Origin of the sequence: Paenibacillus sp. FSL M7-0134 (genome assembly GCF_038007865.1) — a bacterium.
In the GTDB taxonomy this organism is placed as follows: domain Bacteria; phylum Bacillota; class Bacilli; order Paenibacillales; family Paenibacillaceae; genus Paenibacillus; species Paenibacillus polymyxa_B.
In genome coordinates this window covers 115,344-173,014 of sequence record NZ_JBBOXV010000002.1, presented here as the reverse complement: position 1 = coordinate 173,014, position 57,671 = coordinate 115,344, and the positions used below count along the sequence as shown (strand labels likewise).

Below are 57,671 nucleotides of genomic sequence, written 5' to 3'. Positions count from 1 at the left end.
CACTATACGAGATTCTACCTTGAAAAGGTTCAATTTGGAAGAAAAACACGACAAAAAGCCGCAATCCCTAGGATTACGGCTTGATTTTAGCTGCTACAGCTTGATATTGTTCTCGTCGAAATATTCCTCCAGCGTCATCCCCTGCTTGGCTAAATCCTCCGCAATGTCTATTCCCACATAACGGATATGCCAAGGCTCGTACACATAGCCGGTTACATCTTCCTTACCCTTCATATAACGAATAATAAATCCGTATTCCGGTGCATGTTTTTCCAGCCATTCGCCTTCCTTGGAAGCTCCGAAGGATTGCTCCAGCACATTACCTACGCTTGGGCTGGATACATCAATGGACAAACCTGTCTGATGCTCACTCGTACCCGGTACAGCGCTAACTTTAGAGGCATATTCCTGCCCCTTTGTCTTTACATTGTTGTTGAAAATAGATACCTGACGCTTATAGGAACGGTATCCCGATACCGCACGCAGCTCAATGCCGTCTTTTTCCGCCCCGTCGAACAGCTTCTCCAGTGCCTCTGCCGCTTCCTTACGCAAATGCCGCTTTTCATGCGGTCCCTCGAAGGAAAATGGTACCTGCGGCTCCACCAGATCATCGGGGACATAGCCTACAGGCAAGCTGCGCTTTTTGTTCACAACGACTGTATCAGAAGTCGCATTGGTGACGATCGCGGTTCCATCCTCTTCCTTAACCGTGGCTTGCAGCGCACTCTGGCTCCGCAACGCCATCACAGGGTCGGCTTGTCCGCCTTCTGTACCCGCAGAGGCTTGTCCAGCGCTAGTGCTGCCATTGTCCGCATCCGGCTGGGTGGAAGGCTGCACATTCTCCTGTACCGCTGTAGATGACTTCAACGGCTCGCTTTCCTGTCCACCTGATCCTCCCTGCTGGCAGGCTGCCAGTAATAGCCCTGGCAGGATCAGCCCTGGAATGAGCGCTTTGGTCCAGCGCTTAGATGCTCGCGTCTGTTGTATATGTCGTTTCATGCTGGTATCTCCTCCAATATTGCAATTGATGCATGACTTGCCGTCACTTTTCCGTTTCCCCATTGTAACTGAACTTTTAGCATTCTTCGAAGCCATTATCCCGTTCGATGAAGGCGAATAGACTCGAAAAAGGAAGTATATACCCGAATTGTTACGGAGTATGACGTTTTTGCGGGATTGCAGCTCGGGCCCGCTCGGCTACCCGTTCACGTATGAGTTTCAATGCCTCTTCCGCACGGGGTAAACCCGGCAGCAAAGCCGTAATATCCGCTTCCTTCTTAGGAGCAAGCTTCTGCGGCAGACGAATCTCAATCGCATGAAAGCCCGCACCGGGACGATGCAATGCTCCTTCTGCCGCAGACTCTGCAATCCATTCGCTAATCGCTGCCGATCCGCTACGTCCGCCCTCTGGCCGTGAGGTAGACTCAAGCGCGGGGGATGTCCCCTGCACATGGGATAACTCTCCGGCCCAAGCACTAAATACGTACTCCAGCAGCTCTTCCCGCGACATTCCGATCAGTTCCAGACAGGTCTGCGGCTCGCTTTCCAGACCGGCTTGAAGAGCTTTCTTCACATCGTCGACTACACCCACGCCATCCTCCATGCTAGAAGTGGCTGTCTCAGCTGCTAGCTGAACGATCTCATCCAGCGATAGACAGGTTTCCCCTTGCAAAAAATGGTAGATATCCAAAGGATCTGCTTTTAGCTGCTCCAACCATGCCTTCCGCTGTTCGGGGTTAAGTACAGGCGCTGGGCCAGTCCATTGGACAGCATGTGTGGAAGGTACACCCGTTGATTCGCCTCCCAACCCCTTTCCGTCTAATTCCGCTATCCATTGACCGTCAGTTACTTTTAGCTTCACTCGCGGCCTCGTCATCGCCTTCATCCTTTCTCTGCTCACTCAATCCATACATCATTTTGCAGCGCAATCAGACCGCGCAATTCATCATCAGACATTTCGGTGAGCCAATGTTCACCGGAGCCGACAACCTGCTCGGAAAGTGCCTTTTTGCTCTCAATCAGCTCGTCGATCCGCTCCTCCAGCGTACCTTGGCAAATCAGCTTGTGCACTTGTACATTGCGGCTTTGACCAATACGGAATACGCGGTCCGTCGCCTGGTTTTCCACTGCTGGATTCCACCAGCGGTCATAGTGAATGACATGGCTGGCACGTGTCAGGTTCAGACCCACGCCACCTGCACGCAGGGAAAGTACGAATATATTCGGCCCTTCTCCCTGCTGGAAGTTGTGAACAATTTCATCACGTCTGGTTTTCGCCAGTCCTCCATGCAGAAAATACGGCTCTTCCCCGAAGATTTTGGCCAAACGAGAGACCAGCAATTCTCCCATCGACACATATTGGGTGAATATCAGCGCCGATTCGCCGTTCTCGCGAATCGTCTCTACCAATTCCAGCAGTCGCTCCATTTTGCCCGAGTTTTCAGTTTTACCACTATCAGCGCGACCCGGAATGATCAAACCCGGATGATCACAAATCTGCTTCAACTTGGTCAGCGAAGACAGAACAAGCCCTTTGCGAGCCATACCGATCTGCCCATCCAGTGTTCCCAATAATTGATCCACCACGCCCCGATACAATCCGGCCTGCTCTGGTGTCAGTACACAGTAGGATTTCAACTCCAGCTTCTCTGGCAAATCCTTGCGTATATCTGGGTCGCTTTTGAGACGACGCAGCATGAACGGGGAGACGAGCCGATGAAGCTCACGCAACGCGGACCCCCGCTCCTCTCCCGCCAGACTGTACCGTTGGCGAAATGAAGAAGCCGTACCAAGGTAACCTGGATTCAGGAATTGAAAAATAGACCACAGCTCGCTCAGCCGATTTTCTACCGGAGTACCTGTCATGGCAATCCGGTGTGGTGCAGACAGCTTCATGACGCTTTGTGCTTGCTTTGTTCGTGCATTTTTTATATATTGCGCCTCATCCAACACGATGGACGACCAGTATACCGCAGATAAATCGCTGCCGTCCCGGCCCGCCAAATGATAGGTAGTGAGGACGATATCATACTCACGTACACTTTCCTGAAACAGCTCGCCGTGGAGTCGCTGGTTGCCATGGTGAATATACAGTGACAAATCCGGTGAAAAGCGCTTCAACTCGCGCTGCCAGTTGCCAAGCAAGGACGTCGGACAGATGATCAACGCCGGACGTTGATCATCTGCGCCTATGCCACCGTCGAGCAGGCAGGTGATGACCTGAATCGTTTTACCAAGTCCCATGTCGTCCGCAAGGCAGACGCCAAAGCCCAATCCACGCATCGCAGCCAGCCATTGAAAGCCGCGCTCTTGATAGGGCCGTAATGCGCCATGCAGCGTCTCCGGCACAGGCCGTGGCTCTACCGAACGGAGTACGCCGCCCTCAGCCAAGGACGCAAGCAATCCGGCGGATTCCGCGCCAAAGATGGACAAGCCCTTCCATGAGGCCTCGCCTGCACTTTCATTTTCTGCAGCTAGATGCATCCATTCGGACAAGCTCATCTCACCGTTTTCCCCGCGCTTGATAAAGCGCAGCACCTGACGGATTTCCTTGGGATCGACCTCGATCCATTCCCCTCCGAGACGTACATACGGCAAATTGGCCGCGACGATGCTTTCCAGTTCCTCCATCGTCAAAATCGTATCACCCAGCACAGCCTCGGCATCAAACGAAATCATGCGGTTAATGCCGACAGACGATGTATCGGCAATCACACCATCTGGCTTGGCACCCTGCTCTGTCGAACGCATTTTGAGCCGCAAGCCTGCACGTCTTCGGCCCTCCCGGCTCCAGCGTGAAGGCATTTGCACGGTGATACCGTTCTTTTGTAGTGCAGGAACGGCTTCCGTCAGGAAGCGGAAGAACAACTCTGGCTCCAGTGTCAGCCCCTCGGGATAAGGACGATTCAACGCTTCTTGCAATATAGGTGCCGCTTCAGCCGCCTGTCCGAGCCTCATTAACAGTTGCGCCTGCACTTGACGATATACAATTCCGCCTCGAACCAGATCACGTTCAGGATGCGCCCACAGTGCCAGAGCAGGCAGTCGCAACCCCGGCTCAGCATCGCTTTCTGCCCAAAAGGTAATGCGCCATTCCTTCACACTCTCTTCCAGCGAAGGCTCCAAACGAAGGCACAACCGCAGTTGCCCTTCTATAGGCTCTTTGTCTTCCCGTTCCGTGACAGGCATTGCGCTTCCCTCAAGAGAGGACGCTTGAAGCACCAGCTCCTCCATCTCCGCGGGCGTTCCCTGAATCGCCACCGGGCGGGAACCTGTCAGCAGACTGTTCCACCACAGCTCTGCCAGCGGCGATCCTCCGCGCCGATACTCTGCGCGATATCGGCCCAGCTCACGGTCTGAGGCTGCCAGCACCGCGGTCGTTTCCGCATGGATGACCGCACACAAGAAGGAGTACAGCACGATTCCTGCTGCATCCTCACGTGTTTCAGGCTCCTTGCCCGCAAAAACAGCCGGAGCCGCCATACAAACAGCCGGCATTGCAGTAGCCAGCTCATAAAAGCGGCGTATGTCCTCCTCTTGACACAGTCGAGGAATCCACACCCCGACAGCCGCTTCCGGACCACGACGGCGCGGTCCCGATGGACGCGCCTCTGTAAGCGATGGCGCAATTTCGCCCCGCTGCATCAGCTCTAGCGCGAAATAAGCAGCTTTTTGCCAATATTGCATTTCCTCGCCCAGCGTAATGCCCGATGCCGCACAGCCCTTCTCGTCCATGCGGGTCAACAGTGCCATCGTCTCGCGCGGTTCCAGCGCCAAACCCTCCAATGTACGCCCCAGCATGGAACGTCTTTTGCCACCTCTGCCCGCGGTTTCCACACGAGCAGTGTTCGGTATCCGTACCTCAGCAAGACGCAACGCAGCCTGCCGAAACGGCCGAAGGTCTCCCTTTAGCGTCAGCCTGCGGATTACACTGCTCCACGCATCGATACGTGGTTCCGACGTCTCACCAGAAAAGCAAAAAAACACATCTCCGAGCCATATTCCATAAAGCGGTTGATTCATATCTGTCTCCCGTCCAGCCTTTTGAATTATTACTCTTCATCATATACGAAAACGGGCTCTTTTCAAAACTTTATCACAAAAATAAATGGAAAGTCATAAGTTAATAACCTTAAATATTCATGTGGTTAACTATAAATAAGAGAATCAATTTACAGGATTAATTGTCTTTTTCTTCATCATCTGCTTTTGCATCCTTCAGATAAGGGTTCAGGCTGTCTTGCAGCAATTCCTTCACCCTCATCCGCAGCTCTTTCGGATATATGACCTCGGCCTCTGGCCCGTATTTTAGCAAAAGTCGGGACACATATCTAAACTCTTCGACCGGAATATATCCCTGCCATTCCTGACCCTGCCCTTCTTGATGGGAAACATTTTGGAAGAGGGTATCTGACCCGGCCAGCCTGGCACCCATTGCGGTAAATTTTATTTTGGACGGAATTCCTATACGGGAATCCTCCGAAGCCAACCATTCCTGAAGTGTGGGAAGGCTGTCCAAGGTTTCGTCCCGCATCGTTATTGTGATCACCCGATCTGAACGGTACAGAATGATACGGTCTCTGCTATGCGCTGGCATGTACCAATATCCGTGATCAAAATACAGTCCAATCGGATATACTTCGGTCCACTTTTCACCGGAAACCGAGCGGTAATGCATATTCACCCGGCGCTTATTCAGCGCAGCCTCCAAAATGATTGAGGTGTAGGGTGACTCTGCGTGAGTCGGCAGCATACGAAAAGAAATGTACTCCTTTAATTGATCGATACTGTCCTGCACATCCTGTGGAAGCTCGGCATAATAATGCTCAGATAAATGTCCACGAACCGAGCCAAAAGGGATATCTGGAATGTTCTCCAACAGTTGCAGCATGAGGAAAAGACCCAGAGCCTCGTCGCGAGCAAGATGAAGGGGAGGAAGAAGCCGATTGGGGAGTGCCCGATACCCGCCATGAGGACCCATTTCGGTATAAAGGGGTAACCCGGTCTGCTGCAAATAGTCGAGATCTCTTTGTATCGTCCTGACGGAGACACCAAAACGTTCAGCCAGCTCACGCGCCGTATATTTTTTTCGGGAATCCAGTATCCTCATAAGAGCAATCCTGCGTTCGTTCATAAGGTACCCCTCGATTCAAAAATTAATTTAAAATGACCGTTTAACTACGACATAGGATGTCATAAATACATTGTAACATTAGGAAATAGAAAGGAGTGAATGAACTATGGAGGATTTGAAATCAAACGCAGTTGTGCTGTATATTGCCATGAGTCTCGACGGGTATATCGCTTTGCCGGACGGTTCGGTGGACTGGCTGTATGATGTTAAAGGGGATGGCGGGGACAATGGATATGCCGACTTTTACGACACCGTAGGTACAGTGCTGATGGGCAGGCTGACGTATGAGGAAGTGTTGAAGCTCTCAGATGATTTCCCTTATGCTGGCAAGCCATGCTATGTGCTCACACGAGCATTAACGGAGCAACAGCAAGCGCCACATGTTACATTTACGGACGAAGCTCTGACTGAACTGGTTCCACGTCTACAAGAACAATCGGAAGGTGCGGTATGGCTAGTCGGTGGAGGCCAGTTACTCCAGGCCTTCTTACAAGCTGGACTGCTGGAGAAGGCTATCATTGCGATCATTCCCAAGGTGCTTGGACAAGGAATACCGTTATTTCCAGAAGGATCGCTGCCAAGTACGTTTAAGCTCAAAGAAATAGAACGCCGCGGGGATATCGCTCTGCTCCATTACCATTTATAATTTTGTTTACAGAAAAGCCTTCATATTTCAGGATCACGTAATCTCCCTGAAATATGAAGGCTTTATCGCGTGCTTTTGTTCATTATTTGGTCTTCAAATTATCCCATGTTCTCTGGAAATCCTCGAATAGCTTCCCAGCATCCGATTTACCTGCCACATAGGCTTGCATCTGACTTCCGAATTCTTGCTGTGCTCCTTCAGGATAGCGGCTAAAGAACCAGCCCAACAGTTTGTTTTCCTTACTATATTTCACCACTTCCGCACCCAGTTGGCCCATATCAGCCTCTGCCCCTTCGATGCTCTTGAATGCTGGAATAAACTTGAATTCCTTGGTGATATACTTTTTACCCTGCTCGGATGTCACCATCCAGTTTAAGAACTCCTTCGCCTCGGGTTTGACAGTCGAATTTTTATTAACCACCCAGTTGTTGGCGACACCTACAAACAGCTTATCTCCGGCTGTTGCGTCTTCACCAATCGGCATAGGTAAAATACCCAGATTCAGCTTCGGATTAATACCGTCAATTTGGACCTGAGTCCAGTTCCCTTGCTGCATCATGGCAGCCTTTCCAGTGGCGAAGTTCGTTACCTGCGTGTTGTAATCGGTCGTGAGCGGCTTCGAATTGCCATACTTCATTGTCAGATCAAACAGCTTAACCCACTCGGCGAATACAGCGTTGCCCGGAATCTTTGCAGTTCCATCATTCAGTCCCTTAACGAAGGCCGAAGGGTCTGGCTGATTGGCAAATGCCACGTTCAGCAAATGATTGCCTAACACCCAAAACTCCTGATATCCATTAGAAAATGGAGTAATCCCTGCAGCTTGGAGCTTTTGCGCAGCTCCCTCCAGTTCGGACAATGTTTTAGGGGTCTCCGTAATCCCCGCCTTCTTGAACAAATCCTTGTTATAAATAAAGCCGTAACCCTCCAGATTCATCGGCTGGCCATACAGCTTGCCGTCTTTGGTCATCGGCTCTTTGGCGACATCCACCACATCGCCAACCCAAGGCTGGTCAGACAGGTCCTCCAAATATTCCAGCCACGTATCCAGCTCACGGTAACCTCCTACGTTAAAAATATCCGGTTGCTCCCCGGAGGCGAACTTCGCCTTTAACGCCGCACCATAGTCACTGCCCCCGCCCACGGTCTGAATGTCGAGCTTGATCCCTGGATGAGACGCTTCATATTCCGCCTTCATGCGATTCAGCGCTTCTGCAATCTCTACCTTAAACTGAAAAATGTGAATTGTTTTTTCCTTCACTTCCTCTTTGCCTGCGTTTTGTCCGCCACTGCTGTTACAACCTGCCAAAACCAGGGCAAAGGCCGCAAGGAGCAAGATGAGTGCTTGAGCTTTCTTTTTAAGAGTATGCGTTTTCATTTTCATGTTCCTTTCTATTCTAAATTCATATCAGATGAACTCGAAAAATTCATGTGGAAACGGAGCAAACGGAAAACGGAATGGTGCTGAACAAGCGATAGCGCTCGCCTTTGTCTCTAGATTCCCACCTTTATTCGTTTATTCAGGGGAATCTGGAGGCAACAGCGATGGTAAGCACCATCCGTTTGCGGAGTGGCCACCGTGTACATTTTCAGCTCATCCCACACTCAACCTTTGACCGAACCAGCCATAATACCTTGTATAATATATTTTTGCATGGCCAGAAAGAATACGATGACAGGCAAGATGCCCAGCACCAGAGCAGGCAAAGCCAAATCCCACTGCTTCGTGTATTGTCCAAAAAAGGCATAGGTAGCAATCGGAATCGTGCGCAGTTCAGCCTTTTGCAGTACCAGAGAAGGCAGGAGATAATCATTCCAAATCCAGAGCGTATTTAAAATAATAACAGTTACCATCATCGGTAGCATCAACGGATACACAATTCGGAAAAACACTCCGTAAGGCGTACAGCCGTCCACCGTAGCTGCTTCTTCCACCTCGACTGGCACACCTTTGACGAATCCATGAAAGAGAAAGATCGACATTGGAGCTCCGAATCCCAGATAACAGATTACCAGACCACTTATACTGTTCATTAAATCCAGTGTACTTACAACCTTGACCAAAGGAATCATCACCGATTGAAAAGGAATGACCATGGCAGCTACGAACAGGCTGAACAACACCCGATTATAACGCGTCGGACGCCGGACCATTCGGTAAGCAGCCATTGAGCTGATCAGTACGAGCAGTAGATTACTAATTACCGTAACCACGAGTGAATTCCATAAAGCTTCGGGAAAACGCGTGATGCTCCACGCTCTAGCGTAGTTGCTCCATACAAAGGTTTGTGGCCAGGCCGCAGAATCGGTGAGCAGGTCACCAAAGCTTTTGACCGAATTCACGAATAAAAAGTAAAACGGGACGAGGAATAACAATGCGACGAGGATCATCACCATCTCGGTCGCCCATGTTCCAAAGCGGTAGCGCTTGCTTGTTTCCATTTACGCTTCCACCTCCCGACTTTTCGTCAGTCGTACCTGAAGGCTCGTAACCAGAGCAACAATGATAAAGAAAATGAGTGCTTTAGCTGTTCCCAGCCCATAACGATTATTCACAAACGCTTCATTGTAAATATTGAGTGCAACCGACTCTGTGGACCCGAAGGGACCGCCTTTGGTCAGTGACAAATTGAGATCGAACATTTTGAATGACCATGATATCGCCAGGAAAAGACAAACCGTAACGGCAGGCATGATCAAAGGAAGTATAATCGACCGCAAAATTTGCATCCGGCTTGCTCCGTCAATTTCGGCTGCTTCCAGCATATCGCGGGGCACATTGGTCAGGGAAGAGATATAAATAACCATCAAATACCCGACAGTTTGCCAGATAAACACGATGACAATGCCCCAGAAGGCCGTGATCTCATCTCCCAACCAGGACAGGTTGAAGAAGGACCAGTTCGTGCTCTCTCCGATTGCTGCAAATCCCTTGACGAAAATAAACTGCCAGATAAAGCCCAGCAACAGACCTCCGATCACATTAGGCATAAAAAAGATGGTCCTCAATACATTTTTTGTTTTCAGCGGTTTGGTTAGAAAGTACGCCAGCAGAAAGCCAAAAATATTCGCAGCCACCACTCCTACCACCGTAAAACGGACCGTAAACCAGAACGCTGTCCCAAATTTGTCATCATTCCATAAAATGTGACTGAAATTATCCAGCCCGACCCACTTTGCCTCATTGGCTACCCCATTCCACTCTGTAAAAGAATAGTACATTCCGAGCATAAAAGGGATTACAATAATGATAACGAAAAATAACGTCGACGGCCCTACAAAAATCCATTGCTGGAGCCATTGCGACGACTTGGCGCGATTCAATCCGATCCCCCCCTTTTGTTGTCTGTTGGTGTCTGGAACGCTCCCTTACGGCTTTCTTTCAGCAGCATAATGCTTGGTCCGTACGGATATGCGATTCACATGTTCATTATGTCGAATAAGCGCTCTGGAGAACACGTAGGATCGTGAACCATTAGGGGGGAAAATATTGACCTCTGGCTCGCCTTGAATTGTGAAAGGAGCTCACTGCATGAAATTTCACAGTATTCGTTCCCGCCTGATCTGGTTTTTGCTCATTGCGGTCACTCTGCCGCTGCTGCTGTCGATGACTATGACCTTTGTTCTCACCAAGCAATCCTTGCGGGAGCAGGCCACACAAGAAAATGAACGGCTTATTTTTCAGGGAATTACGAATCTGGATAACTATTTACAGGGACTGAATCGCGCGTCCATCGGAGTCTATAATGACCCCCATTTTCTGCGTAATCTGGCCAAAATTCCGGATGATTACCGGGCCGTCGCTGAAATTTACACCACACTGCAAACGATGATGAATGCTTCGTCAGGCATTGACCAAGTGTATTTGCATTCTTTTGAGGCTGGGCAATCCACGTTGATTACCAGTACAGTCCCGCTACGGGAATTCCGACTGGAGCCCTTTACTGGTTCTATTCATTACGGCCCTTCCGGACTATTCATACAGCCTTCGCACATGAAGCATTTGTACGGCTTTTCGGCGGTTTCCTATGCGGAGCACAGCACAAAGCGGCAGGTATTTACACTTCATCGGGCGATTCGGAACATTCCTGCCTCAGAGACGCTTGGGGTACTGGCTATAGATGTTGATCTGGAGCCGCTGCGCAGTATTTGCCGTCAATTGTATGATGCGGATACAGAGGAGCTGTTTTTGATCGATCGGAACGGAACGATCGTATATAGCGGAAAAGAAGCATCGATTGGAACACACTGGAAGGAATCTGGCCTGCTCAATCGAATTTCTAAAGAAGGCGAGCACGGAGTGATTGAGGATGATACAGCACTGCACGTGTACGGCAAGCTGGATGCCAATCTGTCAGGCTGGACGCTCGTCAAGAAAATTCCACATCGTACGCTGTATTTACGGGCTACCCGCCTGACTCAGATTAATGCGGTCATTACAGGCGCAGCGTTGCTACTTGTCATTGTTGCCACGTTATGGATTTCGATAAAAATCACGGAACCTATTAAGCGGCTGACTCGCTACATAAACCAGATTCAGTCCGGTCAACTGGATGTAGACATTCGGGCCATGAGTAACGATGAGATCGGAGTACTGTCGCGCCGTTTCAGACAGATGATGGATACCATCAATAACCTCATTTTGCGGGAATACAAGCTGGAGCTGGCTAACAAGACACATCAATTGAAAGCGCTTCAAGCACAGATTAATCCTCACTTTTTATATAATACGCTACAGTCTATTGGAACCCTGGCCCTACAGCATGAGGTGCCGCGAATTTATTCTCTGCTCTCTTCCCTTGCCAAAATGCTGCGTTATAACATGCGGGACCATACGGTAGTTACACTCAAGGAAGAAGCCGAACATGTAAAACAATATCTTGATTTACAAAAGGAACGCTTCGGTGAGCAATTAGAGGTCACTTACCAGTGGGAAGATGAGGTGCTAAATGATCGGGTGCCAAAAATGATTCTCCAACCGTTGGTGGAAAACTACTTTAAACACGGTGCCGATCCCCGGCTGGGGCCCGGTGAAATTCGCATTACAGGCAGCCGAATCCAGGAAGGCATTGTGAAAATAACAGTGGAAAATAACGGAATTTCCATTCCACAGGCCGATTTGGAGCAGCTCCAGCATATGTTAAAACGTCCGCTGAAAGCCTACGAGGAGCCGGACACTAGCGAGCAGGACTCCATTGGCCTTCGTAATGTTCTATTGCGTATTCAGCTTCACTCGGAGGATGGTTCTAACACCCTGTGCGTAGACAACATTCTGCCTCATGGCGTCCGTTATACACTCGAAATTCGTACTGAAGTCCCTATGGAAATTCATATTAAGGGAGAGTGATCTGTCAATGAAAGTCCTGATTGTAGATGATGAGAAGCATGTACGCCATGCCATACGGATGCTCGTACATTGGGAAGCTTGCGGTGTGAGCGAGGTGATTGAGGCTGAGTCGGGCGATCAGGCGATTGAGGTCATTACCGCCCTTTCCCCACCTGTTGTACTCACGGATATGCGGATGCCCGGCAAGGATGGAGTAGCACTGATGGAGTGGATTCAAGTCAATTCCCCAGCAACCCGAGTCGTGGTGGTCAGTGGCTATGATGATTTTGACTTGGTTCGACAGGTCATCCGCCGGGGAGGCATGGACTATATTCTTAAGCCCGTGGATCCAGTGGAGATTAACGAGGCTCTAAATAAAGCCACTCAAGCCTGGCGGACGGCGGAGCAAGACCGGAACAGGCAAACGATGCAGGCCATGGAGGTCAATCGGATGAGGCCGCACTATGCTGATAAGCTCCTGACTGAAATCGTTTCCGGTATAGCGAATACCCCTCTATCCATTACGCCCTTACGTGAGGAGCTACGTCTTCCTGCAGCTATTCAGATATGTAATGCAGCTGTGATGAGTACCACTCAGCTGGATGCCGATATACTGGACAAATATAAAACGCGCCGTGCGCTTTTGAGCTTTTCCCTCATTAACATCTGTAACGAATTTCTCGGAACTTCTCAAACCGGAGTTGCATTCCGTCATCTGGAGCGTATGGACGAAATTATTCTGCTGTATTGGGGCGAGCCATCTCGTTGGCCGCTGCTCTTGCAGGATATTCACACAGGGATCAAAACGGCTTTGCGGTGTTACATGCACATCGGGGTTGGCTCTTTTGGCTCTTTTGGCGCTTTTCCCATAGCGGCAGCCACTGCCTACCAAGAGGCACGGCAAGCGTTGTGGAAACGGGATGTGTTGCAAACCGCCGACTGGATGCACCAGAGTTCCCAGACACGGCAGAGCATTCGTCTTCCCCAGTTGCCTGAGATGGAAGAGGAACTGCGGCTTAGTGCGCTCAGCTGTAATGCCAATCGTGTGTCGATAGCGGTAGGCCATTGGATAGCAGCCGTAGCCGTGCTGCCTTCGGTGACAGCAGAGCAGCTAGCCAGTTGGAATCAGGAGTTGGACTGGATGCTGGCCCGCTGGCTGAATGACAGACCTGGAGATACCGATGGCGAGGAACTGGCAGATGAGTCCGGCTCCATTCATGCATTGCCGGTCGACAACCGTGGCATGCTTTCCCTGCCCTTATGGCAAAGACAGGTTGAAAACCGACTGCTGGCAGCCGGTCAGGCGCTTACACCAAGCCATAGCCCAAACAACCCGACCATCCGTGATATTGCCCGCTATCTGGATGCACACTATAACGAGGACATTTCTCTACAGGATATGGCGAGCCGCTTTTATCTCAGTCGGGAATATATTTCTCGTAAATTCAAGCAGGAGTACGGGGTTAATCTGTCAGACTATTTGTGTCAGATCAGGATGAGCAAGGCAAAGCTATTGCTGCTAAATGACAAGCTGCGCCTTCATCATATTGCCGGTATGGTCGGGTATCAGGATGAAAAATATTTTGGCAAGGTGTTCAAAAAACTGGAGGGGGTCACGCCCGGCGAATTCAGAAAACGCCATTCTGCAAATCCTCAGCCGTGACCGCATACAGCACGTGATCTTCCCACACACCATTAATCTTCAAATAGTTGAGAGCCAGCCCTTCGCGGCGAAATCCTGCCTTTTCCATCACTCGATTGGAAGGCGTATTTCTTGGCATCACTCCAGCTTGAATACGGTGTAATTCCAACTCGTTCAAGGCGTAGCGTACAATATCCTTCACTGCGGAAGTCGCATAGCCTTGTCCATGGTATGCAGGATCTACAAAGTAGCCCAGATTGGCATTTTGAAAGGGGCCTCTAGCGACACCCGACAGCTCCATTCTGCCAATCAGCTTATCATTTTCCGGCAAAAAAAGTCCAAACGTATATCCCTGTCCGGCTTGTGCCGCTTCCAAACCGTTGGAAATCAGACGCGCCTGTTCTTCCAGCGTAAAGTAAATTTCAGGTCGTTCTGGTTCGAACGGTTTGAAGAAATCAAAATTTTCACGTCTGATCTCTAATAAACGTTCTGCATCATTTACTTGTAACAGTCGAATCTGTAGCCTCGGATGGGTAGACTTAATCAAAATTACGCCATTAGCTTCATGCAACATTGTCAGTTTCCTTCTTTCTCCGTTATTCCTATATTATTGTGTTCATGGTCATGAGACAGGAAAATACCCCAGGTGCATGAGAGCAGCCTAGGGTATTTCCATCATTCAAAATTTAGTCCGTAACAGGCATCCAGCCTGGAAGGGTCGTCAATACATTCCACAAATAGTCAGGAATGACTAGCTCCTGCTGAGCTTGTTTGGATAATGTCGTGCGAATGGTATCTTCTGTGCCGTTTTGCACCTTCTGAACCCATTGCGGCTCCATCAAAAGCGGACGTCCCAGCGATACAAGCGGTACACCTGTCTCCAGTGCTGCAAGCGCCTCGTCCGGTGTATTCAGCGACCCGACTCCCATAATCGGCACACGGTTACCTACCTTCTCATGGATGAGAACGGTACGTGACCGTTCGTCACTACGGTCACGGAACGAACCACCAAAGAAATGATTTACGGAAATGTGCAGGTAATCCAACCCTTGATCCGCCAGACGGTCTACAAGCACCATCGTATCATCCAGCGTAATGCCTGGCGTGTGTCCTTCCTCAGGAGACAAGCGGTAGCCGAAAATGAATGGACGCTTCGCATGCTCTGCGATCACTTTCTTCACTTCGTGAACAATCGCCAGCGGAAAGGCCAAGCGTTTCTCAAGGCTTCCTCCCCATTCATCAGTACGAATGTTGGAATGCGGGGAGAAGAACTGCTGCACCAGGTAACCGTTCGCTCCGTGAAGCTCCACACCATCATAGCCTGCTTCAATCGCGCGGCGAGTCGCTTCGCCATAGGCACGAATGACGCGGTGGATATCGTCGGATGTCATTTCACGCGGCACAGGCGCGCCTTCTTTTTCCTCGGCTACTGCGCTTGCACTGATCGGCTGTCCATCTGGAATTTGATCCGGTGGACACAGGCGGCCACCATGATAAATTTGCAGGATCGCTTTCGCGCCCTCCTGATGAATCGTATCTGCCAGACGGCGCAGGCTAGGAATCATTTCATCCTTGTCCGCACCAAACTCATTAACAAATCCTTTACCATCTGGAGTTACATACACACAAGCGGTAATAACCGCGCCCACACCACCGGAGCGTTCACGGTAGTATGCCAGTTCCTCGTCACTGACTTCACCATTTTCGTGGGAAGCAAAGTTAGTCATAGGTGCCATGGTAATACGGTTCTTCAACGTAACACCGGATGGCAGGGTAAAAGCTTCAAATAGAGAATTATATTTTGGGTTCATTCGTTCTCTCTCCTTCAGTTTAAATCAGATCAGATAATATAAGGCTGTTAAGCATGAAGCCGAATATGAATTGGATGCAGTTTTCCTTCCATAACGAACTCAAACTACTGTTGCTTACTTAAATACAGTGGTTGTAACAACCACAGTATAATGATCCGCAACTATAAAGTCAAATCTATCCTTTCTGACCTTCCCCAAACTGTTCGAAAAAGCTGAACCGCAGCCACTTGTCACAAGCCACTGACAAAGCTTAATGGTTCCCGGATGTGCTGTTCTTCTCCTCCCGGCGGGAAAACCAGGTCGCGAGCAACGAGCCGGAAATATTATGCCACACGCTAAAAATCGCACTCGGTACAGCAGCAATCGGATTAAAATGAGTTGCTGCCAGCGCAGCGCCCAGTCCGGAATTCTGCATTCCCGTTTCCAGAGTAACAGCTTTACGCTTGGAAAGATTCATACCGAATAGCTTGGCAAACCAATATCCGAGCAGGAACCCGATACCGTTATGCAAAATAACCACACCAAAAATAATCGGACCTGTCTCCAAAATCTTGCCTTTGCTGCCTGCAATCACAATAGCCACGATGAGCATAATCACCAGTGTTGATATGAGCGGCAGCGCCTGGACACTGGCTTCTGCCTGTTTGCGAAATAGCGATTTGACGATAACACCCAACACAATGGGGACAATAACCACGATGAGAATATCCATGATCAGCGACTTCGCATCAATATTCATCCAACGTCCAGCAAGCAGGTTAATCATGGCCGGGGTAGCCAGTGGAGCAATCAGCGTCGACACCGAAGCAATCGACACGCCCAATGCCACGTCGCCTTTGGATAAGAGCGTCATTACGTTGGACGCGGTTCCACTCGGGCAACAGCCTACCAAAATGACACCTACCGCAATATCCGGTGGCAGCTGCAATACTAATGCCAATCCAAAGGCCAGAAATGGCATAATCAGATAATGCCCGACCACACCAATAGCCACATCCACTGGACGCCGAAATACTTCACGAAAGTCAGCCGCAGATAAAGTCAGCCCCATCCCGAACATGACAATGCCCAAAAATAACTGTATGTATCCTTTCAACCCTGTAAACGCCGCAGGAAAGAAAAATCCCAAGCATGCAAATAAAAGTACCCAGATGGAAAAGGTTCCTCCTACAAATTTCCCTACTTTCTCCAAGCCATTCATTCTACTTATCTCCTTACTTCTATATAATTTGAATTTGAGGAAATTCAGCTTATATAGTGCTTAAAATTTTCACCATTGTACTACATATGACTGCATATACATACAACTTTTTATGATTTTACCGGGATCAAGAAACTTTTTCCGGTTAGGACATATTCGAAAGCAAAGTGGGTATATTCATAATAGAAGCTTGTGACCAGTCGGTCATTTTTGGATCATCATTCGTTGTGGAGGAGATATCCCTATGTCACGAAGCCATCCGTATAAATGGTGGAATATTATTGCATTTATCGCTGTCGTTCTCGTTAACGTTCTGGCTTCTACACTTCCTATCGGTGGCAGAAGCACTGCTGCTGTATCCAACATGTACCCAACCTTGATCACCCCAGCGGGTTACGCTTTTTCCATCTGGTCGGTCATCTACGTACTGCTCGCCTGCTTTGTCGTGTACCAAGCTACACCTACAGGGCAAGCCAAGACAAGCGTTCAGTCCATCGGTATTTTTTTTATTCTAAGCTGTCTCTTCAATATCATCTGGATTTTCCTCTGGCAGTATGTATACGTAGAGCTGTGCGTCATCGTCATTATTCTATACTTGCTTTCCTTGAGCGTCGTGTATGTACGTACCCGCACGCCGCAGCCAACCCGCGGAGAAATGTGGTTCGTCAAGCTACCATTCAGCCTGAACCTCGGTTGGGTATCTGTTGCTACTATTATCAATATTGCAGTGGCACTGGAAAAGAATGAATGGAGTGGCTGGGGACTCAGCGATACGACATGGGCGATCATTATCCTGCTCATCGGCACCGTATTGGCCATCATGGTCAGCTTCCCTTATCGCGACAGCATTTATCCTCTCGTATTTGTATGGGCCTATGTCGCCATCGCCGTCGAGCATCCGAACAATGAAAATGTACGGCTGGCTGCATTGATCTTGGCGGCAATCATTCTGGTGTACGCGCTATGGCTATTCTTTGCCCGTAATCGAGAACGGGATTAAAGAAAACGAATATGATCTCCTAGCCAGAACAAGCGAGCTTGGGTCTGAATCATCTAGCCCAAGCTCGCTTGCTTTGTTTATTCATTTTAACCATGTGATTAGGTATAGACTTTAATCAAATCTATAAGCTTGCTTGTCGAGTGATCTGCATTCATTTTCTTCATATTGATAATATAATCCGACCTTTTTTCATACAAACCAAGAATCATGTCAACAAATCGTTCAGATTCCAACTCTTCTTCTTCTAAAAACTCACAAAAGCCTTGCGCTTTAAATGATTTGGCATTTAGAATTTGATCTCCCCGGCTAACCGCCTTTGAAAGAGGGATCAATAGCATCGGCTTCCGCAGCGTCAAGAATTCAAAAATGGAATTTGAACCCGCCCTAGAAACAACCATATCTGCCATCGCCATAACATCCGCCAGTTCATCGTTTATGTATTCAAACTGCTTGTAGCCATGCATATGAATGGAATGATTCACTTGGTCTTTACCACAAATATGGACGATTTGAAAATGAACGAGCAAAGCCTCTAAATTCATCCAGACCATCTCATTGATCTTCTTGGAACCTAAACTCCCACCCATGATCAGAATGATCGGCTTATTTCGAGTAAATCCGCAATAGGTCAAACCTTTGGCTGCCTCCCCATCTTTTAGTTCATCTCTCACAATAGCACCTACATACCGGGTATGCTTAGAGCGAAAGTACTGAGTGGCTTCAGGAAAGGTAGTACAAATTTCTGTAGCAAATATGCTGGAAATCTTATTAGCCAATCCAGGGGTAATATCTGATTCATGAATGATTACAGGGACTTTATTCAACCACCCAGCCAATACCACAGGAACCGAAACAAACCCGCCTTTTGAAAAAATAATATCCGGTTTTTCTTTTCTTATAATCCGGTACGCTTGAGAAATCCCCTTCAGCACTTTAAAAGGGTCCTTAAAATTATTCCAATCAAAATATCTGCGCAATTTCCCAGTTGAGATACTGAAATAACACACATCTTCTAGTCCAGAAATCAATTTTCTTTCAATCCCTTGTTCAGAGCCTATGTATTGGACACTCCAATGTTGTTCCAGTAAGTGAGGAATCAAAGCTAGGTTTACTGCTACATGTCCTGAAGAGCCTCCACCAGTGAAAATTATTTTTTTAATCATCTCCACCTCCACTCTATATTCAAAAAAACAAAACACATTAAATTTGAGCAACCGGGTGCCTCTATTTAATAGGGACACCCGGTTGCCATACAAACTTTTTATTTTATGAACGGACCTTTCAGACTATTCGCCCTTCAATGCAATGACTTCAATCTCCACCAGTGCATCCTTAGGCAGACGAGCTACCTCCACCGCACTGCGTGCTGGATAGGGTTGCTCAAAGAAAGAACTGTACACCTCATTGACGCTGACAAAATCGTTCATATCCTTCAGGAATACAGTCGCTTTCACAACCTGGTTCATGTTGCTGCCTGCCGCTTCCAGAATGGCTTGGACGTTGCTCAAGGACAGGCGTGCCTGCTCCTGTACATCCTTACCAAACTCACCTGTTGCCGGATTTAGTCCAAGCTGTCCCGAGGTGTAAATAAACCCGCCTGCCTCTACCGCTTGGCTATAAGGGCCGATAGCACCGGGTGCTTTTTCAGTAGCAATTGTTTTTTTCATATGGGTTGGATTCTCCTTCCTGATACTGGTTCACCGTATTATAGCATGTGAAGTCCAAAGCCACTATTCCGTGCGACGGATTAACGCAATGGGCTTCTTTTAAGCCATCCCTTGCGACGGTGCTATATTTTTTTATATCCGCTGTAACCTTTAGCGCCTATGTATCATCTAACTCCTATAACCTGCTACAAAATAAATTCTACAAATACAGATACAGGTACAATGATCATAGCCAGTATAGACGGGAAAGGAGCACCATCCTTTGAATCTCGAAACAAACTTACACCAAGCAAGGCAGGGGGACCGCAAGGCATTCGTCGCCTTGATGAAACATATGGAATCCGATATGTATGGCATGGCGCGTTCCATTCTTCGCAGCAATGAAGATTGCGCGGACGCGATGCAAGAGGCGATGCTCAAGGCATACCAGTCTCTGGGTGAGCTGCGTGAACCTCGCTATTTTAAAACATGGCTGCTTCGCATCCTCATTAATGAGTGCCATCTCATTATCCGCAAGCAAAAACGGATCGTACCCGTGGCGGAATTTATAAAGGAACCCTCCATTTCGGGCGGATATGAAAAAATCGAACTGCGCGAGGCCATCGACCACTTGGAGGAGTCCATGCGAACTGTGATTTCCCTGCACTATTTGCGGGATATGCCGATCAGAGAAATATCAGAGGTACTGGATGTATCAGAGGGGGCCGTCAAAACACGATTACACCGTGCTCGCAGAACATTAATGGACCTGCTACAAAATCGCGGAGAAAGGAAGGTGACCTTTCAATGAGCCCTTCAGAGTTTGAGAAACAGAATAAAGAGCTGGACCAGAAATTACAATCAGAAAAAGAAAACTTGGAAGCAGACACGGTAATGATTCCCGATTTGGTAAGAGAACGCTTAGATGCATTTTACACACAAATGGAATCGGATGTGGAGCCGTTATCCAAGTCTCCTTCCTCTTCCTTACATGGACCAGTCAAAAGATTTCTTCGGGGAACCGCAATTGTCGCTGCTTCTGCGGCTGCCATTGGCATTATGATCATTGGTAGCGCCTTTGTTTCGCCTACAATGGCAGAATCACTGAAACAGGTTCCCCTTGTAGACAGCGTGTTCAAGCTTGCTGGGGATCTCGGGCTGCAAACCGCTGATCAGAAAGGGTTCGCAACTTCCTCGAATCTCAGTGTTACCCATAGCGGTATTACATTAAAGGTACCACAAATCATATTTGACGGGACACGCTTGGTCGTGGCGTTGGAAAAGAGCGGCGGAGATTCACAACATCAAACCCTTTATCCGGCCATCCAAACGCAAGGACAGCCCGAGGAGGACATTCTGGAGAAAGTGGACCTGTTCATCAATGGGACATCGGTCAATAGCAATAATGGCTCCTTTAATTTCATGTATGGCCGCCCAGGCAAAGACAGTAATTCTATGCTGATTGCATATATGCGTGACCCTGCCAGTGGTAAACCCGCCTTATCAGATCAGTTTGAGCTAGAGGTATATGCAAAGTTAAAAGGTATAGCCGAGCCGTTTCGCATACAAACCACGGTTCACAAAACTAAAATAAATAATAAGATACTTCAGCTGCAAATGAGCAAGTCTAATCCGTATCTTGCATTTACGGCAGAAAAGGTAGAACTTACACCCATCACGACCAAGATCACAACGTCGTTCAAAATGCTGACCGATATTGCACATATGCCGGATGATTACACCGTGGAGCGAGAATACAAGTACATCAAAAACGGCCACACGATCCAGTACACCAAAAAGGAATTGGATATGCTTGAGTATGCTATATTCGACGAGCAGGGAAGAGAACTCCAGCTCCTGAGCGGCTCTGGAGTTCCCCTTACCAAAGAACGTGACAGCAAAATGATCACCCTGTTTACTCCTTTTGTAGATACTCCCCAGAAGATCATTTTCAAGCCTTATATATTGCCAACACAACCAAGAGGCAGTGCCCTACTCGATGCTAATGGCAACTGGACACGCCATTACATTGATGAATTAGAGATTACGATAGATGTGCCGCAACATACAAACCACCAATAAAACACAAATAACGCCGCTGTTGTCCGAATCATTGGGCAACAGCGGCGTTATTGTCATTTTTAACCCTAGCCGTGGTTTTACACGTTCTCATCAGGAGCTGTTCCTGTAACAGGTTCCTCATCATCGGATGTTAGCTCTGCACCAATGACCCGAATGATGTCGTTCGGATAAATATGTACGCCGCTCGCCTGCGCAAGAGCGATTCGTACCATGGCTCGTGCGATGACCGAAGCCGGGATAGCGCGGTAGGAAGCGAGCTTGCCCGTCATCAGACCGTCCAGCGCTTTCATGACAACAGCGGCAGCGGCTTCGCCCATACGTCGTTCAGGTCTCGCGCCCAAAATCAGCGACGGACGGAACAAATGCAGCGCAGGCAGCCCGATAGCGGCAAGCGCCTCTTCAGCCTCACCCTTGGTGCGGTTATAAAACACACGTGAATCTGGATCGGCCCCCATCGCTGAGATAGCTAGCATCTGTACAGCACCAGCCTCTTTGCCCAACTGGGCAGCCAGCACCGGATAGTCCAGATCCACCTGACGAAACTGCTCCTTGGAGCCAGCTTTTTTCATCGTTGTCCCAAGGCAGCAAAAAACATCATCCACCCCTTCGAAGGCAAACGCCGCTTTCTGTGGCTGTTCCCAATCGATGAGCGCCTGCTCCAGCTTGGGATGCTTGATGTCCAACGGACGTCTGCCCATAACCATGACGCGGTTGTATTCCTTTTGCACCAGCAGCTCTCGTACAACATAACCCCCGACGAGCCCTGTTGCACCCACAACGACCGCTTTACGTTCCATGATAGACCTCCTTTGTGCCATAACGCTCCTGCTCCTACAATAGCGATTAGGTTAATTTAAAGGGTTGTTCGTCCGCCTCCTTGCTTACGGACGGACACATGGGTAGGTACAAGGAAAACGTACTTCCCTTACCCTCCTCACTTTCTAAACGGATAAACCCGCCCAACAAGCGGGAAAAATCACGGCTGATGGACAATCCCAACCCGGTTCCTCCATATTTACGATTAATGGAACCGTTCGCCTGCTGGAATGCCTCAAAAATAACGTGTTGCTGAAGCTTGGAAATACCGATGCCCGTATCTTTTACAGCAAATACAACCCAATCTCCCTCTTGTCCCTTTTGATTCAGATGCTGTGTACTCATTTCTAGCAATACACGTCCTTCATGAGTGAACTTAAAGGCATTGGACAATAAATTACGCAAAATTTGCTGTACACGTTTAGAATCGGACCGAATTTCATTCGGTATAGGCTCATGCTCCTTTAAGCTGAATTCCAGGTTTTTATCCTTCGCAGTGACTTCAAAATGCATCATCATCACCTGCGCAATCTCACGCACATTGACTGGCTCACTTACGATTTCCATGTGACCAGCCTCGACCTTGGACAAGTCCAGAATGTCGTTGATTAATTGGAGCAAATCATGCCCTGAGGCATAGATGAGATCGCTGTATTGGTATAACTCGTCCTCATCCAATTCTTTTCCCTGCTCGTTGATAATCTGCGCCAGGTTAATGATGCTATTAAGAGGTGTACGTAACTCATGTGACATCGTTGCCATAAAATCCGATTTATATTGGGAAGCCATCATCAGTTGCTTGGCACGTTCCTCTAGAATGACCTTTGCTTTCTGCAACTCATCTCGCTGCTCTGATAACAACTCATTCGCCTGCTTAATCTGATGATTCCGCTGTTGCTCCATCTGAAAGTCCCTTAAAATCAGAGCAAATAAAAAACTGAGGACGATGCCGATTGGCAGTGTAAGAGGAACAACCTCCGCTACATAATAGCGCCAGGGAATGACGCCCAGACAGGCAATATTTAACGTATTTACGATATTAACCGCTAAAATGGTCACCGATGCCTTAATAATCAAACGCCAGGTGGAACGGCGCATCCAGTAGTTCAATCCGGCGCACAGGACGCCCAGAATGCTCATATTCAAAAAGCCGACCCACGCCGCCATATGCAGACCGAAGGTAAATCTCGTTAGTCCGATTGCGACCCCAATAATAATAAGCGTATAGGAGCGGGGATACACCAATGCCGCGATAATCAGCGGTACAAAACGCAAATCAAAAATAACCGTTTCACTAAAGTTAAAACCAAAACAAGAGCTGACCCATCCGCCAAATATCACTAGCAGCACCGAGCTGACATATTTGAACCGCGAAGAGGTACGACTCAAACCATATTTATAAATCACGTTCGCCACATAGGCAACGGCAATCAGCATCCCTAAATTCATTAAAAACATCATTGAAAATTGCATGGACTCACACTCCCATAGCGCAAAAAATTGGATGCCAGGCCTATGTTAACCGCGTTTGCCTTTCTTGTACATCATAACATGAAGCCCCATCTTTCGACATAAAAGATGCTTACATTCCTATATAAAAAAGCGAACCTCAATGGCTCGCCCTGTTGTGCTGATATATACAGAGTCAGCTTGTGATGCCTTTGTTCCGGCGCCACTCCTTGACAAATAATTCGGCAAAATAAGGGTCCCATTGGGTTCCCTTTCCCTCTTCCAATATCATAACCGCCTTCTCTTCCTTCATACCTTGCCGATAGGGACGATCAGACGTCATCGCATCATAAGCATCCGCTACAGCAATGATTCGCCCAAATAAGGGGATATCTTCCCCAGCGAGCTGGTCAGGGTATCCCTTGCCATCATAACGTTCATGGTGCGATCGCACGCCGGGCAAATAAGGGGCCATAGCATAAGCTGGTTCAACTTGCCGGAGAATACTCTCTCCCATAACCGGGTGCATTTTAATCTGATCAAACTCCTCGTCCGTCAGCTTACCGTCCTTGAGCAGAACAGCGTCAGCCACGCCGATTTTACCGATATCATGCAGCAAAGCTGTTTTGCGCAGCAAGTCGAGGTCTGTCTCATTCAAACCTCCCTTGCGCCCAATGAGTACGGAGTATTCAGCCACACGCAAAGAATGTCCTGCGGTATAGGCATCTCGCGCATCCAGCGCTGCCGCCAAGGTGGCGAAGTAACTGTCCAATAGCTGACCGTTCTTTTCTTCCCGTTCCTTCAGGCCCTCGATCATCATGTTAAAGCCTTCAACCAACTCGGCAAATTCGTCGGAGTACAAGTCGCTGGCATTACTGTTCAGGCGGCCTTCCCTCACTGCATTCATTTTTTCCAGCAGGTGGTGGATCGGCTGTTCGATCTCACGGGTCAACAACCTTCCTCCCAGATAAGCAAAGGCTACACCAAAAATTAAAATCGTACCCGCCCATGCCCAATAGGAACTCGAATCCGTCGCCTCCAAACGTTCCAGGCGAATCTGTGTAGCTAGACAAAATAAAAACAGAGGAAAAGCACCAATGAGCGTCGCGCTTAACTGAAATTTATGCCGAAGCGATAGTAGGACTCGTCCTCGCAGGGACAGGTTTAATCCATATTGCTGATAGGTTCGATCACGGATTTCCTCCAGCAGCGGCTTGATTGCTCTCATTGTCAGGAAAAATTCAACCAGTGCGTGCATCGAAGCAACCAGACAAGCTCCTATACAGGCGATTCCTACATAATACAAGGGAAAGGTAAGTTGTCCAGTATGTATCATCCATAAGGCAATGACGGCTGCCGGGATAGAGAAACCCAACAAATGCGGTCCAACAATACGTAAAACTGACAAATTAGGCAGATGATGAACCCGGATATACACCGCTTCTACATCCTTGAGTGTTTCCTGATTGCCGTAAAAAAAACGATGAACCGGTCTCAAATGCATTCGAAACACTATGGTTTCACAAGCAATCATAATGACGCTGGAAAATGCAATAATTTTAACAAGACCCAGAATTTCATAGTGGGCTACATTTAACGTGGAAAATACAAAAATCATACCTACCAACAATACAGCGATAAACGAACCTATAATATAGTTCAGGATAACATGCTGAATAAAGCGCTTATAGGTCGGCAAATTGCTACCCCTCTTTTCATCCGTACACTCTAAAATATCTTGTGTATTCAATATCGGAGTCCAACCATCAAAAGTTTACCTTCTTGCTCGAGCATTTTACATAAATACGAGGATGGCTTTTAATCTGCAATTTATAGATGGGAAATCATCTTATTCTTAACTAAGAAACTCTCGAGGGAAGAGCATTTTAGCCAACATTTTTTCCAGTCTATAATCAAAAAGCCAAAAATGACTTGTGTTTTATAATCATTCTTGCTATACTATTAAAGTATGTATTAACCCCATAGGATTCCACGCAACAAGCTATTACTCCTAATCACCGTATGGAGCTTCTCCTAATTTTATGTATAACCCTAATGTAGAATTTTGAGCTTTTGCCGAAGATTTTCACATTCACACTGGCGCGGTCATCGGAGCCGCAAGGACGAAAGAGAGGTAGGGCTTTTGTCGTTTGGAAAATGAACAGTGGAATCACACTGCCCCTTATGAACATGCTGACCATATAATGCAAGGTAGCAGGGGTTGAATATATATTTTGCCATCAAACGATGAAGTTTGAGCAGGCCGTGCAGTATATGCAAACTGCACCATCCTCCGGATGATCCCCGGGGGATTTTTCATATACATAAGCGTATCTATGGACAAAAAAGTGGCCCTGCCGATACATCGGCAGGGCCTATAGCTTGATCAAAAAGGGGTTAATAGGGTCATTATAGTCTCGCTTTCTTAAAACTAAATGATATGCACCTTAAAAACTCATTAATTTTCCAGTTTTATATCCCTTCTAATAATTCGTCCAATATTCTGTACCATCGGGCGGCATCGTTTGCGTAGTGAAACGTCTTGTTTCCGCTTGAGTGCGCCTTTGGGTCGGGGGACGCTCCCACCCTTCCAGTAAAACAACATGCTGGGTACCCGAATTGTTTTCCCAAGTGATATAGCGTTCCTGTTCCATATGTCGCAAGGCGACTGTAATTTCAGCGTCTCGCTTGCCTGTTTTTACGGTCAATTCCGCCATTGTGGGCATGTGGCGATGCTGGGCGAAATAATTATACAAAATACGTAACAGCTTTCGTTCCAAATCTGGCAACATCATCTTTCCTCCTACAAAGAACATATGTTCCCATTATAACATATAAAAATGCACCCTCCTACTGGAAGATGCATTCGGGCTTGTATGCCCATGTTGAATTTAGTTTTTTTCCTTCTCCTGACGACCGACAGAGCGCAGCCACCAAGCGATTCCACCCACACTTCCAAGTGCCAGAACCGTTAAGAAAATAATATAGAACAAATGAAATGCACGATCACTCATGGCAATCGCCTCCTTACTTTATGTATACACTTTCCAGCTAAGCCTGTAAACCTCTTTTTAGTCCCACATTCTAAATTTCCCCAAAAACTCGACAATAGATACTTGCTTGAGATCCATCGGTGCATACTAACTAAAAGTGGTTAATACCAAATATGAGACAGACCAAGGAGGTTATCGAATATGAAATTCCTATTGATCGTGATCATCGTCGTGCTGATCGTTGTGTTGCTTATGAGAAGACGCAGATAAGCGGAGACATCCTGCATGGTTAAAAAGGAATACAAAAAGGGCTTTCGGTACATCACCGAAAGCCTTTATCCATCTGAGGTTAAGGCTAAATTACGCCTTGTTCTTCTTGTTATATTTAATAAAAGCAATTACAAGCGCTACAGCAAACAATATTCCGCTGACCACCCATGTTGTCAGAAATGCCATACCCAAACCGACATTAGACCCCATCGTCGGGTGATTCATGGCAGTAAACACTGATCCCTGCATCATAAATATGGTACAGAACAAAACAACGGGCGCTAAAATAATCGTGCTTGCTGTCTTCCGAGTACCAGATACTGCGATCACGCACAGAGCGGAAATCACCAAGATCACCCAATATATAACTGCTTCCCAAATCACTGAAGTGCCCACCTGCTCAACCTCTTTTCTATCCATTCGTATATGCCTCTTCTATTGTAACAGACGTCACACAGTGAACCAAGCCATAATTTGATCAGAAAAGGGGTAAACCCTGCGGATAACGTAAATAATGTACAGTAGCGATCCTACACCAAAGACATGAAAGGAAATGTTCACTCACGTTCAGCCATAACCGAATACGTCTTATAGCCACCATCAACGTTCCTCACCCGATAACCGTATTGAGTCAAAATTCGGGCCGCAATATAGCCTCGCAGACCGACTTGGCAGGATACCGCGATCTCTAGATCACTAGGGATTTCTGCCATCCGCTCTCTAATCTCGGCCAGAGGAATATGAATCGAACCTGGAATGGCCCCTGCCTGTAGCTCCACCGCATCCCTAACATCAATAATAAGACCACCATTGCGGTGAAAATCATCAACTTCATGCCACTGTATCGTTTGGACCAGCCCATCCATGATATTCGAAGCCACGTAACCCGCCATATTCACAGGGTCTTTTGCTGAAGAATAAGGAGGTGCATAAGCAAGTTCAATATCAGCCAGTTCACGGACGTTCAAATGGCCACGAATAGCCGTCGCAATGACATCAATCCTTTTGTCTGCTCCATCAGCTCCAACAGCCTGCGCCCCATAGATCATCCCGTTTTCGGGATTAAAGAGCAGCTTCATAGCAATGGGTGATGCGCCAGGGTAATAGCCGGCATGTGAACCAGGATGAATATGAACAGCCTGATAAGGAACGCCCAGCCGCTGTAATGTTTTTTCATTATTACCTGTAGAAGCTGAAGTCAATGCAAAGGTCTTAATTACGGATGTTCCAAGCGCCCCATCATAAGAAATTGCTTGACCGTTAATATGATCCGCTACCAAACGCCCCTGACGATTGGCTCCCCAGGCTAGCGATACCATCGTTGCAAACCCATGATTGCGGTCTTTGACCTGAATGGCATCCCCCACCGCATAAATGGCCGGATCGCTGGTTTGCAGTTGGGCGTTCACCTGAATAGCGCCGCGAAAACCAAGTTCCAATCCGCTTTGCTTGGCCAACTCATTTTCAGGAACAACACCGATCGCCAGAATAACCATGTCCGTCTGAAGCACACCCCCGGAGGTCAAACGAAGTTGTGTACCCTGCTCTTCAAAAGCTGTGACTCCTTCCTCTAAACGCACCTCCACCCCGTTCAGCCTCATATGCTGTTCTACCCATTTGGCCATTTCAGGGTCCAGCGGATTCAATAATTGTTGTCCCATATCAATAATGGTTACTGCAAGTCCACGCTCCCGCAAATTCTCGGCCATCTCCAGCCCAATAAATCCGGCCCCGATCACCGTGACATGCTTTGGATGCCTTTCATCTACATATGCCTTAATAACGTCCGTGTCATGAATGTTTCTTAATGTAAATAAATTCATAGCTTCATGTAATCCAGGAATGTCCGGTATCATCGGTTTGGCTCCCGGCGACAATACCACAATATCGTACGGTTGCTCATCTGTTTCCCCTGTAATCATATCGCGGAAATGGACGAGCTTCTGCTCGCGGTCTATTTGTATCACTTCTTTCAGTACCCGTACATCTATATTAAAACGGTCTCTTATCCCTTGAGGTGTCTGGAGAAACAGCTTCTCCCGCGCATGGATTGCCCCGCCAATATAGTAGGGAAGGCCACAGTTTGCAAAAGAAACATGCTCTCCGCGTTCAAACAGAATAATCTCGTCTTCCTCATTCCATCTACGTAATCTCGCAGCAGCAGAAGCTCCACCTGCTACCCCGCCAATAATAACTATTTTCCTACCCATTTCTTCCCCTCCTTATATACCCTACGGGGTATAATATATACCTATGGGGGTATGTTGTCAATACGCAAAAAAGACGGAGGTTGCCCCCCGCCTGATAAACATTGAACGAATACTGATCTGGGTCGAAAAATCACTTGCGAATGCTACACGAATGCTCTGTCACACTTAGTCTAAGAAGGATCTACTGCTACTACTGCTGGCTGGCCGCGATCGCCTGCTCCAGATCGTACAATATATCGTCTATCGCTTCTGTCCCGACAGATAGGCGTAACAGCTCTGGTTTGACTCCTGCAGCAACCTGTTCTTCCACATTCAACTGCTGGTGCGTTGTGCTTGCCGGGTGAATAATCAAAGACTTGGAATCACCTACATTCGCCAAATGAGAAAATAGCTTTACATTCGCAATTAGCTTGCTTCCCGCCTGGCTTCCACCTTTAATACCAAAGGTCAGGATTGCTCCTTGTCCTTTCGGCAAATACTTTTGAGCTAATTCATAGGACGGATGGCTCGGCAACCCGGTGTAGCTGACCCACTCCACATCCTTGTGGCCTTCGAGATATTGCGCTACCTTCAAGGCATTTTGACTATGTCTTTCCAACCGCAGATGAAGTGTCTCCAAGCCCTGAAGCAGCAGCCATGAATTAAACGGAGAAATGGCCGCTCCCAAGTCCCGCAGCAATTGTACCCGTGCCTTGATAATATATGCGATAGGTCCCACCGCCTCGGTGTAAACAACTCCGTGGTAGCTCGGGTCCGGCTCAGTCAGTCCTGGGAAACGACCACTCGCTTTCCAGTCAAACTTGCCGCTGTCCACGATCACCCCACCAATAGACGTACCGTGTCCGCCAATAAACTTCGTTGCAGAATGCACGACAATGTCCGCTCCGTATTCAATAGGACGCAACAAGTAAGGACTTGGGAACGTGTTATCCACAATCAGCGGAATACCATATTCGTGCGCAATCGCCGCTACAGCTTCCACATCCAGCACATTGCCCTGTGGGTTGCCAATCGTTTCGGCAAATAATGCCTTCGTCTTATCCGTAATGGCTTTGCGGAAGTTCTCCGGATCATCCGAATCAACAAAATGTACTTTAATGCCCAATTTCGGCAGTGTTGTAGAAAATAGATTATATGTACCGCCATACAGACTGGAGGCCGACACAATTTCATCCCCAGCTCCCGCAATGTTCAGGATGGAGAAGGAAATCGCCGCCGCTCCCGAAGCCGTTGCCAACGCGCCAGCCCCGCCTTCCAACGCGGCGATCCGTTGCTCGAACACATCCGTGGTCGGATTCATCAGACGCGTATAAATGTTGCCGAATTCTTTCAGCGAGAATAAATCAGCCGCATGCTCCGCATCCCGAAATCCATATGAAGTGGTTTGATACAACGGAACGGCGCGGGCAAAGGTAGTAGGATCAATTTGTTGTCCGGCATGGACAGCGAGAGTTTCGAATGACAGCTTGCGTTCTTCTGACATGGTTATTTCCTCCCTCGTTATACGTGCTGTATGAATCGTCTCTTCCTGTATGCGTACTCATGGATGATTTTTCAATCATTCTCGCACAAAAAGAACGATTTGGGAAGATAATTCTCATTATTCAGGTAGGATATTATAATTTTATTAAAATATCAGGTTTCAGATCGGAAGGTTTTGCCCAAATGCTCACCCAGGCCAAAATAATGACGGAAATTATAGATGAGTGGGCTCCACTTTGTCGGATCAATATGGTTCTCACCGAGGATGATATCCTGATGAACATGCACCTGTATGGCTTGAGTTTCGACGATCGCAAAATAAGAAGAATGGTTAGGGATTCTCACATCCTTCACCTTAGCTTCAATTTGAATAGGGCACTCCCTGATTCGGGCGGGCTCGACCCTATTCGACTCAATCGAAGTTAGTCCGCTGATCTCATACTTATCTTTATGGTACATAAATCCATGTTCCTTCTTTTCCGCTGGAACAGGATTCTTGCCTGTATAAGGGGCTAAACGTTCTACATTTTCCCACATTGAAGGCCCCGGGACGTTGATTACACATTCGGAATGCCGCTCCATATTTTCTAATGCTTTGCCACCTGTTCCAATGCCTAGTACCACACAATCTCCTAATGCCCACGAGGAGGAAATGGGGCTAATATTGGTTGTTCCATCCTCATTCAGCGTATTGAGTAAAATCACAGGGGTTCCGTAATATAAAATGCTAGGATTAATCGTTTTAACGTCTGGGCTATGATTCATCTCATCCATGTGATTTATGTGATTCATTATCTTTTCTCCTTCTATTCAGATCCGCCTCTCTATTGTAAAATATAAATATTTCAACCTTCATCGAAGTATGGATTACAAAGGGGGATAACCGTGCCATGAGCACCAAGTCAAATGTAGCCATGATTGCTTCTCTTGTTAGCGAGCCTTCCCGTGCAGCTATACTCACCGCTTTATTAGACGGCAGGTTCCACACGGCAAGTGAATTGGCCCATATGGCAGGCATCAAACCGCAAACGGCCAGCTTCCATCTGGCTAAAATGACCGAGGCACAAGTCGTTACTGTGGAAAAACAGGGGCGGCACCGTTACTTTGGCATTCAAGACCCCGAAGTTGCCCAGGTGATGGAGTCACTTTTATCCATAGCTCCACCTGTTCCCATCCATTCATTCAAACACGCCTCCGAAAACGAGGCCCTACGGTTGGCAAGAACTTGCTACGATCATGTTGCGGGTCAATTAGGCGTGCAACTCATGAGTTTTTTCATTCAAAAGGGGATTATTTCCGAGGATCAGGATGGGCTTCATATCACGGAACAAGGAGAGACTTTCTTCACTGACTTTCAGATTGACCTTACACAAACAAGACACAAGCGCCGCTCCTTCTCACATAAATGCCTGGATTGGAGTGAACGACGCCATCACCTTGCAGGTGCTTTAGGAAATGCACTTCTGGACAGATTATTCGAATTAAATTGGATCGAGCGTCTGCCTACAACCCGAGCGATACGTGTTACAGCCGATGGTAAAAGAGGTTTTAAAGAGATATTTTCGATAGAGGTTGACTAGATCATCATAGTTCTAATCATTTCTTAATCCGCGTCGGATTTTATGATTGGAGACAAGGCCAGTTGTTTTCTCGTCATCGGACGGACATAGGCATAATTGTTTTTTGGAGCCTTTCCTTTTGTCACACCTGCTTTATATCTTCCAGCTCCAGCCGGGACGGCGACCAAGGTTCCGTACGCTCTCATCGCACGTTCAATCGGGAAAGATACGGAACGCGTTCCGTCGGTAGATCCGGCAAAATGGACCGCGGCCGCATAGTTATTCAACCGATCGTTACTGTCATTCAGCCATACGGAACCCGAATCTCCAGGCCCAGTTCGTCCCTGGGTAAAACGAATGACGGTTTGATCACGGAAAATCTTGATTCCCGAATCGCCTCTCACCCTTTGTTCCACGCCAATCGCCTCCACGACCCCTCTGGCGAAGCCGTTGGTTTTTGCCATTCTTTTAAACGTCATTCCCAGACGATAGCTTAATAAGTGTCCAGGTACGGTAATGAGGCCTCCACTCTGGTTAATCAGATACCTTGGGTTAAGCAGACTGTTTGAATTGGCAATAGCGATGGCGGAGTCCTGAAAGTTAACCCCTGTCGTAGTAAGCGGGACAAATTGAAAAGCTCTCCCGATCTGATCCGCCGTTCTGCCCCCATCTGCCGGAGAAGGCTGAATGGTATTGTGAAATTGGTTTGTATTCGTCGGGACTAGAACATGGGCATTACTCAAAATAAACAGTGTATTATTCTTAATGACAATGAGCCCACCGGTCCCTCCCGCAGTGGTGGGAACCGTCGTTCCTACACTAACCGCACCGGGCACAGGACGCCATCTTTGGCGAGGGTTCGTTTGGGTAGGAGCCGCCGCTTCCATCTTGAAGGAGCCTGCACCTAGAATTCGGATAGGAATCGCAGAAGCTCGACTTATATCTTTTGTTACTGCCTGCAATTTGGTTTGTGTCACAGCCGAAAGATTTCTCAAGGTATATAACACAATCGCCGCACCCTTTGCCGGTCTATTGGGATCAGCATAACCTACGCCAATCCCTGTTACTCCGTTCCGCTTTAGCATCGTTCGCCAAATCCGACTTTTCAATTTGAAGGCTTGATAAAAGGTAGCCAAAGCCACATACATCCCCTTTTCATAGTCAATGATGTATATACATATGACTAATCCGCACATCCTGACTGTGCGTTTCCCCAGAACAATGAAAAAGGTGTGGGCTAGATGAACTGTTCATTGATCAACCTTCCTTGAAGAACTCTACCATTTCTTTAAATGATTGCTGAGCTGAGTGTACGTTATATCGGGGAGAGTACGGGTCACTGAATCCGTGCTGTCCACTGAATTTATGTACCTGGATATTACGGTTGTCTAAAATTGAAATGAGCTCATCCACATTAAATGATGATTCTTCCTGTGGGAAAAAAAGCAATGTTGGACAATGTGGAGCTATTTCTAAATAATTTCGAATACGAGAGCCATAGTATCCTACGATTCCATCAACGTACCTTTCTTTACTACACAGCCAGGCAATCGTTGCCCCTATGCTAAATCCGACGATAAATACCTTTTTATAGCGAGCTCGAATACTTAATAATAAACTTTCGATATGATAGAAAGCGCGGTCAAATCCTATATTATCCATAAAATTGGTGTAGGCAGTTTCCTCTTGCGAATAGTCATAAGGTGTTTCCTTGCCTAGTAAATTTGGACAAATGACGTCATAACCCTGATCCGATAATAGGCTGCAAAAATTTTGTATATGCTGGTTAATCCCATAAATCTCATGCAGCACAACAATTAGGGTGTCCGACTTTTTATCTATGCTTATCATATTGTCCCCCTAACCAGGCTTGAATATGGGAAAATAATTCATTCGGATGCGCGTATTTATACTTAGCTGCTACTTCCGAGGATAACCGTTTGAACAACTCCAAGGATACGATCAGTGCTTCCCAACTATGATTGGGGACGTATTCCCCAAAAGATTTTTTCAAATCAGCAACGACATCTTGATCAGCCCATTCATTTATGAATTTCCCTGCATGCCAAGTATCATATTCCGATCCATGTACAGCTTTTGCATGCCACTCTATCATTTGCAGCAATAATTGTTTACAGTCCGTATCTCTTTGCTTAGCTACCCACAGATCATTGCGCAAAATTTGTTTAGCCACATATAGAGAGGCGAAGCAATACATATTAACAACCTGTAGATAAGCACCTTCAGATATCGGAGGAGTACCTGGGATCGTAGTGGTTTGAGGGATGATTTGGTTTCCATTTCCCGTCTTATCGAGCAGCATCCTAACCCCACGCTGAAATCCTTCAGGAATATGCCCATTTTTGATTATATGATCCAGATCAGAAGTATGACGGAATAGAAAATCAACCTCAGCCCCTTGGTCAAAGAGAACTAGTTTTTCTGGATCTCCTTTTGCCGTTCGAAACATAAAGCTGGTCCAAACCTTGCCGATGTTTAGTAACCATTGATCATTTTGAAGATAGTAATCTGGATTCGTTGAAAAGACGACTACATCCAAGTCAGAAAACTCATCAAAAGGTTTGTCCTCTCTTGCCCGGGACCCAACGATATAAACCGCAATAATTTCTTCATTAGAGATTCCCCATTCGGATATACGCTCCTCAAGCACTTCGTAAGCATTATTCATTACAATATATCCTCCTTTTTTAGAAAACATTATATCCAATCCAATAATTACGGTATATATTTTTTAGTTAACATTGATATACACCATTCATCAAATCAATTTCCCAATCTTCAGCCTGTGATATAATTCTTTCAATATTACAGTTTGGAAGGATGGTGCAGATGTCGGAGCAGCGAGTATACATCCGGTTCTCTGAGGAGACGGACGCCGCAGAATTGACAGCAATGTACAAGCGCAATCGGGAATTCTTTGAGGAGTTTTCGCCAAACACCCAAGAGAAGTACTATACGGAGGAGCACCAGCTCCAGACGATTATTAAGAGCAAGGCCGACATGATGGAGGACCGGAAATATTCCTTTGTGGTATGTCACAAGGAGGACGACCGGATTATAGGCAGCATAGACCTATCTTTTGTGGTGAGGGGACCGCTTCAGAGCTGTATGATCGGATACAGCCTAGACCAAGCATATAACGGCAAGGGTTATACGACGGAGGCGGTGAAGCAGGTGGTTCGCTATGCTTTCGATGAGCTAAAGTTTCACCGGATCTTCGGGGAAGCCTCTCCTCGTAATCCAGGATCCATCCGTGTGCTTGAGAAGGCTGGCTTTCACAAAGAAGGCATCTCTCGAAGTAACGTAAAGATCAACGGAAAGTGGGAGGATCACCAGGTACTGGCGATTATAAATCCGTCTGAGGATATCTAGTTTAAAAGGAGGGTATTATGAAGTATCAATCAATCAAACTACATGAAAAGTTATCTAAGTTTAGTGATCATTGGTCTCCGAAAGTTATTGGTGAAATGAATGACTATCAATTTAAATTGGTGAAAATAGTTGGGGATTTTGTATGGCACGATCATCAAGATACCGACGAGGTCTTTATTGTACTTGAGGGCGAGATGTTCATTGATTTTAGAGATGGACGGGTACAGGTTTCTCAGGGAGAAATGTTTATTGTACCTAAGGGGGTCGAACACAAGCCATTCGCACATCAGGAGTGCCATATCATGCTAGTAGAGCCGAGAGGTGTAGTAAATACTGGAGGAGCAGAGTCAGAATTAACGGCAGTCAATGATATTTGGATTTAAAATGCAATAATGACGAGCTTTAATACAGAATAAACATACGTATTTTGTGCTAATTCGAGAAAGGAAAGGTATGGTGGATGATAAGAAACGCAGAATTTAAGAATAGTTATGCAGGATGGCGAGAAGTAGAAATAAAGGATTCCTCCCTAGGCATTACATTTCCCATGATGGTAATGTATCCAGCGGACGAACCCGAACAAATAGAGCGATTGGGTCCATACCAGTTAGAGTTGGCGAGAGAGGCAGATCTATCAGAAGGAAGATTCCCTTTGGTTATCATCTCTCACGGTACTGGCAGTACGCCGCTTGTGTATCGGATTTTGGCGCAGCATTTAGCACGCAATGGTTTTATTGTCGGCATTCCAGAGCATCCATTTAACAATCGAAATGACAATAGTTTGGAAGGAACAGCACAGAATCTTACCTATAGACCTAGACACCTTAATATGGTCACCGACTGGTTTTTCGATAGTATGCTGTTCAAGGACAAATTAATACAGAATGCTGTGTCTCTCATCGGACATTCCATGGGCGGTTACACGGCATTAGCGGCGGCGGGTGGCGTGCCGACTTCTTTGCCTCACGAGACCTCGGACGGAAAGCCCCAGCTTATAGAGGTTACACCAAATTACCGAGTAAAATGTCTCGTTTTACTAGCGCCAGCGTCGGTCTGGTTTCGAGCTGAAGGTAGCTTGCGTGCAGTTAATCTACCTATCTTAATGGTGGATGCAGAGAAGGATCAGTACACTCCTTCTTTACACGCTCGTTTAATATTGGATGGCGTGCCAGATCCTAAGAAGGTACAATACAAAACAGTAAAAAACGCCGGGCATTTCTCCTTTCTGAGTCCTTTCCCGGAATCGATGAGGACTCCGGCCTTTCTCCCATCGCAAGACCCTCCCGGCTTTGATCGCGAACATTTCCATAGGATGCTTAATGCTGACATATTGGATTTTCTATGTACTCATACACGTTAGTTGGATGACAACAGCGGCTGTCTAAGAACTTTATTTTTCAGGTCTTGGTCTGCCGCTGTTTGATTTTTGTTCAGTCTAAAGCTTTATTTCCACTGGATATTTTACAGAAGCTGTATTCTTTTTTCAGGGCTCTCTCAGTGCATAATTTCTTTCTTATTTACCTTAACACCTGATAAGGATTGATCAAACATATCGAGAATAAAAAGGAACCTGTCCGCTTCACGAAATACATGATCGGCCAATAAAGGATGGATAATGCTTTTTATTCGGCACTCGTCGATTAAATCACGCGCTGTTTTCTTAAAATCACGCAAAGACTTCACAGAGATACGGTTCTCATCAACAAATTGACTCAGGAGTGGAACGGTTTGTGACTGTGGCCGCATATGACTTAGGTCAATCGCTTGAAACATCAGCATATCAAAATCATTACTAAACTCCCTAGCTTGTTCAACCAGTTTACGTTCGGATGGATCAAGTAAATGGCCTATAAATTTTGCGTGATCGGCCATAATTTTTAAGAAAAATACATTTTCATCAATAATTGCATCGGGTAATGGTTCGAGCTTTCCTGAATTGAGTTCTCCTAAACGGTTTCTGAAATAATTGGCTTCCCGGCTTATGTGATCTACCAGTAAAGGAAAATTGGTTTGTCCAGGAAGCTTGCATTGTAATATAAGGCCCAATACCATTCTCTTAAATGCCCAAATATTCGTCGCCGCATTCTGAACCTCTGTATTAAACTCTTTGATTGTATAAGGATCTGTCTCGATATTAAATTCATGCGACCTTTTCTCGATATCCTCAAAAATAGTGTAAAACTGATTGGCTTCTGTTTTAAGTTGAGTATCTTCCGCTCTAAAACCTAACCCCAGAAAAAAGGAATGCTCCTTCATGATCCTGGACCAAAATCGTATTTCATCTAATGAGCGTGAAACGAATGCATCCAATCATATCCCTCCTCTATGTGAGCAAAAAAGCACTTACTTAGTCATATGGAATATGCCTTGTCATTATGAATATCGAATCCCACGCCTAATCTAATTCCGAAGTTGAGCTATTGAGACTCGTAACTCTGTTACCTTATTTATGTACGTGAAATATTTCTCTGTACTAGCTATTGACCGTCGGAGTTATTAATCATTCCGGGCCCTCTCCTGATACTAGGTCTATTCGAAATTCAAGCCGGTCTCGCATAAAAATTTTACCCGCTATCTTAACTGATTCTAGCTTAACCTCCTCTACTACTCCCCCGTAATCCTCAAATGCCACACGCAATTCCTCATCAACGGATACTACGTATACATGTGCCTGGACCAAAGCAGCTCCAAACAACTCCATGTCTGTCCTCAATACTTTATATGTGCGTTTCACGATGATCACCTCAAATATTCCATTCGGTGAACCATATATGGATTCCTTCTGCTTTAAACATTTCTGTGTATGTATCCATTGTTTGTTACGATTTTTAACTAGATGTCTCCTTAAACTGCCGTGATCCTATCAGAACATCAAGTATCGTACCCTCGACCCACATCGTACAAGAGATGCAACTAGTTTCCCCTAATTTAATGACTAGTTATTTTATAATTTATTGAGAGTATTCATCAAAAAAATTAAATCCCATAATAATACTCATATTTGAATTTATATCATTTAATGTTTGGACAATTATCCCAATCTAATTCTATAATTAACTTGTTATTACATATATTTAGGAGGAAGTCATGAACAATATTATATTCAAAAAACTAGGAACAATAGTGCTAGCACTTCTCATTGGAGCTTCGGTGTTCTCATTGTTCCCTACCGTTACAAAAGCAGAGACTACAAATGTGACTTGGAAAAACGGATCTGTAGTAACTTCTCTTGGGGAAGTAGGAGCAAGAGACAAAGCAACAGTGGGAAAAACAAAAGGAAAATGGTATTGGGAAGTAAAGGTTAGCCACAGTATTTCAGTAGTAGGAATAACAGGTGAATCTGGTCCGAAATATCAAGCATACTACGGTTATAGTGGTGAAATTATAAATAATATTACATCAGACGTACGAACAGCTTATGGTCCTATGTTTGGACTTAATGATGTTATCGGTGTTGCACTGGACTTAGATAACGATAAAATTGTTTGGTACAAGAATGGCGTTTCCCTGGGAGCCAACACCGTTAAACCATCTGAACTAGAAGGAACACAGGTTTTCCCGATGGTCATGAATGGAACTGGTGGAAAAATGACTTACGAAGCTAATTTTGGAGCAAGTGATTTTAAATCTCCTATTCCTGAAGGATTTTTGCCTTATCAAGAATCGGGTACATCTACAACACCAGATCCATCTACAAAGCCTGATCCATCTACTACACCGGATCCGTCTACAAAGCCTGATCCATCTACTACACCGGATCCGTCTACAAAGCCTGATCCATCTACTACACCAGATCCGTCTACAACACCGGATCCGTCTACAACACCGGATCCGTCGGATACAGATGGGTCCCAACCAGCTGGTGACCGTGCTATTCTGACTGTAACGATGGACAATGGATTTGATAAAGAGTTCGATCTGAGTAAAAAAGAACTGAATGCCTTCATCGCGTGGTATGACGCTAAAGATGCTGGTAGAGGTGCTTCTTTCTTTGCCATTGACAAGCACAATAACAACAAAGGTCCATTCAGCAATCGCAAAGACTACGTAATCTTCAACAAAATTCTCACATTTGAAGTAAGCGAATATTCAACTAAATAAACATGATGAAGGACTTCATATCGGCTAATATGCTAATGAAGTCCTTTTTTACCGTTACCCTAATCTCGAAATCACGCCTACATTGCTATACTGGATGATACATTTTTCCTAGACTAAAGCTTTGCAACCCTACACTTGGCCCCCGACCTTGTTTGTACTTAGATCAATATTTTTAGTGTACACTTTGTTATTAATAAGACTAATGATGCTGTTAACTACAATTGAAGTAAGTACCGTTAACAACGTTAGCCACAACAAGATCAAGATAGATACCTTGGGAAAGAAAACAATACTCTGAAAATAATAATAACAAAAAAAGGTGTGAGTTAACCAAATATTCATTGAATTTTTACCTAAGTAAGCGAAAGGTCTGGCTAGTTTTAATTTATTCATTAAATGAATACTAACGAGGATAAGTACAGGAGCTATTATCATATCAATCGTTGTCTTCTCAAATAATTGACTCGTGGTACGAAAGTGAAATAGCACTATAATTATTATAATATCAAAAAGTATGTTATTAAATATGATGGAATTATAAATCTTACTCATCCATGAATACAAATTATATTTAGCAAAGAACAACCCTATCATAAACGGCAACTGCCAATACATAATACTGTAATAATTTCCTTGTGAATATGAATTATAAAAAACAAGGCCGGAAATGAGTAGAGTTACCCATGCATTACGTTGAAAGGCTTGGAAGGTGACCGGAAAAATTAATAGCAGCAGAATATAATCATATAAAAACCACCACTCACCATTATATGAACTGGATAGGGCTATAAAATTCCGCAAAAAATCCATTATTGAATTATTTTGAAATCTATCAGAATTTCCAAAGAAGTATAGACCAGCTGGAATAAAAAGCAAAAAAACAACCCAGTAATTTATCATTATTTTGCTTAATCTTGTAAAGCTTTTTTGCATTAAATGATGTGGATTTTGAACATTGCTCTTATATAAACCATAACCACTTAGAAACAAAAAAATGGATATTGCTATTTGTCCAAAATGCCCTACATAAAATTCCCCTCTTTCATGAAATAAACTAAATAATGAAACATAGTCGTACTTTAATCTGTCAGGAAAAGCAAAAAGATGATGAATCAAAAGGAGTATTACAGCAATACCTTTTGCAATATTTGTTTCTTCAAGTTTTAATTCCTTATCATTGTGCACACAATATCCTCATTTCTAGTTGTACTTGAATAGAGATATATTAGCACAAACAAAAAATATAGAATATTTATTTTTTTTAATACCATTACACCCTCCATTTTTATACAAAAAAATGCGGTCTCCAAAAGCCTATAGACCACGCTGTTCCTGAGTTTGTAAGTTATTGGTGAGGGGGATAACCCCCGGCTTTGCGAAATCGCCTAATTTGATATAATAAGTAATTTATACAATTTTTATCAATACAGTGCGTCCGTTATCATATACTAATAAAAGGCCTCTAGAATAAAAAAAGCCACTGTTTATTATCCTTGTTGTTAAAACTTAAAAGTATTATGTATTCAACACTAATATTCGATAATAAAGGTAACAAGATAAAATGAGCAACTACCTCAACCGATGAGGACACTCACAGGAGAATTCGTCATGTTAAAAAAAGTTTTATTCATTGCTCTACTTTCTGTAGCTCTAACAGCTTGTGGAAGCAATTTTAAAGAAACAACGACAAGGTCTGAGTCTTCAAGTACATCCTTTGCTACTGAACAAACAGTAAGCAATGAAAATACTGCTCAGCAAGCATCTACAAATGAGGTCACAGATAAACAATATTTATTTGCTGAATTCTTGAAAGATGGAACACCCGTGTTAACAGAAGATCAAGCTTCTATGGAACAAACCTCTTATGACTTCATTGCTAAAAACAGTGACTTATTTCCTTCCACAGATAAAAGCAAAGTCATTAATCTAGTAGACAAATCCGTAACAACAAAACACTTAAATAAAAATTTGAACTTATACTTAAACAAATTTGTAAAAATAAGCGGGGATGTAATAGATATAGAAGAAGATAACATTCCTATAGGGACAACGGCTATCGTTTATATTAGTGATGAAAATGATAATACAGTAATGGCAGTTTATCCGGGAGCAAGTGGAGAAATTTTTGAAGGAGACGTTGCTACAGTTATTGGAGTTCCTATCGCTAATTTTTCATATGAAAATGTTTCAGGTGGCTATACGAATACTACACTGTTAGCAGCTTCCTTTCTCGCGAAAGAAAATCAATAAATGTTAATCATGTAAGCCCTTCGGGGCTTTTTCTTTTAAGCAAAAACAGAATTAAACTGTTACGTTTCATTGTTAAAAAGTTATTATTTTACTTATTATTTAATATATGCATTAAAATGTTTAGACGATACATATTGAAACTGCTAAACTCGCATAAATAATACATAAATAAGGAGAGATTATTTTGAAACGAGTTATTTCGTCATTATTGCTACTGGGATTTATTACTCTAATATGTTTTAGTTCCTCGACATACGCTGCTACAAAAAACGTAGTGTGGGAAAAGAGCCAGTCTGTTTCGGCCACCGTAGATTCAAGTGGAACTAAAGCAAGTGTGGGAAAAACCAAAGGAAAATGGTATTGGGAAGTCACAGTAACAGCTCAAGCAAGTACCACAACTGGCATTGGTATCGTCGGTGAAGGTAAGCAATACAATGGACCAGGTGCAGGAGCTCTTCAGAACTGGATGTATTATGCTGCAAACGGAAACACTTTTCCGGGGATCGTTTCTTCTGGAAAGACCTACACATTAAAGGACGTTATTGGTGTGGCTTTGAATATGGATGATGACAAGATAAGCTGGTATAAGAATGGTGTATTCGTTTATACAAGTACCTTTAAACCAAGCGATCTTCCAGGAGAGATTGTGACTCCTTCGATCACAGGTGGTTCAGCTGGCAGCTTTTCGTTTGACACAAATTTTGGTGCGACTCCATTCACGCACAGTATTCCCGAAGGGTTCCTCCCCTACCAACAACCTGAAAATTCATTAACTCTTAATGCAACAGGGAATGAAGAAAATATCCAATTGCAGTGGAATGAAATAACAGGAGTCACTACTTATAAAATTGAAAGAGCACTAGCCCCTGGGGGTCCGTATGAAGAAATTGCCTCAGATATTTCTGGTACTTCTTATACTGATAATAAAGTTGAAGAAAACACTACCTATTATTACGTAGTTTCTGCGAATATCTCCATGGATCAAGTTGTATCCAATGAAGCAAATGCTATTGTAAAGAAATCCACGCCCGATCCGTCTGATCCAACCGAACCAGAACAACCTAGTGGTGACCGTGCCATCTTGATTGTAACGATGGACAATGGATTGGATAAGGAATTCGATCTGAGTAAAAAAGAACTGAATGCCTTTGTCGCTTGGTATGATGCTAAAGATGCCGGTAGAGGTGCTTCTTTCTTTGCCATTGATAAGCATAATAATAACAAAGGTCCATTCAGTAACCGTAAGGACTACGTAATATTCAATAAAATCCTTACATTTGAAGTAAGCGAGTATTCAACGAAATAAACAACAAGAGAGGTAGACTGTCCACTGTGCAGGACTCAAGATGCCTCGCAGCTTAAGTGGATCAGAAACCCACGCAAGGTTGCTTACAATAAGGTGTACAATCGCAGCATGTTTGATATATTTAAAGTGATTAGGAAATTGTTCAAAAGAAAAAAGCTCTGCCGACCCATAAGGTTAGCAGAGCTTTTTATCTAATCTAATTTCGGGTAGATTATGAAAGAAAGAAGTCGTTGAATTTGATTGATGGGTCATTATCATACAATTCTTTTCACAAAATTAAACCCAACATGATTTAAGGATGATAACCAAGAGGATATAGAGCACCAAAATGGCCGCTGTAGAAGTCCACACACCGCAAACAGCTGCACCTGCACATCCGCTCATAGCTTTAGCCCTCCTTTATTTTGTCGTCATTTTAATATATGTGTAAATATGTTTTATGACCGGGCATTCAGGTAAACATAAAACACCCCATTTACGTATGCCCGCGGAATATTAGGATACTTTCCAATCGCTTGCTGATATCTTTGTTAATATGGGAGATGGGATATACACCGTGAAAAAGCCATGCTTAATAGTTCCTGATTGTAAATCTGATACTTACGGTTTTGATCCAGCACCCAATTTGCAAATCCTACAGCTTTAGTGTAGCAATTATAATCATAGGGATTAATTTTAAACTCAAGAATATCCAGCATAATCTGATTCTCTTCATCTGATAATTCCAAGCCCAACTGGCTAAACTGTCTTTGTCGAATTCTCCGAGCAGTGGCGTCTTGTATTGCTTTGTGTTGATTGGACACTTGTCCTTTATGTTGACGATAATACAATAAGTTTATGGGGAGGTTCGCTATTTGTACCTGTGAAGCTAATCGGTTCCACATTTCGTAGTCTTCGGCATGAGGATAATTACTATCATATTGAATGTTTAGCCGATGTATCATGCTATTGCGTATTATTGTGACAGGATGGCAGATACAGCAATGAAATAACAACCATGTTTTAATTTCTTCATGACTGGCCGGATTCACCTTAAGTACTCCTCCACTAGAAGTAGTAAAAGCAGCACCGCATACATCAATTAAGGGATTTTGATCCATAAATGATATTTGCACATCCAATCGATCTGGCGTAGAAATATCATCGCTATCCATACGAACGATATATTCACCAGTTGCCCTATTGAATCCCTCGTTTAAAGTAGCGACCAAACCTTGATTGGTACTATGAAAGATTTTAACCACTCTAGGATCTGTTATCTGTGAAATAAGAAAAGCAGATCCATCTGTTGAGCCATCATCAATAATAATTAATTCAAAATCGGAATAGGTTTGAACTAAAATACTGTGGATTGCTTCCCAAACAAAAGCCACAGTATTATAAACTGGCAGTATAACTGAAGCTCGTGGCACAAGAAGTTCCCTCCATTCTACATTTTAAATTAAGAAAATATTATTTTACATAAAAGCAACTTCCCTATTTTTCTCGAAAACTAGTTCTTCATATATTCATGTTCTAAGTATATGTATTGGAATACGTTTCGAGGCGGCTTCTTGGTAAAAAAGGTCCTAATAAAGTGAAATCTTCAAACTCTTACTCTGGTTTGATTTATCGTTTAATAATCCTTACTCGAACAAAAAAGCGCGGTCCCCAAAAGCTTGGAAGCCGCGCTGTGCTTGAGTTTCATAGTATGCTGGTGAAGGAAATTCAACCCCCGGCCTACGCATTACGAGTGCTTCGTAATAGAATCAATAGAACTGAGCTTGTGGGAGAACGTATTTCGGTTCGACATACCGACTGCATTCATAGTTGTATTAACGATTCATTAAACCGATAAAAAAGCTTTCTATACCACCCTTTGGGGTGATTATAGAAAGCTAATCTGCTTTGCAGCTATAGCGCTTAAAATTTTCCAGGGAACTGTTTGACAATGCCTTCTGTCAGGATGTCCGCTAAATGAATCATATGGATCTCGTTTTTATCGGTTGATGCAATACCCGCTTTCCAATCTCCTTTGATATAGTCAAGGACTAATTCCGTAATCAACTGAAGGTGCGTATACAGCATATCTTGTAGTTTTTTAAACTGCCAGTTCGGATTCGCTGCACTTAAAAATTTGGCGATATCATCGGCGTTTGTACGCCAATCCGCCTCTAGCTTTTTCACATCCGCCTGATTACCCGCTTTAGCAGCCGCTACAATTTTCCCTGCGATTAGAATATGCTCCCTCAGAAGATCAGCCAGCTTATTACCAGCGGCTTCCCCATAATAAGGCTTGATCACATTGCCTATATCTTGCTGGTTCCGTAAAAGCCGGTCCAATACGTCCTTCTGATCTTGAAGATTAGATATGGCGCTGACAATATAGTTCCTCGTCCATATCGTATGGTCGATCCATACCTTCTGCATATCGCCTTTCAGTTGCACCATTTTGGAACTTAGGCAAGTAGAATCCTTCTCCTCCCCTACCTTCGCTTGCGCGACTACTAACGGAGTCATGCTAAAAACGAGCGCCAAGGTTAACGGCAATGCCAACAGCCATTTGTTTTTCAATTCATCTGCTCCTCTGTACTTTTGGAATAAAACAGGCTGTCTTATTATGGTTGAAATATCCGTTTTTAATTCAAAACACAAAAAAAGCCTGCCGGTGATTAGCCAGCAGAGCGACTTTATATACGCTTCAAAACATGAAATCATTAATGCAACAACAACCATTATCTTCATTTTTTTCAACATACGTATTTAGCATGCCCAGTAGAACTTATTTCATATACACACATTAATTCTTCACTACTGGGAATCATAAATTTGTACATCATTAAAATAAATAAGGAGTGGTTTTTATAATGGGTATCCTAAGCGGGAATCCAAAAGACGAGCCCATGCATTACGGAGAAATTTATAGTGTGTGGCAGTTGTCAGCGTTAGCGAAAGGCAGCGTTTCATTTTACCAAGCATGTTTAAACCACGCAGGAGACAAGGAACTCAAAAAAATACTGGATGATCTTATTGATCAAGCTAAACTGGAAATCCAAGAATGCGACGCAATGCTTACTGATAATGGTATTGCCCCAGCTCCTATTTTGCCTGAAAGACCCCCTGTGAAACTTGAGGATATCCCGGTTGGTGCAAGGTTTACTGATCCCGAAATTGCAGCTAAAATCGCATTAGATACCTCTGTGGGATTGACATCTTGCAGCCAAGCTATGGGTCAATCCATTAGAGAAGACATCGGGGCTTTATTTGCGAAATATCATCTAACTAAGACTGCTTTGGGAGTCCGTATTCTAAAAATGAACAAAGAAAAGGGTTGGCTAATACCTCCTCCTCTTCAATTAAAAAGACCTGAACCAGTTAAAGCCTAAATTTCCTGTACGATTCTTCAACACACCGTTCCTTAGATTGTTTAACAAAAATCCCCGCCGACCAGTTAAGGTTTGCGGGGATTTAATCTTATTTAGAGTATTTACTTAACTTGACCGTTTGATATTTTGAGTAGATGTCTCCTTTGTAAGGTATAAGGAGATAACAATCCTAAAGTTAAGGGCGCATGCAATTGTAGTTATAATATGAATTGATTGGGAGAAGAATGCTCCCTCCAACAAAAAAGCACGTCCTCCAAAAGTTTGGAAGCCACGCTGTGCTTGAGTTTTTAGCTATGCTGGTGAAGGGAATTGAACCCCCGCCCTACGCATTACGAGTGCGTTCCGGTACAGTTCAGGATAGATTAATGAATATCTAGAGGATGCCGTGATAAGTGGCATCCTTTTGTTCGCTAAAGGACAGTTAGGCCATAGCTAGTGCTACAATCGGCATGAGAGAAATTTCTCAAATAAATTAAAGCATCTTTTGGAAGTATTTTTCAATAGATAGATTAACTCAGTTACTAAGGCTTGAACCAACAGAATCCTAAAAAAGGGCGATGTTAATTGTAAGACAGAATACTGACAAATTAAAAAAAATGAACGTTTTATTCAGAAACGTTTCTTTGAATTACCAATAACACCAACATAAAGTGGTGACAAAGATGGCAGTCGATCTTAGCTATAAAAAGGAAAAGCATTCACATCCTTGACTTTCCCCTGCACGGGAAACTGTATACTCACATTATGTTATAGATTGGAGATGATATTTTGTTCAAAATCAGTGCATTTTCCAGGCTAAGCAAGGTCTCCTTAAAAACACTGCGTTATTACGACCAGATTGGCATACTTAAGCCGAGAAAAGTGGATCACGATACGGGCTACCGTTACTATTCCGCAGATCAGCTTCTTGAGCTCAACCGAATCTTAATCTATAAGGAATTGGGTTTTACATTGCCCCAAATTAAACAGCTGCTTCAGGAAGATATTTCATTGGAGAATATTCAAGGCATGTTTAAGCTGAAAAGAAGCGAAATCCAGCATATCATCGATACGGAACAAGCCAAACTCGTCAGGATTGAGGAGCGGATGCAGCTTATAGAAAAAGAGGGGCAATTCGAAACGGGTCAAGAAATCAGAGTCAAAGCAGATGGTGCTCAATCGTTTTTTTATCAGAAAACATGCGGGAAAGAAGAGGACATTCCGGATTTGTTTCGTCAATTTGATCAGTTATTAACAACGGAAATTCGCCAGCTGATCCAAGGCCCTCAGGTTGTTTTGTGGAAAGACATCGACGGAAAAGAGGATGAGTTTGAGTTTGAAGTCGGTTATTTTTTAACCTGTGAGCTGCGGTCATTTCCAGAACCGTTTCGGCTACGGACTCTTCCTCCTGAACCGATGATGGCTACAATGGCTTTTCATTCAAATTCAAAATTTGATGGTGCGGCCTGTGTTCATTTAGCTAAATGGATTGAGAAAAATAACTATCAGATCAAGGAAAACGAATTAGGTAGGGAACTATATTTACCGTTAACTCCAGAACGAGATGCACAATTCATAGAAATACAAATTCCCATTATAAATAGATAACTGAAGAGGGTGGAGTGGGGTAAATTGAAAAATAAACGGATCATCTATGTCCTGGCACTGGCTGTTTTTCTGATTGGAACCATTGAATATATTATTACGGGAGTCATTGAGATGATCGCTGTGGACTTGGGAGTATCTACTTCAGAAGCTGGGTTATTGGTGACTGTGTTTGCTCTCGCCGCGGCCATTGTCGCTCCGATTTTGATTGCATTAACGATCAATGCAGATCGCAAGAAACTACTAATGACCACCCTTGGTGTGTTTATTGCCAGCAACGGACTTATGTTTGTAGATCTTGCTTATGAAACAGTACTATGGATACGAATTATCCAAGGGGCTAGCGGAGGAATCGCTACCGTTGTAGCCATGGCAGTAGCGACACGACTCGTTGAAAAAGAAAAAAGGGGCAATGCCATCGGTATCATTTTGATGGGGCTTAGCAGTTCGCTAGTGCTTGGTGTTCCCATGGGCACATTTTTTAGTGAGATGTTTGGATGGAGAGTGCTATTTGTTTTAATCGGATTATTAAGTGTTCTTCCATTACTTATCATCTATAAAAAAGTTCCGGCAATCAAAGAAGAAGAAAAGGTTACCCTAAGAATGCAGCTCTCTATTTTAAGAAATCCAACCATTCTGATGGCCTTGGTTATTACGTTATTTTATGTCGGCGGCTATTCTACACTGTTTACTTATATTACGCCTTTCTTGCAAGCCACGTCCTCTCTTTCCATGACAGAAATTAGCGGTGTTCTGTTCCTGGCGGGCATTTGCAGCTTTGTCGGATCAAGAGTGGGCGGACAATTGGCAGATGCAAAGGGATCGAAATTTACCATTTGTCTCGGGCTCATCTTACAAGGGGCGACTCTTCTTTTATTCGCTCTAGCCGGAGTCAATCTCTTGGTATTAATCTTGGTTTTAATGATTTTTATGTTAGCAACTTGGAGTATTTCCCCGGCCCAGCAACTTTATCTGGTTACTCTGGCGCCTCGAAATCCGGACATTGCTCTTAGCGTAAATACTTCGTTCATCCAATTTGGTTTTGCACTGGGATCTGGATTAGGCGGGCTAGTCATCAGTCGTACATCTGTCCTATATTTGAATTGGCTGGGTTTTGCCGCTGTAAGCATAGCTTTACTTCTTGCCATCTTACTATTTAAAAAAATGAGCAGTGGGACTGGAACCCCTATTGTTACTAAATAAGAAATGGACTGGACACCCACATCCAGTGCAATTTCAAAGATGGTATATATCGTCTTAAAATACAGATCCTAGCTTAATGTAGCTGCAAACAGTTCTATATCCGATTTTGACACTTTATATGTATGATTCATGCTGATCACCTTGATAATTCATTCGGTGAACGATGTAGTAATTCCTTCAACAAAAATCCCCGCCGACCAGTTAAGGTTAGCGGGGATTTGCTTTGCTTACGTTTAAGCACCTCCAATGGTAACGTAAGGCTGAATACTATTGTGGTGGTTAAGGGCTTGATCCGGCACAGTAACAATAAACAAAAAGCTAGCCGCGATGATCAGCAGTACCATTTTTTTTAACATTGGTCATCCACACCTTTTCAATGAAATTTAAAAATGCTGCTTTAGTTTCTGAAACTGCATAATCCCGAAAATGTAAAAACAAACCCATACAGTTTATAAAATTAGTCTCATTATTTAATGTATGATAACTTACCATTGCATACATCAAATGTTTAAAACCATCAATGTAAGAGCCTCGATGTAAATAATAATAAGCTAACTCGTAACCAAACCACGCGATATAATCCGGTATCACCTGTTGGGTATACATATCATCTGATGATGGTTGCTGTTGTGCAAAAGCGTTTATTTCGGCTTCAAATTGTTGAAGTATACCTTCCACATCTATGTTATATTGGTTTGCTGAAATTATAACATTCAACAGTTTTGAGATTTTCTCATTCTCGTTAGTGGCTGATGTCACTGCAATATATTCAACATAATCTTGAAGCACACTTATATCTCCTGACAACAGTTTATATACGTAAGTATTACCTTCTGCCCAACTTTTAAACAAGCTAACCCAGTGTTGAGTGTCGTCGTCAGTCTCTTTGACCCAATCTAGATTAGCGTAGGTGTATGTATAATCTAGAGCTTGTTGATAGTCGCCTTGGGCTTCACAGACACTTGCACACAATAAATCGGCATATGAAATATATACAAACAACGGGCGACTTAGCTTCTTGGCAGACTCATCACGCTCTCGACTCTCTTGTTGATGTTTTAGCGAATATTGAGCTTTCGCCTTCTGCTTCATTTTTTTCGCCGCTTCATCTACCTTGTTCCATTTACGCAAAGACCTGTACACATTAGCCAAGTCCTTCAATGCATCAAGCTGGTCTATTTCATCTAGGCGTTCAATAAAAGCTTCAAATATCGTAGCTGCACTGAGATTGCGACTTTGATCGTCTCCAACTTGAATCGTGAATATACGATATTGACAGATGGCTAAACGTTCAGAATGTTGGTACTTCTCCGCTTCAGCTACGCCCTCATAGAGCAGCAATGCAGCCTCATGTCGTCCCTGTGCTAATAGTACTTCTGCTATATCAAATAGTTTAGGCGAATAGAGTACGTTGTCCATAATGCTTCCCACCACTCGACGGATCGCATCCAGCTTGTCCAACTCCGCACAGCGAAACAAAAACGGCTCGATTCGTCTCATATTCGGGGGAGTGTCGATGATGTAGTTTTCTATAAATAAGTCGTAAAAGTAGCCCTCCGGTAAATCCATAGCTTCAGTAATTAGGTCAAGCTGGTTAACAGACATAGACTTATTCCCCGTCACAATAGCACTTACTATTCCCCTATTCATGCCTGCTATATGCCCGAATTGCGTTAGACTCATGCTCTCTTGTTTTAAGTATCTGTCTAATTCTGCTCGTATCGTAGGTGTATGCTTCATTCCATAGCCACCCTTCGCATAAACTTTCCATAATTTTTAAAAACATACTTCATTTTTCACCAAAATTAACCACCTGTCAATATACTATGCAACTAATGTAAGAATTCGATTTTTAGCATGAAACAAAACAAAGAACTAATTATATATAGCATAATAATCCTACTAAAAAGACCTCAGCGTAGAAGATTGTCCAAAACCACAAAAAAGCGCGCCCTCCAAAAGCTTGGAAGCCGCGCTGTGCTTGAGTTTATAGCTATGCTGGTGAAGGGAATTGAACCCCCGGCCTACGCATTACGAGTGCGTTGCTCTACCCCTGAGCTACACCAGCAGGTCAGTGTAACTGACAACAAAAACTATTATACTCTTAGTTACATAAAAATCAATCACTTACATCAACTTTTTCAACTAGGATTTGGATTTAGTTCGGTAACATTTCCTGTCGCGGTGCCCGATAGTTTCTCTGCGACGGAACGGAGCTTTTGGTGGCTGGAGGAAGGCTTGTCACGGCGATCATCAATTTTGACCGAGGTGGAAACACGCTTAGCTCCAGACAGGAATGGCGCTTCGTGCAGCGCAGCAATGGCGGTGAACACATCGTCCAACGAACCTTCAATAATCGTACTCATGGAGGTAAGCTCATAGGTAATTCCTTTTTGCGTCTTCAACACTTTTTGCATCTGGGCAACGTAGTCGCTCAGGCTTGTACTCCCCGTTCCAATCGGGATCACTGTCACTTCTGCAATAGCCATCGCCAAGTTCCTCCTTTTAATTTAAAATCGTCACTTCTTTAAAAATCTAAAACCTCAGTCCGATAGAACGAGCAACCTTATTTCACAAAAAAAGTTCATATGTATGCTGCTTGTTTCTGTAGGAAACATCTTTATCATTCATTGTACCGTTCAAACTGCCTCAATTCAAATACAGCCCGCGACTTCTCTGCATATTTTGATTTTCCATTCCTTTTCCTTTACGTATGGCTTCGAATGTTGCTATAATACTCCTTGCACTTATTTGAAATTTTAAGTTTATACACACAATATGTTGGGTTAAATATTCATAACACGTCTAAATATAGTGATGTAGCCGATAAATCGTACGGGAACCATCTTTTCCCCCTTCATTGGCAGGTGCATCGCTATTTCTATGTTATTGGATTACATACAGCCCCCAAATGCTGTCTGACCATCGCTTTTTTCGCCATTATCTTCTCATCATGATCATTTTCATGCTATTCCCAAGTATGATTCCAAATCAGGAAAGCGAGGAATTAATCCTATGCCACAACTCGTAACCAAACCAAACAATCGCCAGTTGGCTTTTGATGAAATACGCATTTCCGTATATGCCGACCGTGTACTCAGCGGGCTGGACAAGCTGGATAAAGATCGTCTCATTCGCGGTGTAACTAGCAAGCTACGCCGGGACGAAGTCACGGGGGATGACATCAGCAACGCGTTTGCGATGGCTGCCCTTGAATTGGTTAGTAAGGAAGAACCGGACTGGAAATTTGCCGCTGCACGTGCTTTGCTCACTTCCTTGTATAAAAAAGCTGCTACTCACCGACGTTACAAATCCTATGCGGACGAGCCTTACGGCGCTTTTTATCCGCTGATTACCGATTTGGTCCAAAAAGGAATTTACCGTCAAGAACTGCTCGACTACTATACCAAGGAGCAGATTGATGAGCTGGGCGATTCCATATTGCCGAAAAATGACCTGCTGTTCGATTATATCGGGCTATTAACGCTGTCTGAGCGCTATTTGGCCAATGATTTTGATGGACGCGTAATGGAACTGCCGCAAGAACGCTACATGATCATCGCGATGTACCTGATGCACCAAGAGCCTGCCGACAAGCGTATGGAGCTGGTCAAGGAAGCATACTGGGCGATGAGCAACATGTACATGACGGCAGCTACACCAACCATGTCCAATGCCGGAAAAAAGGTGGCCGGACAGCTCTCCAGCTGCTTTATCGACACCGTAGACGACTCCCTGGAAGGTATTTTCGACTCCAATACGGATGTAGCCCGTCTTAGCAAAATGGGCGGCGGCATCGGCGTATACCTCGGTAAAGTACGGGCGCGCGGGTCCGATATCCGTGGACATAAAAATACAAGTTCTGGCGTCATTCCGTGGATTCGTCAGCTGAACAATACAGCTGTTAGCGTAGACCAATTGGGTACTCGCAAAGGTGCAATTGCCGTATATCTGGACGTATTCCATAAGGACATCCTCGCGTTCCTTGACCTGAAGCTGAACAACGGTGACGAGCGGATGCGTGCACATGACGTGTTCCACGGCGTATGTCTACCCGATCTGTTCATGGAGCGGGTCGAAGCACGGGGCGAATGGAATCTGTTCTGTCCGCATGAAGTGAAGAAGGTGATGGGCTGGAAAGATGACAAGGGTCGTCCACTGGGCCTGGAAGATTTTTATGATGAAACCTTCGGTTCAGGTACCTTCCGCGAAAAGTATGAGGAGGCGTCACAGCATCCCATTCTCTCTCGTATTACAGTGCCTGCCATCGACATCATGAAGCGCCTGATGAAATCACAACTGGAAACAGGTACACCGTACATGTTCTATCGTGATACGGTAAACCGGGCCAACCCGAACCGCGCCCATGGTATGGTATATTCCTCCAACCTGTGTACGGAAATTATGCAAAACCAATCTGCAACTGTAGTGGAAAAAGAAGAACTGGTCACCAAGGACGGACAAACACGCATTGTTATTTCCAAAATTCCTGGCGACTTTGTTGTTTGCAACCTGAACTCCATCCATCTGGCTCGTGCGGTTCCGGCAGGTGTGCTGGATCGCCTCGTACCGATTCAGGTACGTATGCTGGATAATGTTATTGATATCAACAACATTGAAGTGCTGCAAGCACAATATACGAACAGCCAATATCGCGCTGTCGGTCTGGGTACATTTGGACTGCATCATCTACTCGCACTGGAAGGTATCCGTTGGGAATCCGATGAAGCGGTAACCTATAACGATCATTTGTATGAAAAGATTAACTACCTGGCAGTCAAATCCAGCATGGAGCTAGCGAAAGAAAAAGGCCGTTATGCGAAATTCGAGGGTTCTGACTGGTCTAGCGGGCACTATTTCACTTCCCGTGGCTATACGGACGGTACACGTGAAGGCAAATTTGTCACTACGTCCGAGTGGAGCGAGCTTGCAGAAGAAGTCAAACAAAATGGTGTCCGCAACGCATGGCTGTTCGCCATCGCGCCTAACGGTTCCACGTCTATCATCGCAGGCTCTACCGCCAGCATTGATCCATTGTATGAGTTGCTTTCCTATGAAGAGAAAACAACTTACAAGATCGCTAACCCAGCACCGGACTTGAACGAGAAAACCATCTGGTACTACAAGACAGCTTTCTTGCTGGATCAACACGCTTCGATCAACATGGCTTCTGCACGTCAGCGTCATATTGACCAAGGCCAAAGCTTTAACCTGTATGTACGGCCTGATATTAAAGCAACTGAATTTTTAGAGCTGCACATCCATGCCTGGAAATCAGGTATGAAATCGACCTATTATGTACGCAGCCGCGCACTGACGATTGAAGAATGTGATAGCTGCGCATCCTAAACTAAAGGAGAGAAGCTCTCATGCAGTTACAGAAGATTTTTAACACGGAAGCGCCAAATCGCTCTACCCGTATTATTGAAGGCGAAAGCTCCGGTATTTTGAATTGGAACGATATTCGGATGCCGCATATGTACAAACTGTATAAAGTACTGCTGCTGAACCACTGGATTCCAGATGAAATTCCGATGTCCAAGGACGCGTCCCAGTTCCCTGTGCTGGATGCCGAAGAACAGCGCACCTTCAAAATTAACATCGGCTTGCTGGCTGTGCTGGATTCCATGCAAACGATGTTTGTCGGGGATGTAAAACGCTATTTTACCGATTCCTCGCTGGAAGCTATTTCGGCGATTATCGGGCAGCAGGAAGTGGTGCATAACCAGTCCTACTCCTACGTTCTGTCTTCTTTGGTGTCAGATCAGGAACAGAAGGAAATTTTTGAATACTGGAAAAACGATCCTGTCCTGCTGGAGCGTAACACATTCATCTCGGACATTTATCAAGAGTTCCGCGATGAGCAGAACCCACAAACCTTTTTCCAAGCGATGGTAGCCGATTTGATTCTGGAAGGCATTTTCTTTTACAGTACATTTGCTTTCTTCTACAATTTGGCCCGTGATCAGAAAATGATGGCAACCAGCCAAATGATCTCGTATATTCAGCGTGATGAAAATCAGCATTGCTACTTTTTTGCTGAAGTGTTTAAGCAGCTATTGTCTGACTTCCCTGAGCTGAACACCAAGGAAAATACGGACTATGTCTATCGTATGATTAACCGCGCTGTGGAGCTGGAAACGAATTGGGCGCATTATACGCTCAAAGAGGTTCGCGGCATCGACTTGCACGAGCTGAGCGATTATATCAAATACATGGCAAATATGCGCCTGAGATTGCTTGGTATGGACAAAGCGTACGAAGGCGTAGATGTAAACTGTATGCCTTGGATTAAACCATTCTCAGACGAAGCGCTAAATGCGACAAAAACGGACTTTTTTGAAGCAAAATCACGCAATTATGGCAAGGTCGGAGATGACAACGGATTTGACGATTTGTAAGTTATAAGATACAGCCTTAACTCGGTACTTACCGGGCTAAGGCTTTTTTCATGAGAATTTACGCAAATACGCAAAAAAATCATGAAACATCTGAATTACTATTCATATTTTCCTATTTGTACACGATATATATGAAGGTGAAAAAAATATAGTAAGGAGCATATTATGAAAAGCAGCGTTAAAAAAAGAATGGGATTACAATCCAAACTCTACTTCATCTTGCTCATTCCTTTAATAGTGATTGGCGTTATTGTTCTGTGGACGACCAATCAATCTATCCAAAATGCTTCTCTATCAACCATGCAGCTAAACAATGAAACGCTGGCAAAGAACACGGCCCAGTTACTGGACAAGTCCGCAGTCAAGAGCTTAAACACTAATTCATCTGAGCAAAGCAGCGAGTATAAGCAGCTTCGGAACGAGTTAAATACGCTCAGGTTGCAAACTGGAATCCTGTACATCTATATGTACAACCGGGTTGGAAATGAGTGGAAAATTACAGTGGATGGAGCCGCATGGAACGACAAAGACTACAGTCCATTCGGAACTCCTGTAAGTTTTACCCTTAAAGAAACGGAAGAGAAATTAAAACAAGGGGAAACGGTAACTACAGATATTACAACGGACCCTGAGTGGGGGACGATGTTTTCCTCCTTTACTCCCATTAAGGATACCGATGGAACCATCATTGGATATTTGGGAATCGACAGATCCCTGTCCTCTGTGACTGAAGTATACGAACATACCTTGCCCGAGGCCTACCGATTAGTTATCCCTGTTATCTCCATCATTCTGATCATCTCAATTGCGGCTATGATGCTGGTAACCCGACGGATACTGCGTCAGGTGAGATTTATTAAAAATACACTGGAGCAAGTAGCCGACGGCAACCTTACGGTTACATCGTCGCAAGTAACATATGATCAGTTAGGCGAAATCAGCAAATTGACGAACAAAATGGTGGAAGCCATGTCGAATATGATTGTGGATATTCAAAGCAGTTCAAGCACACTCCAGCACGCATCGGAGAATATCGTCGTGACAACGGAAGGAACACTCCACCAGACTGAGGAACTGTCCCGTACACTCCAGCAAATTGCCGATGTCTCTATTAACCAAGCGGATCAAGCGGTGGAATCGGTTCAACAATCTGATCGATTAGGACAAACGCTGGATGAAGTCGGAAGCCATGTGCAACAATTTACGGATACGGCCCATCATCTCAATGAGGTTCGTAATCAGGTAGCTAGTGAGCATGAACTGTTATTAGAGAAAGGACGAGAAAGCGCCTTGCGTATCAAGCAGATGCAGCGCATGTCACACGCGTTAACCGAAAAATCCCGCGAGGCGGCTAACATCGGTCAGCAGGTACAGGGCATCGTAAAGCAGACGCAGATTTTGTCCTTTAATGCCTCTATTGAAGCCTCACGTGCAGGCGAAGCTGGCAAGGGTTTTTCTGTGGTCGCTCATGAAATGGGACAACTTGCCCAGCAATCCGCCATATCGATTCGTGAAATCGATGAAATCTTAAGAAGCTTTGTTGAGCAAATTGAGCAAATGGGTGATCAATTTGATGAAAACATAAAGACCGTCAATGAACAAGAAGTACAAATTTCGGTATGTCTACAGTCTGTTGACAAAGTCACCCAGGTTTCACAGGAAGTTCAGGAGTTAGCTGCACATCTGGCTCAATTGACGGCAGAGATGCAAGAGGTACGTCACAGCGTAGATCAACATTTAAATCACACAGCCAGCGCGGCACAGCAGACTGCCGGAATGACAGAAGATGTATCAGCAAGCGC

The 57,671-nt window shown here is 44.8% G+C and carries 51 protein-coding genes and 2 tRNA genes (2 of these 53 cut by a window edge); 19 read left to right on the top strand and 34 right to left on the bottom strand.

What is annotated here, in order from left to right; all coding sequences use genetic code 11:
* From NSQ58_RS16530 to NSQ58_RS16510, 5 genes are all read right to left on the bottom strand, one after another.
* Positions 1-3 carry the 5' end (the start) of a hypothetical protein gene (locus NSQ58_RS16530; RefSeq protein ID WP_226887799.1) on the bottom strand. 555 nt of this gene lie to the left of the window's left edge, so the window shows 3 of its 558 coding nt (coding positions 1-3); the start codon lies at positions 1-3; the stop codon falls past the left edge of the window.
* A 90-nt stretch (positions 4-93) separates the two neighbouring features.
* A complete protein-coding gene (locus tag NSQ58_RS16525) occupies positions 94-999 on the bottom strand; it encodes a M15 family metallopeptidase (RefSeq protein WP_341057875.1) in 906 nt (301 codons plus the stop codon).
* 151 nt (positions 1,000-1,150) lie between these two features.
* Positions 1,151-1,876: a phosphoribosylglycinamide synthetase gene (locus NSQ58_RS16520; RefSeq protein ID WP_341057874.1), complete on the bottom strand. Its 726-nt coding sequence runs from the start codon at positions 1,874-1,876 to the stop codon at positions 1,151-1,153.
* A 20-nt stretch (positions 1,877-1,896) separates the two neighbouring features.
* A complete protein-coding gene (locus tag NSQ58_RS16515; RefSeq protein ID WP_254348746.1) occupies positions 1,897-5,022 on the bottom strand; it encodes a DEAD/DEAH box helicase in 3,126 nt (1,041 codons plus the stop codon).
* A 157-nt stretch (positions 5,023-5,179) separates the two neighbouring features.
* On the bottom strand, positions 5,180-6,133 hold the full coding sequence (locus tag NSQ58_RS16510; RefSeq protein WP_023986794.1) for a helix-turn-helix transcriptional regulator: 954 nt from the start codon (positions 6,131-6,133) through the stop codon (positions 5,180-5,182).
* A gap of 106 nt (positions 6,134-6,239) precedes the next feature.
* On the opposite strand from NSQ58_RS16510, the gene NSQ58_RS16505 reads away from it, so the two are divergent.
* Positions 6,240-6,779, top strand: coding sequence for a dihydrofolate reductase family protein (locus NSQ58_RS16505; RefSeq protein WP_023986793.1), 540 nt, complete (start codon positions 6,240-6,242; stop codon positions 6,777-6,779).
* An 82-nt stretch (positions 6,780-6,861) separates the two neighbouring features.
* Here the strand turns inward: NSQ58_RS16505 and NSQ58_RS16500 are convergent, their stop codons facing one another.
* From NSQ58_RS16500 to NSQ58_RS16490, 3 genes are all read right to left on the bottom strand, one after another.
* Positions 6,862-8,157, bottom strand: a complete 1,296-nt coding sequence (locus tag NSQ58_RS16500) for an ABC transporter substrate-binding protein (RefSeq protein ID WP_068941227.1) — start codon at positions 8,155-8,157, stop codon at positions 6,862-6,864.
* 227 nt (positions 8,158-8,384) lie between these two features.
* Positions 8,385-9,221 (bottom strand): carbohydrate ABC transporter permease, encoded by an 837-nt coding sequence (locus tag NSQ58_RS16495; RefSeq protein ID WP_023986791.1) that lies wholly within the window; start codon positions 9,219-9,221, stop codon positions 8,385-8,387.
* On the bottom strand, positions 9,222-10,103 hold the full coding sequence (locus tag NSQ58_RS16490) for a carbohydrate ABC transporter permease (protein ID WP_341057873.1): 882 nt from the start codon (positions 10,101-10,103) through the stop codon (positions 9,222-9,224).
* Between the two features lie 208 nt (positions 10,104-10,311).
* Between NSQ58_RS16490 and NSQ58_RS16485 the strand changes: the two genes are divergently transcribed.
* Positions 10,312-12,126, top strand: a complete 1,815-nt coding sequence (locus NSQ58_RS16485; protein WP_023986789.1) for a sensor histidine kinase — start codon at positions 10,312-10,314, stop codon at positions 12,124-12,126.
* Positions 12,127-12,133: 7 nt separating this feature from the next.
* The gene (locus NSQ58_RS16480; RefSeq protein WP_341057872.1) at positions 12,134-13,768 is read left to right on the top strand and encodes a response regulator transcription factor; all 1,635 of its coding nucleotides are present in this window, start codon (positions 12,134-12,136) and stop codon (positions 13,766-13,768) included.
* On the opposite strand, the gene NSQ58_RS16475 is transcribed toward NSQ58_RS16480, so the two are convergent.
* The 3 genes from NSQ58_RS16475 to NSQ58_RS16465 form a co-directional block, all read right to left on the bottom strand.
* Positions 13,734-14,321, bottom strand: a complete 588-nt coding sequence (locus NSQ58_RS16475; RefSeq protein ID WP_341057871.1) for a GNAT family N-acetyltransferase — start codon at positions 14,319-14,321, stop codon at positions 13,734-13,736. The two genes, NSQ58_RS16480 and NSQ58_RS16475, sit on opposite strands and share 35 nt — an antisense overlap.
* A gap of 112 nt (positions 14,322-14,433) precedes the next feature.
* Positions 14,434-15,558 carry an NADH-dependent flavin oxidoreductase gene (locus NSQ58_RS16470; protein WP_023986786.1) on the bottom strand — a complete coding sequence of 375 codons (1,125 nt, stop codon included), beginning with the start codon at positions 15,556-15,558 and terminating at the stop codon, positions 14,434-14,436.
* Positions 15,559-15,808: 250 nt separating this feature from the next.
* Positions 15,809-16,759 (bottom strand): bile acid:sodium symporter family protein, encoded by a 951-nt coding sequence (locus NSQ58_RS16465; RefSeq protein ID WP_316243233.1) that lies wholly within the window; start codon positions 16,757-16,759, stop codon positions 15,809-15,811.
* 244 nt (positions 16,760-17,003) lie between these two features.
* Between NSQ58_RS16465 and NSQ58_RS16460 the strand changes: the two genes are divergently transcribed.
* Positions 17,004-17,759, top strand: coding sequence for a tryptophan-rich sensory protein (locus NSQ58_RS16460; protein WP_053324525.1), 756 nt, complete (start codon positions 17,004-17,006; stop codon positions 17,757-17,759).
* A gap of 98 nt (positions 17,760-17,857) precedes the next feature.
* On the opposite strand, the gene NSQ58_RS16455 is transcribed toward NSQ58_RS16460, so the two are convergent.
* Positions 17,858-18,922 (bottom strand): undecaprenyldiphospho-muramoylpentapeptide beta-N-acetylglucosaminyltransferase, encoded by a 1,065-nt coding sequence (locus NSQ58_RS16455; RefSeq protein ID WP_069079819.1) that lies wholly within the window; start codon positions 18,920-18,922, stop codon positions 17,858-17,860.
* 123 nt (positions 18,923-19,045) lie between these two features.
* Positions 19,046-19,426 (bottom strand): RidA family protein, encoded by a 381-nt coding sequence (locus tag NSQ58_RS16450; RefSeq protein WP_013308546.1) that lies wholly within the window; start codon positions 19,424-19,426, stop codon positions 19,046-19,048.
* 262 nt (positions 19,427-19,688) lie between these two features.
* On the opposite strand from NSQ58_RS16450, the gene NSQ58_RS16445 reads away from it, so the two are divergent.
* Positions 19,689-20,216, top strand: a complete 528-nt coding sequence (locus NSQ58_RS16445) for a sigma-70 family RNA polymerase sigma factor (RefSeq protein ID WP_028541151.1) — start codon at positions 19,689-19,691, stop codon at positions 20,214-20,216.
* Positions 20,213-21,487, top strand: a complete 1,275-nt coding sequence (locus NSQ58_RS16440) for a DUF4179 domain-containing protein (protein ID WP_341057868.1) — start codon at positions 20,213-20,215, stop codon at positions 21,485-21,487. The genes NSQ58_RS16445 and NSQ58_RS16440 overlap by 4 nt, the downstream gene beginning before the upstream one ends.
* A 77-nt stretch (positions 21,488-21,564) precedes the next feature.
* Here NSQ58_RS16440 and NSQ58_RS16435 read toward each other — a convergent pair whose 3' ends face one another.
* From NSQ58_RS16435 to NSQ58_RS16395, 9 genes are all read right to left on the bottom strand, one after another.
* Positions 21,565-22,284, bottom strand: a complete 720-nt coding sequence (locus tag NSQ58_RS16435; protein ID WP_341057867.1) for an NAD(P)H-binding protein — start codon at positions 22,282-22,284, stop codon at positions 21,565-21,567.
* Between the two features lie 46 nt (positions 22,285-22,330).
* Positions 22,331-23,776, bottom strand: coding sequence for an ATP-binding protein (locus NSQ58_RS16430; RefSeq protein WP_160788612.1), 1,446 nt, complete (start codon positions 23,774-23,776; stop codon positions 22,331-22,333).
* 172 nt (positions 23,777-23,948) lie between these two features.
* On the bottom strand, positions 23,949-25,451 hold the full coding sequence (locus NSQ58_RS16425) for an HD-GYP domain-containing protein (protein ID WP_023986780.1): 1,503 nt from the start codon (positions 25,449-25,451) through the stop codon (positions 23,949-23,951).
* A 784-nt stretch (positions 25,452-26,235) separates the two neighbouring features.
* Positions 26,236-26,544 carry a hypothetical protein gene (locus NSQ58_RS16420; protein WP_160788628.1) on the bottom strand — a complete coding sequence of 103 codons (309 nt, stop codon included), beginning with the start codon at positions 26,542-26,544 and terminating at the stop codon, positions 26,236-26,238.
* Between the two features lie 99 nt (positions 26,545-26,643).
* Positions 26,644-26,766 carry a hypothetical protein gene (locus NSQ58_RS16415; protein WP_023986778.1) on the bottom strand — a complete coding sequence of 41 codons (123 nt, stop codon included), beginning with the start codon at positions 26,764-26,766 and terminating at the stop codon, positions 26,644-26,646.
* 339 nt (positions 26,767-27,105) lie between these two features.
* A complete protein-coding gene (locus NSQ58_RS16410; protein WP_023986776.1) occupies positions 27,106-27,435 on the bottom strand; it encodes a hypothetical protein in 330 nt (109 codons plus the stop codon).
* A gap of 137 nt (positions 27,436-27,572) precedes the next feature.
* A complete protein-coding gene (locus NSQ58_RS16405; RefSeq protein WP_034094966.1) occupies positions 27,573-29,225 on the bottom strand; it encodes a CoA-disulfide reductase in 1,653 nt (550 codons plus the stop codon).
* A 190-nt stretch (positions 29,226-29,415) separates the two neighbouring features.
* Positions 29,416-30,708, bottom strand: a complete 1,293-nt coding sequence (locus NSQ58_RS16400) for a homocysteine synthase (RefSeq protein ID WP_023986774.1) — start codon at positions 30,706-30,708, stop codon at positions 29,416-29,418.
* A 152-nt stretch (positions 30,709-30,860) separates the two neighbouring features.
* Positions 30,861-31,481, bottom strand: coding sequence for a flavin reductase family protein (locus NSQ58_RS16395; protein WP_445671685.1), 621 nt, complete (start codon positions 31,479-31,481; stop codon positions 30,861-30,863).
* A 116-nt stretch (positions 31,482-31,597) separates the two neighbouring features.
* Between NSQ58_RS16395 and NSQ58_RS16390 the strand changes: the two genes are divergently transcribed.
* Entirely contained in the window at positions 31,598-32,287 is a 690-nt protein-coding gene (locus tag NSQ58_RS16390; protein ID WP_341057863.1) for an ArsR/SmtB family transcription factor, read from the top strand.
* 23 nt (positions 32,288-32,310) lie between these two features.
* On the opposite strand, the gene NSQ58_RS16385 is transcribed toward NSQ58_RS16390, so the two are convergent.
* The 3 genes from NSQ58_RS16385 to NSQ58_RS16375 form a co-directional block, all read right to left on the bottom strand.
* Positions 32,311-33,414, bottom strand: a complete 1,104-nt coding sequence (locus tag NSQ58_RS16385) for a hypothetical protein (RefSeq protein ID WP_341058523.1) — start codon at positions 33,412-33,414, stop codon at positions 32,311-32,313.
* A 109-nt stretch (positions 33,415-33,523) separates the two neighbouring features.
* On the bottom strand, positions 33,524-34,117 hold the full coding sequence (locus NSQ58_RS16380; protein WP_254348744.1) for a dienelactone hydrolase family protein: 594 nt from the start codon (positions 34,115-34,117) through the stop codon (positions 33,524-33,526).
* Entirely contained in the window at positions 34,101-34,985 is an 885-nt protein-coding gene (locus NSQ58_RS16375) for an aminoglycoside 6-adenylyltransferase (protein ID WP_341057862.1), read from the bottom strand. Before NSQ58_RS16375 ends, NSQ58_RS16380 begins: the two co-directional genes overlap by 17 nt.
* Before the next feature lie 131 nt (positions 34,986-35,116).
* Here NSQ58_RS16375 and NSQ58_RS16370 point away from each other — a divergent pair, with 131 nt between their 5' ends.
* From NSQ58_RS16370 to NSQ58_RS16360, 3 genes are all read left to right on the top strand, one after another.
* Positions 35,117-35,659 carry a GNAT family N-acetyltransferase gene (locus tag NSQ58_RS16370; protein ID WP_028541170.1) on the top strand — a complete coding sequence of 181 codons (543 nt, stop codon included), beginning with the start codon at positions 35,117-35,119 and terminating at the stop codon, positions 35,657-35,659.
* A gap of 17 nt (positions 35,660-35,676) precedes the next feature.
* Positions 35,677-36,042, top strand: coding sequence for a cupin domain-containing protein (locus NSQ58_RS16365; RefSeq protein ID WP_028541171.1), 366 nt, complete (start codon positions 35,677-35,679; stop codon positions 36,040-36,042).
* 77 nt (positions 36,043-36,119) lie between these two features.
* A complete protein-coding gene (locus tag NSQ58_RS16360; protein WP_071559398.1) occupies positions 36,120-37,019 on the top strand; it encodes an alpha/beta hydrolase family protein in 900 nt (299 codons plus the stop codon).
* Positions 37,020-37,153: 134 nt separating this feature from the next.
* Here the strand turns inward: NSQ58_RS16360 and NSQ58_RS16355 are convergent, their stop codons facing one another.
* The gene (locus tag NSQ58_RS16355) at positions 37,154-37,969 is read right to left on the bottom strand and encodes a DUF2935 domain-containing protein (protein WP_341057861.1); all 816 of its coding nucleotides are present in this window, start codon (positions 37,967-37,969) and stop codon (positions 37,154-37,156) included.
* Positions 37,970-38,746: 777 nt separating this feature from the next.
* Here NSQ58_RS16355 and NSQ58_RS16345 point away from each other — a divergent pair.
* Positions 38,747-39,760, top strand: a complete 1,014-nt coding sequence (locus tag NSQ58_RS16345) for an SPRY domain-containing protein (protein ID WP_341057860.1) — start codon at positions 38,747-38,749, stop codon at positions 39,758-39,760.
* Positions 39,761-39,889: 129 nt separating this feature from the next.
* Here the strand turns inward: NSQ58_RS16345 and NSQ58_RS16340 are convergent, their stop codons facing one another.
* The gene (locus NSQ58_RS16340) at positions 39,890-40,945 is read right to left on the bottom strand and encodes an acyltransferase family protein (RefSeq protein WP_076295424.1); all 1,056 of its coding nucleotides are present in this window, start codon (positions 40,943-40,945) and stop codon (positions 39,890-39,892) included.
* Between the two features lie 423 nt (positions 40,946-41,368).
* Between NSQ58_RS16340 and NSQ58_RS16335 the strand changes: the two genes are divergently transcribed.
* Together NSQ58_RS16335 and NSQ58_RS16330 are read left to right on the top strand one after the other, a co-directional pair.
* Positions 41,369-42,010, top strand: coding sequence for a hypothetical protein (locus NSQ58_RS16335; RefSeq protein WP_076295425.1), 642 nt, complete (start codon positions 41,369-41,371; stop codon positions 42,008-42,010).
* A gap of 184 nt (positions 42,011-42,194) precedes the next feature.
* Positions 42,195-43,316 carry an SPRY domain-containing protein gene (locus tag NSQ58_RS16330; protein ID WP_053324515.1) on the top strand — a complete coding sequence of 374 codons (1,122 nt, stop codon included), beginning with the start codon at positions 42,195-42,197 and terminating at the stop codon, positions 43,314-43,316.
* A 276-nt stretch (positions 43,317-43,592) separates the two neighbouring features.
* Here NSQ58_RS16330 and NSQ58_RS16325 read toward each other — a convergent pair whose 3' ends face one another.
* The 3 genes from NSQ58_RS16325 to NSQ58_RS16315 all read right to left on the bottom strand — a co-directional run bounded on the left by NSQ58_RS16325 (position 43,593) and on the right by NSQ58_RS16315 (position 45,869).
* Positions 43,593-43,700 carry a hypothetical protein gene (locus tag NSQ58_RS16325; protein WP_023986758.1) on the bottom strand — a complete coding sequence of 36 codons (108 nt, stop codon included), beginning with the start codon at positions 43,698-43,700 and terminating at the stop codon, positions 43,593-43,595.
* Between the two features lie 146 nt (positions 43,701-43,846).
* A complete protein-coding gene (locus NSQ58_RS16320) occupies positions 43,847-44,728 on the bottom strand; it encodes a glycosyltransferase family 2 protein (protein WP_341057858.1) in 882 nt (293 codons plus the stop codon).
* A 490-nt stretch (positions 44,729-45,218) separates the two neighbouring features.
* A complete protein-coding gene (locus NSQ58_RS16315; protein WP_338533165.1) occupies positions 45,219-45,869 on the bottom strand; it encodes a glycosyltransferase in 651 nt (216 codons plus the stop codon).
* A 293-nt stretch (positions 45,870-46,162) separates the two neighbouring features.
* On the opposite strand from NSQ58_RS16315, the gene NSQ58_RS16310 reads away from it, so the two are divergent.
* Positions 46,163-46,681, top strand: coding sequence for a DUF3231 family protein (locus tag NSQ58_RS16310; RefSeq protein ID WP_023986755.1), 519 nt, complete (start codon positions 46,163-46,165; stop codon positions 46,679-46,681).
* Positions 46,682-46,978: 297 nt separating this feature from the next.
* Here the strand turns inward: NSQ58_RS16310 and NSQ58_RS16305 are convergent.
* Positions 46,979-47,039, bottom strand: a tRNA-Thr gene (locus tag NSQ58_RS16305).
* 410 nt (positions 47,040-47,449) lie between these two features.
* Between NSQ58_RS16305 and NSQ58_RS16300 the strand changes: the two genes are divergently transcribed.
* Positions 47,450-48,268, top strand: coding sequence for a MerR family transcriptional regulator (locus tag NSQ58_RS16300; protein ID WP_076295427.1), 819 nt, complete (start codon positions 47,450-47,452; stop codon positions 48,266-48,268).
* 24 nt (positions 48,269-48,292) lie between these two features.
* On the top strand, positions 48,293-49,468 hold the full coding sequence (locus NSQ58_RS16295) for an MFS transporter (RefSeq protein ID WP_076295428.1): 1,176 nt from the start codon (positions 48,293-48,295) through the stop codon (positions 49,466-49,468).
* A gap of 318 nt (positions 49,469-49,786) precedes the next feature.
* On the opposite strand, the gene NSQ58_RS16290 is transcribed toward NSQ58_RS16295, so the two are convergent.
* From NSQ58_RS16290 to NSQ58_RS16280, 3 genes are all read right to left on the bottom strand, one after another.
* Positions 49,787-51,208 (bottom strand): transcriptional regulator, encoded by a 1,422-nt coding sequence (locus NSQ58_RS16290; RefSeq protein WP_071559401.1) that lies wholly within the window; start codon positions 51,206-51,208, stop codon positions 49,787-49,789.
* Positions 51,209-51,464: 256 nt separating this feature from the next.
* Positions 51,465-51,536: transfer RNA gene (locus NSQ58_RS16285), tRNA-Thr, on the bottom strand.
* 73 nt (positions 51,537-51,609) lie between these two features.
* The gene (locus tag NSQ58_RS16280) at positions 51,610-51,957 is read right to left on the bottom strand and encodes an MTH1187 family thiamine-binding protein (RefSeq protein WP_013308518.1); all 348 of its coding nucleotides are present in this window, start codon (positions 51,955-51,957) and stop codon (positions 51,610-51,612) included.
* Positions 51,958-52,483: 526 nt separating this feature from the next.
* Between NSQ58_RS16280 and NSQ58_RS16275 the strand changes: the two genes are divergently transcribed.
* From NSQ58_RS16275 to NSQ58_RS16265, 3 genes are all read left to right on the top strand, one after another.
* Positions 52,484-54,817, top strand: coding sequence for a ribonucleoside-diphosphate reductase subunit alpha (locus tag NSQ58_RS16275; RefSeq protein ID WP_028541188.1), 2,334 nt, complete (start codon positions 52,484-52,486; stop codon positions 54,815-54,817).
* Positions 54,818-54,837: 20 nt separating this feature from the next.
* On the top strand, positions 54,838-55,869 hold the full coding sequence (locus NSQ58_RS16270) for a ribonucleotide-diphosphate reductase subunit beta (protein ID WP_340859031.1): 1,032 nt from the start codon (positions 54,838-54,840) through the stop codon (positions 55,867-55,869).
* Positions 55,870-56,034: 165 nt separating this feature from the next.
* Positions 56,035-57,671: the 5' portion of a methyl-accepting chemotaxis protein gene (locus NSQ58_RS16265; RefSeq protein ID WP_340859030.1), read on the top strand. 115 nt of this gene lie beyond the right edge of the window; 1,637 of the gene's 1,752 nt are visible here — the first part of the coding sequence; the start codon lies at positions 56,035-56,037; its stop codon lies beyond the right edge, outside the window.

Bases quoted from the DNA above. Each gene is read 5' to 3' on its own strand.
- NSQ58_RS16500 (WP_068941227.1), bottom strand. From the start codon at position 8,157: ATGAAAACGCATACTCTTAAAAAGAAAGCTCAAGCACTCATCTTGCTC.
- NSQ58_RS16430 (WP_160788612.1), bottom strand. From the start codon at position 23,776: ATGCAATTTTCAATGATGTTTTTAATGAATTTAGGGATGCTGATTGCC.
- NSQ58_RS16520 (WP_341057874.1), bottom strand. From the start codon at position 1,876: ATGACGAGGCCGCGAGTGAAGCTAAAAGTAACTGACGGTCAATGGATA.
- NSQ58_RS16515 (WP_254348746.1), bottom strand. From the start codon at position 5,022: ATGAATCAACCGCTTTATGGAATATGGCTCGGAGATGTGTTTTTTTGC.
- NSQ58_RS16450 (WP_013308546.1), bottom strand. From the start codon at position 19,426: ATGAAAAAAACAATTGCTACTGAAAAAGCACCCGGTGCTATCGGCCCT.
- NSQ58_RS16335 (WP_076295425.1), top strand. From the start codon at position 41,369: ATGTTAAAAAAAGTTTTATTCATTGCTCTACTTTCTGTAGCTCTAACA.
- NSQ58_RS16505 (WP_023986793.1), top strand. From the start codon at position 6,240: ATGGAGGATTTGAAATCAAACGCAGTTGTGCTGTATATTGCCATGAGT.
- NSQ58_RS16465 (WP_316243233.1), bottom strand. From the start codon at position 16,759: ATGAATGGCTTGGAGAAAGTAGGGAAATTTGTAGGAGGAACCTTTTCC.
- NSQ58_RS16460 (WP_053324525.1), top strand. From the start codon at position 17,004: ATGTCACGAAGCCATCCGTATAAATGGTGGAATATTATTGCATTTATC.
- NSQ58_RS16390 (WP_341057863.1), top strand. From the start codon at position 31,598: ATGAGCACCAAGTCAAATGTAGCCATGATTGCTTCTCTTGTTAGCGAG.
- NSQ58_RS16475 (WP_341057871.1), bottom strand. From the start codon at position 14,321: ATGTTGCATGAAGCTAATGGCGTAATTTTGATTAAGTCTACCCATCCG.
- NSQ58_RS16400 (WP_023986774.1), bottom strand. From the start codon at position 30,708: ATGTCAGAAGAACGCAAGCTGTCATTCGAAACTCTCGCTGTCCATGCC.
- NSQ58_RS16385 (WP_341058523.1), bottom strand. From the start codon at position 33,414: ATGTATGTGGCTTTGGCTACCTTTTATCAAGCCTTCAAATTGAAAAGT.
- NSQ58_RS16275 (WP_028541188.1), top strand. From the start codon at position 52,484: ATGCCACAACTCGTAACCAAACCAAACAATCGCCAGTTGGCTTTTGAT.
- NSQ58_RS16370 (WP_028541170.1), top strand. From the start codon at position 35,117: ATGTCGGAGCAGCGAGTATACATCCGGTTCTCTGAGGAGACGGACGCC.
- NSQ58_RS16405 (WP_034094966.1), bottom strand. From the start codon at position 29,225: ATGGGTAGGAAAATAGTTATTATTGGCGGGGTAGCAGGTGGAGCTTCT.
- NSQ58_RS16525 (WP_341057875.1), bottom strand. From the start codon at position 999: ATGAAACGACATATACAACAGACGCGAGCATCTAAGCGCTGGACCAAA.
- NSQ58_RS16455 (WP_069079819.1), bottom strand. From the start codon at position 18,922: ATGATTAAAAAAATAATTTTCACTGGTGGAGGCTCTTCAGGACATGTA.
- NSQ58_RS16310 (WP_023986755.1), top strand. From the start codon at position 46,163: ATGGGTATCCTAAGCGGGAATCCAAAAGACGAGCCCATGCATTACGGA.
- NSQ58_RS16420 (WP_160788628.1), bottom strand. From the start codon at position 26,544: ATGTTGCCAGATTTGGAACGAAAGCTGTTACGTATTTTGTATAATTAT.
- NSQ58_RS16495 (WP_023986791.1), bottom strand. From the start codon at position 9,221: ATGGAAACAAGCAAGCGCTACCGCTTTGGAACATGGGCGACCGAGATG.
- NSQ58_RS16435 (WP_341057867.1), bottom strand. From the start codon at position 22,284: ATGGAACGTAAAGCGGTCGTTGTGGGTGCAACAGGGCTCGTCGGGGGT.
- NSQ58_RS16410 (WP_023986776.1), bottom strand. From the start codon at position 27,435: ATGGATAGAAAAGAGGTTGAGCAGGTGGGCACTTCAGTGATTTGGGAA.
- NSQ58_RS16440 (WP_341057868.1), top strand. From the start codon at position 20,213: ATGAGCCCTTCAGAGTTTGAGAAACAGAATAAAGAGCTGGACCAGAAA.
- NSQ58_RS16290 (WP_071559401.1), bottom strand. From the start codon at position 51,208: ATGAAGCATACACCTACGATACGAGCAGAATTAGACAGATACTTAAAA.
- NSQ58_RS16480 (WP_341057872.1), top strand. From the start codon at position 12,134: ATGAAAGTCCTGATTGTAGATGATGAGAAGCATGTACGCCATGCCATA.
- NSQ58_RS16360 (WP_071559398.1), top strand. From the start codon at position 36,120: ATGATAAGAAACGCAGAATTTAAGAATAGTTATGCAGGATGGCGAGAA.
- NSQ58_RS16375 (WP_341057862.1), bottom strand. From the start codon at position 34,985: ATGTTTTCTAAAAAAGGAGGATATATTGTAATGAATAATGCTTACGAA.
- NSQ58_RS16415 (WP_023986778.1), bottom strand. From the start codon at position 26,766: ATGAGTGATCGTGCATTTCATTTGTTCTATATTATTTTCTTAACGGTT.
- NSQ58_RS16470 (WP_023986786.1), bottom strand. From the start codon at position 15,558: ATGAACCCAAAATATAATTCTCTATTTGAAGCTTTTACCCTGCCATCC.
- NSQ58_RS16510 (WP_023986794.1), bottom strand. From the start codon at position 6,133: ATGAACGAACGCAGGATTGCTCTTATGAGGATACTGGATTCCCGAAAA.
- NSQ58_RS16270 (WP_340859031.1), top strand. From the start codon at position 54,838: ATGCAGTTACAGAAGATTTTTAACACGGAAGCGCCAAATCGCTCTACC.
- NSQ58_RS16345 (WP_341057860.1), top strand. From the start codon at position 38,747: ATGAACAATATTATATTCAAAAAACTAGGAACAATAGTGCTAGCACTT.
- NSQ58_RS16485 (WP_023986789.1), top strand. From the start codon at position 10,312: ATGAAATTTCACAGTATTCGTTCCCGCCTGATCTGGTTTTTGCTCATT.
- NSQ58_RS16395 (WP_445671685.1), bottom strand. From the start codon at position 31,481: ATGGATGAGATGAATCATAGCCCAGACGTTAAAACGATTAATCCTAGC.
- NSQ58_RS16380 (WP_254348744.1), bottom strand. From the start codon at position 34,117: ATGATAAGCATAGATAAAAAGTCGGACACCCTAATTGTTGTGCTGCAT.
- NSQ58_RS16325 (WP_023986758.1), bottom strand. From the start codon at position 43,700: ATGAGCGGATGTGCAGGTGCAGCTGTTTGCGGTGTGTGGACTTCTACA.
- NSQ58_RS16280 (WP_013308518.1), bottom strand. From the start codon at position 51,957: ATGGCTATTGCAGAAGTGACAGTGATCCCGATTGGAACGGGGAGTACA.
- NSQ58_RS16365 (WP_028541171.1), top strand. From the start codon at position 35,677: ATGAAGTATCAATCAATCAAACTACATGAAAAGTTATCTAAGTTTAGT.